The sequence below is a fragment of the Bradyrhizobium sp. HKCCYLRH2047 genome (assembly GCF_051168175.1).
GTDB lineage: Bacteria > Pseudomonadota > Alphaproteobacteria > Rhizobiales > Xanthobacteraceae > Bradyrhizobium.
In genome coordinates, this window is sequence record NZ_JBNPUM010000001.1 from 675,290 (window position 1) to 732,960 (window position 57,671).

At 66.0% G+C, this 57,671-nt stretch carries 43 protein-coding genes, 1 tRNA gene and 1 pseudogene (1 of these 45 cut by a window edge); 24 read left to right on the forward strand and 21 right to left on the reverse strand.

Annotated elements, in window-relative coordinates; genetic code table 11:
• Together ptsP and ACQR1D_RS03065 are read right to left on the reverse strand one after the other, a co-directional pair.
• On the reverse strand, positions 1-1,020 hold the 5' portion of the coding sequence (gene ptsP / locus ACQR1D_RS03060) for a phosphoenolpyruvate--protein phosphotransferase (protein ID WP_315715187.1). The gene continues 1,248 nt to the left of window position 1, outside the view; only the first 1,020 of its 2,268 coding nucleotides appear in the window; the start codon lies at positions 1,018-1,020; the stop codon falls past the left edge of the window.
• A 302-nt stretch (positions 1,021-1,322) separates the two neighbouring features.
• Positions 1,323-2,579, reverse strand: a complete 1,257-nt coding sequence (locus ACQR1D_RS03065) for an aspartate kinase (protein WP_315801736.1) — start codon at positions 2,577-2,579, stop codon at positions 1,323-1,325.
• 160 nt (positions 2,580-2,739) lie between these two features.
• On the opposite strand from ACQR1D_RS03065, the gene ACQR1D_RS03070 reads away from it, so the two are divergent.
• Both ACQR1D_RS03070 and ubiG read left to right on the forward strand, forming a co-directional pair.
• Complete coding sequence (locus tag ACQR1D_RS03070) at positions 2,740-3,207, forward strand: PH domain-containing protein (RefSeq protein WP_315801735.1); 468 nt, start codon at positions 2,740-2,742, stop codon at positions 3,205-3,207.
• 47 nt (positions 3,208-3,254) lie between these two features.
• Positions 3,255-4,019 carry a bifunctional 2-polyprenyl-6-hydroxyphenol methylase/3-demethylubiquinol 3-O-methyltransferase UbiG gene (ubiG, locus tag ACQR1D_RS03075; protein WP_409997904.1) on the forward strand — a complete coding sequence of 255 codons (765 nt, stop codon included), beginning with the start codon at positions 3,255-3,257 and terminating at the stop codon, positions 4,017-4,019.
• Between the two features lie 91 nt (positions 4,020-4,110).
• On the opposite strand, the gene ACQR1D_RS03080 is transcribed toward ubiG, so the two are convergent.
• The 4 genes from ACQR1D_RS03080 to ACQR1D_RS03095 form a co-directional block, all read right to left on the reverse strand.
• Positions 4,111-6,210, reverse strand: a complete 2,100-nt coding sequence (locus ACQR1D_RS03080; RefSeq protein ID WP_434893633.1) for a S9 family peptidase — start codon at positions 6,208-6,210, stop codon at positions 4,111-4,113.
• An 8-nt stretch (positions 6,211-6,218) separates the two neighbouring features.
• The gene (locus tag ACQR1D_RS03085; RefSeq protein ID WP_434847380.1) at positions 6,219-7,406 is read right to left on the reverse strand and encodes a pyridoxal-phosphate-dependent aminotransferase family protein; all 1,188 of its coding nucleotides are present in this window, start codon (positions 7,404-7,406) and stop codon (positions 6,219-6,221) included.
• A 154-nt stretch (positions 7,407-7,560) separates the two neighbouring features.
• Positions 7,561-8,286 (reverse strand): thermonuclease family protein, encoded by a 726-nt coding sequence (locus ACQR1D_RS03090; RefSeq protein ID WP_315801731.1) that lies wholly within the window; start codon positions 8,284-8,286, stop codon positions 7,561-7,563.
• Between the two features lie 211 nt (positions 8,287-8,497).
• Positions 8,498-10,222, reverse strand: a complete 1,725-nt coding sequence (locus ACQR1D_RS03095) for a hypothetical protein (RefSeq protein WP_434893632.1) — start codon at positions 10,220-10,222, stop codon at positions 8,498-8,500.
• A 430-nt stretch (positions 10,223-10,652) separates the two neighbouring features.
• Here ACQR1D_RS03095 and ACQR1D_RS03100 point away from each other — a divergent pair, with 430 nt between their 5' ends.
• Positions 10,653-11,513: a caspase family protein gene (locus ACQR1D_RS03100; protein ID WP_434840473.1), complete on the forward strand. Its 861-nt coding sequence runs from the start codon at positions 10,653-10,655 to the stop codon at positions 11,511-11,513.
• A gap of 375 nt (positions 11,514-11,888) precedes the next feature.
• On the opposite strand, the gene ACQR1D_RS03105 is transcribed toward ACQR1D_RS03100, so the two are convergent.
• On the reverse strand, positions 11,889-12,767 hold the full coding sequence (locus tag ACQR1D_RS03105) for an efflux RND transporter periplasmic adaptor subunit (protein ID WP_434838202.1): 879 nt from the start codon (positions 12,765-12,767) through the stop codon (positions 11,889-11,891).
• 202 nt (positions 12,768-12,969) lie between these two features.
• Here ACQR1D_RS03105 and ACQR1D_RS03110 point away from each other — a divergent pair, with 202 nt between their 5' ends.
• Positions 12,970-13,947 carry a L,D-transpeptidase family protein gene (locus tag ACQR1D_RS03110; protein ID WP_434838218.1) on the forward strand — a complete coding sequence of 326 codons (978 nt, stop codon included), beginning with the start codon at positions 12,970-12,972 and terminating at the stop codon, positions 13,945-13,947.
• Positions 13,948-14,889: 942 nt separating this feature from the next.
• On the opposite strand, the gene ACQR1D_RS03115 is transcribed toward ACQR1D_RS03110, so the two are convergent.
• Positions 14,890-15,696 carry an N-acyl homoserine lactonase family protein gene (locus ACQR1D_RS03115; RefSeq protein WP_315801728.1) on the reverse strand — a complete coding sequence of 269 codons (807 nt, stop codon included), beginning with the start codon at positions 15,694-15,696 and terminating at the stop codon, positions 14,890-14,892.
• A 351-nt stretch (positions 15,697-16,047) separates the two neighbouring features.
• Between ACQR1D_RS03115 and ACQR1D_RS03120 the strand changes: the two genes are divergently transcribed.
• The 4 genes from ACQR1D_RS03120 to ACQR1D_RS03135 all read left to right on the forward strand — a co-directional run bounded on the left by ACQR1D_RS03120 (position 16,048) and on the right by ACQR1D_RS03135 (position 22,649).
• Positions 16,048-17,601: a caspase family protein gene (locus ACQR1D_RS03120; protein WP_434838217.1), complete on the forward strand. Its 1,554-nt coding sequence runs from the start codon at positions 16,048-16,050 to the stop codon at positions 17,599-17,601.
• Positions 17,602-17,732: 131 nt separating this feature from the next.
• Positions 17,733-18,410, forward strand: a complete 678-nt coding sequence (locus tag ACQR1D_RS03125) for an OmpA family protein (RefSeq protein WP_316179238.1) — start codon at positions 17,733-17,735, stop codon at positions 18,408-18,410.
• A gap of 160 nt (positions 18,411-18,570) precedes the next feature.
• A complete protein-coding gene (locus ACQR1D_RS03130; RefSeq protein ID WP_434838201.1) occupies positions 18,571-19,497 on the forward strand; it encodes an efflux RND transporter periplasmic adaptor subunit in 927 nt (308 codons plus the stop codon).
• A complete protein-coding gene (locus tag ACQR1D_RS03135; RefSeq protein WP_434838200.1) occupies positions 19,497-22,649 on the forward strand; it encodes an efflux RND transporter permease subunit in 3,153 nt (1,050 codons plus the stop codon). The genes ACQR1D_RS03130 and ACQR1D_RS03135 overlap by 1 nt, the downstream gene beginning before the upstream one ends.
• A gap of 24 nt (positions 22,650-22,673) precedes the next feature.
• Here the strand turns inward: ACQR1D_RS03135 and ACQR1D_RS03140 are convergent, their stop codons facing one another.
• Both ACQR1D_RS03140 and ACQR1D_RS03145 read right to left on the reverse strand, forming a co-directional pair.
• On the reverse strand, positions 22,674-24,308 hold the full coding sequence (locus tag ACQR1D_RS03140) for a glycosyltransferase family 39 protein (RefSeq protein WP_434838199.1): 1,635 nt from the start codon (positions 24,306-24,308) through the stop codon (positions 22,674-22,676).
• A gap of 276 nt (positions 24,309-24,584) precedes the next feature.
• Positions 24,585-25,259 (reverse strand): Crp/Fnr family transcriptional regulator, encoded by a 675-nt coding sequence (locus ACQR1D_RS03145; RefSeq protein ID WP_434838198.1) that lies wholly within the window; start codon positions 25,257-25,259, stop codon positions 24,585-24,587.
• A 212-nt stretch (positions 25,260-25,471) separates the two neighbouring features.
• Here ACQR1D_RS03145 and ACQR1D_RS03150 point away from each other — a divergent pair, with 212 nt between their 5' ends.
• Complete coding sequence (locus tag ACQR1D_RS03150) at positions 25,472-27,553, forward strand: AsmA family protein (protein ID WP_434838197.1); 2,082 nt, start codon at positions 25,472-25,474, stop codon at positions 27,551-27,553.
• 261 nt (positions 27,554-27,814) lie between these two features.
• Positions 27,815-30,271 carry an adenylate/guanylate cyclase domain-containing protein gene (locus tag ACQR1D_RS03155; RefSeq protein ID WP_315801721.1) on the forward strand — a complete coding sequence of 819 codons (2,457 nt, stop codon included), beginning with the start codon at positions 27,815-27,817 and terminating at the stop codon, positions 30,269-30,271.
• A 135-nt stretch (positions 30,272-30,406) separates the two neighbouring features.
• On the opposite strand, the gene ACQR1D_RS03160 is transcribed toward ACQR1D_RS03155, so the two are convergent.
• Positions 30,407-30,964, reverse strand: coding sequence for a MarR family winged helix-turn-helix transcriptional regulator (locus ACQR1D_RS03160; RefSeq protein WP_434838196.1), 558 nt, complete (start codon positions 30,962-30,964; stop codon positions 30,407-30,409).
• 167 nt (positions 30,965-31,131) lie between these two features.
• On the opposite strand from ACQR1D_RS03160, the gene ACQR1D_RS03165 reads away from it, so the two are divergent.
• From ACQR1D_RS03165 to fahA, 5 genes are all read left to right on the forward strand, one after another.
• Positions 31,132-32,766, forward strand: a complete 1,635-nt coding sequence (locus ACQR1D_RS03165; RefSeq protein ID WP_316238035.1) for an FAD-dependent oxidoreductase — start codon at positions 31,132-31,134, stop codon at positions 32,764-32,766.
• A 13-nt stretch (positions 32,767-32,779) separates the two neighbouring features.
• Entirely contained in the window at positions 32,780-33,007 is a 228-nt protein-coding gene (locus ACQR1D_RS03170) for a DUF2783 domain-containing protein (protein WP_315801718.1), read from the forward strand.
• A gap of 27 nt (positions 33,008-33,034) precedes the next feature.
• Positions 33,035-33,991, forward strand: coding sequence for an MBL fold metallo-hydrolase (locus ACQR1D_RS03175; protein ID WP_315801717.1), 957 nt, complete (start codon positions 33,035-33,037; stop codon positions 33,989-33,991).
• On the forward strand, positions 33,991-35,337 hold the full coding sequence (gene hmgA, locus ACQR1D_RS03180) for a homogentisate 1,2-dioxygenase (protein ID WP_316179256.1): 1,347 nt from the start codon (positions 33,991-33,993) through the stop codon (positions 35,335-35,337). The genes ACQR1D_RS03175 and hmgA overlap by 1 nt, the downstream gene beginning before the upstream one ends.
• Before the next feature lie 157 nt (positions 35,338-35,494).
• Positions 35,495-36,769: a fumarylacetoacetase gene (gene fahA / locus ACQR1D_RS03185; RefSeq protein ID WP_315801715.1), complete on the forward strand. Its 1,275-nt coding sequence runs from the start codon at positions 35,495-35,497 to the stop codon at positions 36,767-36,769.
• A gap of 75 nt (positions 36,770-36,844) precedes the next feature.
• On the opposite strand, the gene ACQR1D_RS03190 is transcribed toward fahA, so the two are convergent.
• Both ACQR1D_RS03190 and ACQR1D_RS03195 read right to left on the reverse strand, forming a co-directional pair.
• Complete coding sequence (locus tag ACQR1D_RS03190; protein WP_315801714.1) at positions 36,845-37,156, reverse strand: DUF1272 domain-containing protein; 312 nt, start codon at positions 37,154-37,156, stop codon at positions 36,845-36,847.
• Positions 37,157-37,247: 91 nt separating this feature from the next.
• Positions 37,248-37,727 (reverse strand): Lrp/AsnC family transcriptional regulator, encoded by a 480-nt coding sequence (locus ACQR1D_RS03195; protein WP_316238039.1) that lies wholly within the window; start codon positions 37,725-37,727, stop codon positions 37,248-37,250.
• 118 nt (positions 37,728-37,845) lie between these two features.
• On the opposite strand from ACQR1D_RS03195, the gene hppD reads away from it, so the two are divergent.
• Positions 37,846-38,964 (forward strand): 4-hydroxyphenylpyruvate dioxygenase, encoded by a 1,119-nt coding sequence (gene hppD, locus ACQR1D_RS03200; protein WP_316215266.1) that lies wholly within the window; start codon positions 37,846-37,848, stop codon positions 38,962-38,964.
• A gap of 357 nt (positions 38,965-39,321) precedes the next feature.
• Here hppD and ACQR1D_RS03205 read toward each other — a convergent pair whose 3' ends face one another.
• The 4 genes from ACQR1D_RS03205 to ACQR1D_RS03220 all read right to left on the reverse strand — a co-directional run bounded on the left by ACQR1D_RS03205 (position 39,322) and on the right by ACQR1D_RS03220 (position 44,357).
• Positions 39,322-40,434 (reverse strand): CaiB/BaiF CoA transferase family protein, encoded by a 1,113-nt coding sequence (locus ACQR1D_RS03205; RefSeq protein ID WP_434838216.1) that lies wholly within the window; start codon positions 40,432-40,434, stop codon positions 39,322-39,324.
• Positions 40,435-40,607: 173 nt separating this feature from the next.
• Entirely contained in the window at positions 40,608-41,408 is an 801-nt protein-coding gene (locus ACQR1D_RS03210) for an FAD binding domain-containing protein (RefSeq protein ID WP_434838195.1), read from the reverse strand.
• Positions 41,409-41,426: 18 nt separating this feature from the next.
• Positions 41,427-43,772: a xanthine dehydrogenase family protein molybdopterin-binding subunit gene (locus ACQR1D_RS03215; protein WP_434838194.1), complete on the reverse strand. Its 2,346-nt coding sequence runs from the start codon at positions 43,770-43,772 to the stop codon at positions 41,427-41,429.
• Positions 43,773-43,871: 99 nt separating this feature from the next.
• Complete coding sequence (locus ACQR1D_RS03220) at positions 43,872-44,357, reverse strand: (2Fe-2S)-binding protein (RefSeq protein ID WP_315717018.1); 486 nt, start codon at positions 44,355-44,357, stop codon at positions 43,872-43,874.
• Between the two features lie 300 nt (positions 44,358-44,657).
• On the opposite strand from ACQR1D_RS03220, the gene ACQR1D_RS03225 reads away from it, so the two are divergent.
• The 4 genes from ACQR1D_RS03225 to ACQR1D_RS03240 all read left to right on the forward strand — a co-directional run bounded on the left by ACQR1D_RS03225 (position 44,658) and on the right by ACQR1D_RS03240 (position 51,131).
• Positions 44,658-46,694, forward strand: coding sequence for a methyl-accepting chemotaxis protein (locus tag ACQR1D_RS03225; protein WP_434838193.1), 2,037 nt, complete (start codon positions 44,658-44,660; stop codon positions 46,692-46,694).
• A gap of 423 nt (positions 46,695-47,117) precedes the next feature.
• Positions 47,118-48,632, forward strand: a complete 1,515-nt coding sequence (locus ACQR1D_RS03230) for an MFS transporter (protein WP_316238042.1) — start codon at positions 47,118-47,120, stop codon at positions 48,630-48,632.
• Between the two features lie 3 nt (positions 48,633-48,635).
• Positions 48,636-49,454: a trehalose-phosphatase gene (gene otsB / locus ACQR1D_RS03235; RefSeq protein ID WP_434838192.1), complete on the forward strand. Its 819-nt coding sequence runs from the start codon at positions 48,636-48,638 to the stop codon at positions 49,452-49,454.
• Between the two features lie 216 nt (positions 49,455-49,670).
• On the forward strand, positions 49,671-51,131 hold the full coding sequence (locus tag ACQR1D_RS03240; protein ID WP_434838191.1) for a trehalose-6-phosphate synthase: 1,461 nt from the start codon (positions 49,671-49,673) through the stop codon (positions 51,129-51,131).
• Between the two features lie 42 nt (positions 51,132-51,173).
• Here ACQR1D_RS03240 and ACQR1D_RS03245 read toward each other — a convergent pair whose 3' ends face one another.
• Positions 51,174-51,518: a hypothetical protein gene (locus tag ACQR1D_RS03245; protein ID WP_434838190.1), complete on the reverse strand. Its 345-nt coding sequence runs from the start codon at positions 51,516-51,518 to the stop codon at positions 51,174-51,176.
• 220 nt (positions 51,519-51,738) lie between these two features.
• On the opposite strand from ACQR1D_RS03245, the gene ACQR1D_RS03250 reads away from it, so the two are divergent.
• The 4 genes from ACQR1D_RS03250 to ACQR1D_RS03265 all read left to right on the forward strand — a co-directional run bounded on the left by ACQR1D_RS03250 (position 51,739) and on the right by ACQR1D_RS03265 (position 55,099).
• A tRNA-Ser gene (locus ACQR1D_RS03250) sits at positions 51,739-51,828 on the forward strand.
• Between the two features lie 164 nt (positions 51,829-51,992).
• Entirely contained in the window at positions 51,993-53,216 is a 1,224-nt protein-coding gene (locus tag ACQR1D_RS03255) for a tyrosine-type recombinase/integrase (RefSeq protein ID WP_434838189.1), read from the forward strand.
• 185 nt (positions 53,217-53,401) lie between these two features.
• Positions 53,402-53,638 (forward strand): helix-turn-helix domain-containing protein, encoded by a 237-nt coding sequence (locus ACQR1D_RS03260; protein WP_316215256.1) that lies wholly within the window; start codon positions 53,402-53,404, stop codon positions 53,636-53,638.
• Positions 53,639-53,701: 63 nt separating this feature from the next.
• Entirely contained in the window at positions 53,702-55,099 is a 1,398-nt protein-coding gene (locus ACQR1D_RS03265; protein WP_316215255.1) for an AAA family ATPase, read from the forward strand.
• A gap of 307 nt (positions 55,100-55,406) precedes the next feature.
• Here ACQR1D_RS03265 and tnpC read toward each other — a convergent pair.
• From tnpC to tnpA, 3 genes and pseudogenes are all read right to left on the reverse strand, one after another.
• Positions 55,407-56,904 (reverse strand): annotated as a pseudogene (tnpC, locus tag ACQR1D_RS03270) (IS66 family transposase).
• A gap of 69 nt (positions 56,905-56,973) precedes the next feature.
• Positions 56,974-57,327, reverse strand: a complete 354-nt coding sequence (tnpB, locus tag ACQR1D_RS03275; protein ID WP_316215254.1) for an IS66 family insertion sequence element accessory protein TnpB — start codon at positions 57,325-57,327, stop codon at positions 56,974-56,976.
• A complete protein-coding gene (gene tnpA / locus ACQR1D_RS03280; protein WP_434838188.1) occupies positions 57,324-57,671 on the reverse strand; it encodes an IS66-like element accessory protein TnpA in 348 nt (115 codons plus the stop codon). The genes tnpB and tnpA overlap by 4 nt, the downstream gene beginning before the upstream one ends.

The window sequence follows — 57,671 nt, forward strand, 5'->3', positions numbered from 1 at the left end:
CGCGCGCGCAATCAGGATGGCATTGTCGGGCAGATGCTCGCGCCGCGGCGCGTGGTCCTGGCCCACCAGCTGGCGCAGCAGCCGGTAGCCGAGATCCTCGAGATCGTGCAGGCGCTCGCGCAGATACGGATCGGTCGAGCGCAGCATGCGGGCGCGGGTGTCGGACTGCACGCGCTCGACGGCGGCTTCGGCCGTGAGGCCGGTCGCCACCGCCTCGTGCAGCTTGTGCGACCAGCCCTGATCGTTGGCGAACATGCGATAGGCTTCGAGCACCTCGCGGTGCTCGCCGCCGTCGGCGACGTCACCGCGCTCCAGCATGCGGTCGAGGTCGGCGCGCAGCTTGAGCAGCGCGGCGTCGAGCCGCTTGATCTCCTTGGGCAGGTCCTCGGCGATGTAGTTGTTGATGACGACGCGCGGCTCGTGCAGCACGACATGGCCGAGCGCGATGCCATCGGACAGCACCGTGCCGGTCTTGTGGATCGAGTGCCGCGCCGCCGGCTCGGCACCGGGCTGGGCGAGCGCTGCGAGCTCGCCGGAGGCGATCATCTCGGCGAGCACCATCGCGGTGGTCTGCAGCGCCTCGACCTCTTCCTCGACATAGGTGCGCTTGGCGCGGTTCTGCACCACCAGCACGCCGAGCGTGTTGCCGGCGCGCAGGATCGGCACGCCGAGGAAGGAGTGGTAGATCTCCTCGCCGGTCTCCGGGCGATACGAGAAGGCGGGGTGGCTCTGCGCGTCGTTCAGGTTGAGCGGCGTGGCCTCGCTGGCGACGAGGCCGACAAGGCCCTCATGCGCGCTCAGCACGGTCATGTGCACGGCGTCGCGGTTCAGACCTTCGGTAGCGTAGAGCTCGAGCGTGTTGTCGACGCGCAGCACATAGACCGAGCAGACCTCAGCGACCATGTTGGCCGCGATCAGCACCACGATCTTGTCGAGCCGCTCCTGTGCCGAGACCTGCTCCGCCATGGTCTCGCGAAGCCGTCTGAGCAGGACGCGGGGGCCTCCCGACGCGCTTCGCATGTGGCACAATCCCCCTTCCTGGGGCCAGCCCGGCACGCGGCCGGATCTGGCGCTAAACTCGCGGCATCGAACAGCTTTCTCGATTCGGCACTATCGCACGCTCAGAGTGCCGGCCCGAACCAGAACAACCATCACTGGAGCACAGTTTGCGGCTGCCATCCTGCGATGGCGTATAGCGAATTAGGGCTTGTTTTGCCAAGCAAAACGCCTGCCACCGCGGGCGGCGTCAACGGCTTTCGAACGATCTCCGGCCCGTCCCGCTGTCACATAACGGGACAGGTGTGGTCGCGGAGGAGGATTTTCTAGGCCTGGTCCAGTCCGTAGAGCGTATGCAGCGTGCGGACGGCGAGCTCGGTGTAGGCGGCGTCGATCAGCACCGAGAACTTGATCTCGGAGGTCGTGATCGCGCGGATGTTGATGTTGCGGGCGGCGAGGGCGGCAAATCCCTTGGCGGCGACGCCGGCATGGCTGCGCATGCCCGAGCCGATCACCGAGACCTTGGCAACGTCGGTCGCGGTATCCAGGCGCTGATAGCCGATCTTGTCCTTGGCCGCCGTGATGGTCTCGCGCGCGCGATTGTAATCGGTGGCCGGCACCGTGAAGGTGAGATCGGTTGTCTTGCCGTCTTCGGAGACGTTCTGGACGATCATGTCGACGTTGATGTTGGCATCCGCCAGTGGTCCGAAGATCGAGGCGGCAACACCCGGCTTGTCCTCGATCTGGCGCACCGAGATCTGGGCCTCGTCCTTGGAGAAGGCGATGCCGGTCACGACGTGATTTTCCATGATTTGTTCCTCGCTGCAGATCAGCGTCCCCGGCGGCTGGTTGGCGTGCGGGTCGATATCCTCGGGCTTGTCGAATGAGGAGCGGACGAAGATCGGCATGTTGTGGACCATGCCCAGTTCCACCGAGCGGACCTGCAGCACCTTGGCGCCCTGGGACGCCAGCTCCAGCATGTCCTCGAAGGCGATCTTGTCGAGCCGCTTGGCCTTCGGCACCACCCGGGGATCGGTGGTATAGACGCCGTCGACGTCGGTATAGATGTCGCAGCGGTCTGCCTTGATGGCGGCCGCGATCGCCACCGCCGAGGTGTCCGAGCCGCCGCGGCCGAGCGTGGTGATTCGCCCGGTTTCGGCGTTGATGCCCTGGAAGCCGGCGATGACCGCGACCTCCTTGCGGTCGCGAAAGCGCTGGATCAGCTCGGAGCCGTCGATATCGACGATTCGCGCCGAGGCATGGGCATCGCTGGTCTTGATCGGGATCTGCCAGCCCTGCCACGAGCGGGCCTGGATGCCCATGCCCTGCAGCACGATCGCCAGCAGGCCGGACGTGACCTGCTCGCCCGAGGCCACGACGGCGTCGTATTCGCGCGCATCGTGCATCGGCGACGCCTCGGTGCACCAGGCGACCAGTTCGTTGGTCTTGCCCGACATCGCCGAGACGACAACGGCGACCTCATGACCGGCATCGACCTCGCGCTTGACGTGGCGCGCGACGTTGCGGATGCGGTCGATGTTGGCGACGGAGGTGCCGCCGAATTTCAGCACGAGGCGACCCATGACGACGCGCTCATTCCCATCAGGAGGATAAGTTGACCGGCTGAGCGCGAAACCGGAGGCGCGCCAGCCGAAACGCGCGTATACATAGCGCCGCGGCTGGGGGCAAGACGGTTCCTTGTGGTGACAGGGTCAGGTTACAGGGTCAGGTTAGAGGCTTGGAATGGCGCGTTACATCGACGAAATCCTGCAACCCGGCGAGAAGGTGCTGTATTCGACCAATGCGCACTGGATGTTCTACCTTCCGGCGATCGGGGCCTGGATCGTCGTGTTCGGATTGCTCGTCCTCACCCGCATGACCGTGAACGACAATCTGGTCATGCTGTGCCTGGCCACCGCCGCCGTCATCGCCATTGTTGCGCTGTATTGGACGGTCCGGGCCTGGTTCCATCGTCTCACCACCGAGACGGACGTCACCAATCGCCGCGTCGTGCACAAAACCGGTTTCATCAAGCGCCGTACCTTCGAGATGGCCCTCGACAAGGTCGAGAGCGTCGACGTCAACCAGACCATCATGGGACGGGTTCTCAATTACGGCGATGTCACCATCTTGGGTGTGGGCGAGGGCAAGGAAACCATTTCGACCATCGCGGAGCCGCTGGCGTTCCGGAACGCCATCACGGCGCGCTAGCCCGGTACGGCGCCGCAGCTTCGATCATTGAGTATTCAGCGATGACAATGCCTCAGGATTCCCGCAGCCCTTCTGTTCCCTCCGGCTCGACCGTCGATCCGGCCGAGATCGCGAAGTTCTCGAAACTGTCCGAGACCTGGTGGGACCCGAAGGGCAAGATGGCGCCCCTGCACAAGATCAACCCGCTGCGCCTGACCTATATCCGCGATGCCGCCTGCCGGAAATTCGAGCGCAACGCCAAGAGCCTCAACTGCCTGTCCGGGCTGCGCATGCTCGACATCGGCTGCGGCGCGGGATTGCTGTGCGAGCCGTTCACACGGCTGGGCGCGCAGGTCGTCGGCGTCGACCCCTCGGCCAGCAACATTGCCGCTGCCAGGCTGCATGCCGAGAAGGGTCATCTGTCGATCGACTACCGCTGCACCACGATCGAGGAGATGGACCCGCGCGAGCGCTTCGACATCGTGCTGGCGATGGAGGTCGTCGAGCACGTCACCGACGTCAGTGCCTTCCTCGGCCGCTGTGCCGCGGTGCTGAAGCCGGGCGGCATGATGGTGGTCTCGACCCTGAACCGCAACTGGAAGAGCTTTGCGCTCGCCATCGTCGGCGCCGAATACGTGCTGCGCTGGCTGCCGCGCGGCACGCACGAGTGGAGCAAGTTCGTCACGCCGGACGAACTGACCAAATACCTGCTCGACAACCGCCTGGTCATCACCGAGCAGAGCGGCGTCGTCTACAGCCCCTTCGCCGACCGCTGGAGCCTGTCGACCGACATGGACGTGAACTACATGGTGGTCGCCGAGCAGATGGTCTAGCCGGCGCGGTGTGCCCGGCTGCCGCTCCACAACCGGTGTCGATGGGGTGCGATCCCGCGCCACATCCGGCAATTGCCGGCGTCGGCCGCGCTCACGCCGTCCGATTCGCCAGCCCCACCGCCCACAGCGCGAACGCATAGACGATCGCGACCTCATCCAGCCGGTTGAAGCGCCCGGAGGCGCCGCCGTGGCCGGCGCCCATGTTGGTGCGCAGGAGGACCGGGCCGCCCCCGGTCATCGTCGCGCGCAGCCGCGCGATCCATTTCGCAGGCTCCCAATAGGTGACGCGCGGATCGGTCAATCCGGCCATCGCCAGGATCGCGGGATACGCCTTGGCCGCGACGTTGTCATACGGCGAGTAGGACAGGATGGTGCGGAAATCCGTCTCGCTCTCGATCGGGTTGCCCCATTCGGGCCATTCCGGCGGCGTCAGCGGCAGGGTGTCGTCGAGCATCGTGTTGAGCACGTCGACGAACGGGACCTCGGCGACGATGCCGGCGAACAGCTCGCCTGCGCGGTTGGCGACCGCGCCCATCAGCATGCCGCCGGCGCTGCCGCCATGGCCGACGATGCGGCCGGCCGCTGTGTAGTTCGCCGTGATCAGCGCCCGCGCGCAGGCTGAGAAATCGTCGAAACTGTTGGTCTTCTTCTCGCGCTTGCCGTCGAGGTACCAGCCCCAGCCCTTGTCGGTGCCGCCGCGGATATGGGCGATGGCGTAGACGAAGCCGCGGTCGACCAGCGACAGCCGGTTGGTGCTGAAAGACGCCGGCATCGCATGCCCATAGGAGCCGTAGCCATAGAGCAGCAGCGGCGCCGAGCCGTCGGCCTTGAAGTCGCGCCGGTGCAGCAGCGACACCGGCACCTCGGCGCCATCATCGGCCTTCGCCATGATGCGCGTGGTGACGTAGTCGGCCGGATTGTGCCCGGACGGAATCTCCTGGCGCTTGCGCAAGGTTTTCGCGCGCGTCACCATGTCGTAGTCCCAGACCTCCGACGGCGTTGTCATCGACGAATAGGCAAAGCGCAGGTTGGTCGTATCGAACTCGTAGGAGCCCATCGCATCGAGCGAATACGCGTCCTCGTCGAAGGCGATCGCGTGCTCCTCGCCGGATGTCAGGTCGCGGATCACGATCGACGGCAGCGCGTTGGCGCGCTCCAGTCGCACCAGATGGCCCGCATAGAGATCGTGGTCGAGCACGTAGATGCCGGCGCGGTGCGGAATGAGGTCGCGCCAGTTGGCGCGCCCGGGCGCAGACAGCGGCGCGGTGACGATCTTGAAGTCGATCGCGCCATCGGCATTGGTCAGGATGAACAGCTCGTCGCCGCGATCGGCGATCGAATATTGCACGCTGTTTTCGCGCGCGGCCACCAGCCGTGGCGGCGCCTCGGGATGATCGAGATCGATCAGCCGCTGCTCGGAGGTCTCATGATCGCCGCCGGCGATGACGCAGAACCGGCCCGAGGTCGACTCGTGCACATGGGTGAACCAGCCGGTGTCCTTCTCCTCGTACACCAGCACGTCATCGGCCTGCCTGGTGCCGAGCTTGTGCCGCCACACCTGCATCGGGCGGTGATTGTCGTCGAGCTTGACGTAGAAGAAGCTCGTGCAGTCGCGCGACCACACCGCGCCGCCGTCGGTCTCCTCGACGACGTCGGCGAGATCATCGCCGCCATCCCAGTCGCGCACGCGGATGGTGAAATATTCCGAGCCCTTGGTGTCGGCGCTCCAGGCGACGCGCTTGTGGTCGTGCGAATGCCGGCTGCCGCCGAACTTGAAATACTCATGCCCGCGCGCCAGCGCGTCGCCGTCGAGCCCGATGGTCTCCGCTCCGCCGTTGCGCGGCGTCCGGCAGAACAATTCGTGCTGGCCGCCCTCGCGGTACTTGCGGAAATAAGCGTAGGGCCCGTCCGGCGACGGCACCGAGGAATCGTCCTCCTTGATGCGGCCGCGCATCTCCGCGACGAGCTTCTTCTGCAGCGGTGAGGTGTGGCCGAGCACGGATTCCGCATAGGCGTTCTCGGCTTCGAGATAGGCGCGGATATCAGCATCCAGCAGCGACGGATCGTGCAGCACCTCCTGCCAGCGCGCGTCTTTCAGCCACGCATAGTCGTCCTGCACGGTGATGCCGTGGCGGGTGAAGCTGTGCTGATGGCGCGGCGCCACCGGCGCTGTTTTGCTGCTGTCTGTCATCTCGTCCTTTACGGGGTCACGCTCTCGCCGAGCCATTGGATCGCGGCGTCGAGGCCGCCGCGGCCGTGCGGGATCTTCAACGCCACCAGCGCCATTTCGATCACGCCGAGCGTGCCCAGCACCATCGGCGCGTTGACATGGCCCATATGGGCGATGCGGAACGCCTGGCCCTGCAGGTCGCCGATCCCGGTGCCGAGCACGACGCCGCACTGCTCCTTGCAGTAGGTCTGCAGCACCGCCGGATCATGGCCGCCGCCGACCAGCACCGTGGTCACGGTGTTGGAGCGCTCGGCGGCGTCTGCGATATTGAAGCCGATCACCTGGCCCTCGCTCCACTTCGCCACCGCGCGTCGCACGGCCTCGGCGAGCAGCTCATGGCGGCGGAAGGCGTGCGGCAGCCCTTCGTCGAACAGCATGTCCATGGCCTGGCGCAGCGCGAACAAGAGATGCACCGGCGCGGTGCCGCCATATTTGCGATAGTGCTCGGTGCCCTCGCGCTCGCTCCAGTCCCAATAGGGCGTGCGCATGTTGGCGCGCTTGTGCGCCTCGAGCGCGCGGGCGTTCGCGGCGACGAAGCCGAGACCGGGCGGCGTCATCAGGCCCTTCTGCGAGCCGGACATCGCGACGTCGATGCCCCATTCATCCATCTCGAACGGCATGCAGCCGAGCGAAGCGACGGTGTCGACCATGTAGAGCGCCGGATGGCCTGCGGCCTTGATGGCGCGGCCGATCGCCTCGACGTCATTGACGACGCCCGACGCCGTATCGATCTGCGCCACCACGATCGCCTTGATGGAGTGCTCCTTGTCGGCGCGCAGCCGCGCCTCGACCTCGGCCGGCCGCACCGCGCGGCGCCAGTCGCCACGGAGCACTTCGACCTCGGCGCCCATCGCGCGTGCCGCATTGCCCCAGCCGATCGCGAAGCGGCCGCTCTCCAGCACCAGCACCTTGTCGCCGCGCGCCAGCACGTTGGAGAGCACGGCCTCCCAGGCGCCGTGACCGTTGGCGATGTAGATGTAGGTCTTGCCCTTGGTCGCGAACAGCCGGCCGAGGTCGGACATGATGCCGTCGGTCAGCTCGACCATCTGCTTGGAGTAGATGTCGAGCGCGGGGCGGTGCATCGCCTGCAGCACCTCGTCGGGCATCGTGGTGGGTCCCGGGATGGCCAGAAACTCCCGGCCCGCGCGAACGGTCATTGTCAGTGTCCTCGGCGATGTGGTTTGGCGGTTGAGGGTGGTGATGGGCTCTCGCACACGGCCGGCCCAGCGCCGTTTTACGTGGCGGCGCCGCATAAGAAAAGCCGGAGAACCCGGGGGGCTGGCATGCCCCGGCGGGCCGGCGCGGCGGGGCTCAGCGCCGGGTCTCGCGGCAGCCGGCGGCCTCCGCCTCCTCGACCGAGCAGAACCAGCGGGTGCCCTTGGCGACGTGCATCTTGATCTGCGCGTACCAGCGGCTCTTCGGCGTGTGATAGATGCACTCGCCGGCGCCGTTGACATTGCCCTTGATGGTGCAGTCCGGCGAGGGCGCGACCGGGCCCGAAGCCGAGGCGAGCAGGATCTTGCGCGCGCCCTCCGGCGGCTTGGTGGCGCCGAGGATCGCAGTCTTCTTGTTGCGCACGCGCCAGTCCCATGGTGCGATGAACGCGCCCTGCCACATGCCGGCCTTGGCGGCCCGCGCCTCTGCCTCATCGGGCTCGTAGTCGCGCGAGAGGGTGCGATAGGCCAGCGCCCAGCCGCTGCGCACCAGCCATTTCTGGATGTCCTCGCCGTCGACGTCGCAGCGCGCCACCTGGCGCCCGCGGCGATCGATCGAACGCGGATGACAGGTCCAGCTCTTGCCGTCCGCGTGCTTGATCAGCTCGTCACGCGCGGCCACGCCGCAGGTCCAGCGCTCGCCGTTCTTGTTGAGGCAGAGCTGATCCACGGAGGGCGCGTCGATGCCGCCGAGCCGGATGCGGGTGGCCCCGATCGTGATCCCGTCGGCCTCACGGATCTTGGGAATCCCGGTGATGTCGGCCGCGGACGCGACGGAGGGCAGCAGCAGGAGGAGCGCGAGCAGGGCTGGTTTCATCGACATCAACGGGCGCGGGTCGTCCTTGGGGATGGGCAATAGCAGCGATAGTGCGGCGGATCGCCCGCCAGTTCCAGCGCCGCGATTGCCTGAGTCGCTCAACTTCGCGCGATGGCGGCCGAAAGTAGGAGCCGAGCTATGGCCAAGGCGTCGCTCTGCTCCCCTCCCCGCAAGGGGGAGGGGAGCGCACCGCCCTTGCCGCCGAGATCGCGCTCGATCAGTTCACCGCCACCCGCCGGGCCAGCGCCAGGCCCATCAGCACAAACGCGGATGTCACCTCGGGGCCGCCGACCAGGATGCGGGTCGGGGTCTTCATCTTGTTCCACTCATAGGCGCGGTACGGATGGCGCCGGCCGCCCTCGCCGAACGACGTCACGATGCAATGCACCGCCGGCGCGAAGCTCGCTGCGGCGCCGCCGAGATGGCCGAGCGCGATCAGCGCGAGCGCCGCGTCGAACGGATTCATCTCGCGGCCGATCAGCTCGTCCTCGACATAGGCGAGCACGCGCAGGCGGATGAGCTCGAGCGCGCCGTCGGGATCGATCGCCTGCCGCGCCGCCGGTGGCAGCGCCATGAAGGCGTGGTAGCAGCGGCCGAAATAGGCGCAGTACAGCTCCGGCAAATAATAGATGTGCGAGCGCGGATCGGCGAAGGCGCCGCTCAGCACCAGCCGCTGCTGGAAGCCGACGATCCGCCTGACGACGTCGAGCCTGCCTTGCGTCTCCAGGACCTGCCAGCGCTTGAGATTGCGGAACGAGACCTCGAGCACGTCGAGATTCAGCGTCGGATCGAGATCATTGCCGTAGGGCCGCTCGCCGGCCAGGCTGTCGATCCAGGTCGCGATACCGCCTTCATAGTCGATGTTGTCGTTGATCGGCACCGTCACGCGCGGCTCGTTGCCGCCGGCGCGCACCTGGTAGCCGGCATAGAAGTCCAGCAGCGGCTGGCTCAGCATCGGATCGTCCGAGCCGGCCTGGGTCGCCGCCGAGAACGAGCACGCCGTGGTGTCGCAATCCGGCACGTAGACGCCGAAGCCGAGGTCCTGCTTGATCTGGGTGAAGAAGCGCGAGAAGCGCGGATGCGGATGCGGCGCCAGCGCGGTCACGACGTCGTAGCTCTTGCCGTCGGCGCCGCGCACCTGCTCGCGGCTGATGGTCAGGCAGAACTCGACCATCGCGGCGATGGCGCCGCGCGCCGCGCTCGTCTGCTCCGATGAGGCGAGGCCGGTCTCCAGATAGCTCAGCAGCGCCTCGGTGAAGAACGCGTCGTAATAGGCCGAACGGTGGCGGATCTGCACCGGCTCCCACATCGGTTCGGCGATGCCGCGCCACGGCGGATTGATCACCGCGGCCGCCGGCGAGCGCGCGATGAAGACGCGGGCGAGGTTGAACAGCAGGGTCGAGTTCTTGTAGCCGCGCGCGTCGAGCCCCTGCAGCGCCATCTGGACCTCGGAGCCCTTCATGTCGGGATCGCCGATCAGGTTGAAGGCGGCATAGGTCGGGATGAAGCCATTGCGGCTGAACGAGCCGAGCAGGTCGGCACCGCAGGCCCGGATCACCCGGTCGACCTCGCCGGCCGGCGGCATGGCCGCCGCCGCAGTCCGGCGCGGCGGGGCAGGGTGGTGCAAGGCGATGCTGTCGACCAGATCGGCGACCGGGCGGCCGACCTGCTCCCAGTCCGGCGTCGGATTGTCGCGGGCGAGAACCAGCGCGTCGCGCAGCGCATTGAGGCGAGCGGGATCGTTCAGCTCGGGCAGGCCGGCACGGCGCAGCAATGCGCGCAGCGCCGGGTTCCCCAGCGCGGTCCGGTAGAATTTCGACAGATGCGGGTCGCCGCTGCCGGGCCGGCGCAGGATGGGGTCGCAGACCTCGTACAGCGAGGGCCCATCCTTCCGGGCCGTCAGTGCGCGACAGGCCGCGCCGGCGAAATACTGGAAACTCAAGCGAGGACTCGCGGGTTGTCGGAGGCGGGACGAACGGCATGCGCTGCTCGAAACGCCCCACAAACGGCGCGCCGTGCGCATGCATGGGGCAAACTGACACGCTCGACCGCCAAAGACAACGTGACGGCGGTCACGGCGCGGGAGGCGGATTTGGCGGCAATGTGGCCTCCCGGCGGTCCGCCCAGGGCCGTTTGGAGATCGCCGCCATGGTTAAATTTGCGTTTCTCTTCAAGTGCTTGAAAAGTCAATGGTGTTCCGATGTTGCCCTGGGTGCTCGTTCGGGTTAATCCTTTCTTCGTTGCGGCGCCGCAATTTGCGCGCATTGGGACGACACATCGTCTCGCAACCCCTCAAACCTCAGAGGCGCCAGCGCGACCAAAGGGTGCACCCCTTTGGCATCGACGGGCAGGCTCGGACCAGGATTGACGTGATGACCGCAAGGCAGCCTTCTCTTTCCCGCCGATCGGCCGTGATCGCCGCCGCGCTTCTCTGCACGGTGTCGCTCGCGATCGGCGCGCATGCTGCCCTCAACAAGCGTTCGCTCGAGGCGCCCAAGGCGGCCGCCTCCGAGCAGAGCAGCGTGGCGACCGGCAACGGCGCGCGCCTCGCGCTCGTCATCGGCAATGGTCACTATCCCGATGCGAATGCGCCGCTCGTCCAGCCGATCAACGATGCCCGCGCGCTGACCGGCGCGCTGCGCCGCGACGGCTTCGATGTCGATGTCGTCGAGGATGCCAATAAGGACGACATGACCCGCGCGGTCGAGCGCCTCAAGGCCAGGATCAAGCCCGACTCGGTCGTGATGCTGTTCTTCGGCGGCTACGCCATCCAGGCGGGACGCGAGAGCTACATGATCCCGGTCGACGCCAAGATCTGGCGGGAATCCGACGTGCGCCGCGAGGGGACCAGCATCGAGCGTCTGCTCGATACGGTCCGCGAGCAGGGCGCGCGCGCCAAGCTGGTGGTGATCGACGCCGCCCGCCGCAATCCCTATGAGCGCCGCTTCCGCGCCTATTCGCACGGCCTCGCGCCGATCAACGCACCGGCCAATGCGCTGATCCTGTCGTCGGCGACGCCGGGCAAGGTGCTGGACGATCCGAAGGGCCAGAACAGCGTGCTGGTCGGCGAATTGCTCAACCAACTCGGCAAGAGCCCGAGCGCCGAGACCGTGTTCAACAAGACCCGCAACGCCATCGCGCGCAGCTCCGACGGCGAGCAGGTGCCGATGGTGTCGTCCTCCCTGGTCGAGGACATCCGCTTCAGCGCCGAGGTCGCCAACGCGGGCAGCTGAGGCCTGGGGTTTCCATCTCTCGTTCAACGCGTCTGACGCTCAGAGCGCCTGAGCGTTTGCCCCCCTCTCACCAAGCTGACGGTCAGCTCCCCTCCCCCTTGCGGGGAGGGGTCGGGGGTGGAGGTCCACGGGCGCTGCGCGTCGTTGGCTTGAGCCTTCGCTGCAAACATCCTGCTTTGGCGGATGCGGGAGCGATCCTCCCGCATGGCGCTGCCTTGGATCGCTGAAAACCTCCCAGGAGCGGGCTCGCAAATCACGTCGAGCGCGACTCGGAGAACCCCCACCCCCGACCCCTCCCCGCAAGGGGGAGGGGAGCCGACCGCCACTGGCGCGACCTGCCCATTTCATCCGTCCCGCAGGACTCGGCCGCCGCCCTCAATTGCTCGCCATCACTGGCCGCACCGGGTCGCCCTCGCGCAGCAGCGCGCCGGCGCGGGTGACGACGACGTCGCCCTCGGCGAGGCCGTCGCGGATCTCGACCTGGCCGCCGGCCATCAGGCCGATTTCGACCCGCTTGGTCTCGATGCGCTGGGCGCGCACCACCTGCACCACGGTGCCGTCCGGATCGTACAGCACGGCGGTCAGCGGCACCGCGACGCCGCAGCTCTGGCCGATCTTGATCACGGCGCGCCCGAACGAATTCACCAGCAGCCGCGCCGTGCCGGTAATGCCGATGAAGGCCTGGCCGAGCTGGCTGTTCGGCTCGACGGTCGGCGCCACCCTTCGGATCTTGCCCTCGACCTCGCCGGCCCCGACGATGCGGATCCGCGCGGTCTGGTTGACCGCGAGCTTGCCGAGCTGCGCTGATGGCACCAGGCCGACGAGATCATATTCGTTGCGGGCGAGAATGGAGAACAGCGCCTCGCCGCGGCCGGAGGCGAAGGCGCCGATGGTGGCGCTCGACGACAGGATTGTGCCCGCGACCGGCGCCTGGATCATGATCGTGCCGCCCTCCGGCGGCGTCAGCCGCGCCAGGTTCTGTCCGGCCGTGACGCTGTCGCCGGCATCGACCAGCACCTCCGCGACCTTCAGTCCGGGACGGTCGGGCCTGACGGCGGTCTCGTTGCGCGCCAGCACCATGCCGGACACCTCGACCGTGTTGTCGAAGCAGGCCTTGGTCGCCTTGAGCACGCTGACCGCGGCGCCCTTCGGTGCGCTGTCGTCGGCTGCCAGCACCGGCTGGATCAGGGCCAGCACGCCGGCCGCGGCCAATAGCGGCATCCGGCGCATCGTGGCAATTGCGGCATGTCGCATGCGAAACCGATCCTCGCGAACTCACGTCAATTGAACGGCTGAAGTCGGGATAGCAGACGTGCAGCCGCCGGGCCAGCCGACCCGCGTCCCTGGTAGTCGCGCCAGCATGCTGCGACGTTCAGCGGAGGACCCCCGAACTTTCTCGGCAGGGTCCACGTTGACGCTGCCGAATGTCGGCCATCTCTATTTGGGACTCACGATCATGCTTCGGCTCTGGATACCACTTCTGCTCTGCGCCGCCCTCGTCACGCCGGCGGTCTCCGCCGAGCTCACCGCCGACGCCGTCAACGGCGCGGAGCTGCGCAAGCGGCCGCCGGCCGAAGAGAAGATGGACCCGGTGGCGATCCGCGCCCAGGTGCTGCTCGATCGCGCGCGTATCTCGCCCGGCGAGATCGACGGCCGCTTCGGCGACAATGCGCGCACGGCGCTCGCCGCGTTCGCGCGGGCCAAGGGGCTTGCCGGTGATGCGAAGCTGACGCCCGAGCTGTGGGACGCGCTGCTGCGCGGCGACCAGGCGCCGGCGATCGTCTCCTACACCATCACCCGCGACGACGTGAAAGGGCCGTTCCTGAAGAAGCTGCCGCAGCACATGGAGGACATGAAGGACCTGCCGGCGCTCGGCTACACCTCGCCGCGCGAGGCGCTGGCCGAGAAATTCCACATGAGCGAACAGCTGCTGTCGGCGCTCAATCCGAAGGCCAGCTTCGACAAGGAGGGCGAGCAGATCGCCGTCGCCAACGTGATCCGGCCGGACGAGAAGGCGCCGGAGATCATGCGGCTCGACATCAGCAAGGACGCCGGCACGGTGCAGGCATTCGACAAGGACGGCAGGCTGGTGGCGGTGTTTCCGGCCACCGTCGGCAGCGAGGAGAAACCGACGCCCGACGGCACCTTCAAGGTCACCTCGCGCGATGCCGATCCCAACTACCGCTACAATCCGGACTACGAGTTCAAGGGCGTCAAGTCGCGCAAGCCGTTCACCATCAAGCCCGGCCCGAACAGTCCGGTCGGCGCCTATTGGATCGGCCTCTCGGTCGGCAACGGCTACGGCATCCACGGCACCGCCGAGCCCTCCAAGGTCGGCAAGTCGGAATCCCACGGCTGCGTCCGCCTGACCAATTGGGACGTGCGCTTCCTCGGCGACCACCTGTCGAAGAAGGCGAAGGTGGAGCTGCATTGAGCGGGCACCGTTGCCTGGCGAAGCTACGCCATCATCCCGGCCGAACGACGTGACCCGGCTCGATCCACACCCACCGCCGTCATCCCGGCGAACGCCGGGACCCATAACCCCAGGGAGCGGTTTGAGGCAGGCCGGTCATTGACAGTTCGCCCATCGCGACCGCCGCCGCGTATGAGTCTCGGGTCGGCATCGCAACCACGCGATCGCGCGTCGCTACTTGCTCGGGACGGCGAGTGGCGGAGTACAGCAGCATCGCTGCAACGACCAATTCACCGCGTATGGTGGGCAAAGCGCGCAGCCATCGTGCGTGTCGCGAGGACGTGCCAGCGCCTTTGCCCACCCTACCGGCCGCATCGTCTTTCCTGCGCGCCGCGGCGAATTTAACGAGCAATGCCAAGCCGATCGGGCCTGTCCAGATATTCCGATAAAAAGAATTCCCTTGCGCCGTCGGGCAAATCAGGTGGAGACTTCCGCCCGTCCCGCCTCATTGAAGAGGGGCGCTCGCGAACGTCACGACGCGTTGGGGTGGGATGCGATGGCCGCGAGATGGCGCAGCGTGCTCGGCACGCGGACGTACGCCATGCCGCGGACGGTGAAGTCGCAGGGTCCTGGCCTCCCGACGCTGAGGTCCGCGCAACGTGCGTGATGCGCGCGTTGTCGCCACGGTGGCAAACAAGCCGGTCACCGGGGAGACTGCGTATAAATCGTAAAGCCATCGCGCAGGGAGGGCCGGGTCGTTCCGGCTGTACCTGTGGTTCTGCCGCCTGCATTTTTTCTCGCAGGCGGGCCGCAGGCCTCAGCCGAGGCCTGGCTCTCCCTGCGCCCTCTCTTGAAGAGGGTGTCTCGATGAGTAAAGCTCGGACGCGAAAAGCGCCGCGAGACCGCGGCCGTGCGGCCGCGTGGGCTGTTTGACAATTACATCAGAAGTACAGGTCTCCGCCGCTACCTCGCAAACGACCGCGACGGTGCGACATGCAGCGCATAGACGTCGAGCTTGTCGCTCACCCGAGGATACAACTCCGTCACCAGCGGATCATGGCCCGGGATGAAGCGGTCGGGATGGCCGGCGAGGCGCTCGATGATCTCCCAGCCCTGCGCCATGTCGCCGATGTTGTAGACGATCGGAAACGGGCTGCGGCGCTGCAGATTGGCGTAGTAGTGCGCGGCGTCGGAGGCGAGCACGACGGGGCCGCGCGCGGTCTCGACGCGCACCACCTGCAGCCCGTCGGAATGGCCGCCGACCCGGTGCACGGTGACGCCGGGCGCGACCTCGCCGTCGCCGGCGTGGAAGGTGACGCGCTCGCCATAGACGTGGCGCACCATGGTGGTGACGTGCTCGACCGTGAACGGGTAGCGCAGCATGCCGTTGCACATGCAGCGGCCGGTGGCATAGGCCATCTCGCGCTCCTGCAGATGAAAGCGCGCGTTCGGGAAGCGGTCGAGATTGCCGGCGTGGTCGTAGTGCAGATGGGTGACGATGATGTCGCGGATGCCGGCGGCGTCGACGCCGAACGAAGCGAGCGCATCGATCGGATCGCGCGTCAGGGTGCGGTGGCGGATCTCGGCCTCCGCGGCGTTGAAGCCGGTGTCGACCAGGATGTCGCGCCCGTCAGTCCGGATCAGCCACACGAAATAGTCGAGGTCCTGCGCCGTGCTGTCGTGCGGATCGGGCTGCAGGAAGTTCATGTGCGGCGTGCGCGGCGACATCGTCGCATAGCGCAGCGCGTAGATCTCGGTGGCGTTCCCCATGATGACCTTCTCGTTGGTTGGGCACGGCAACCATCGAGCCATCGGCAGGCATCGAGGTCAATCGCATCGAGGTCAATCGCGGCGCGCGTCGAACCGGACGGTGCGCTGCCGCGACACAGCGTGAGGCATCTCACATTGCAAGACATTGGGATCGTTGCATGGTCCGCTCGTGTCATCGCCCGCAGCTCGCAACAGGCTCCTGCGGGCGGTCGCCGCCTCAGATGATTCTTCAACCGCTGCAAGCGGTTGACGGACCGTCACGGCGATTTGATAATGCCTGACGCGTGGGATATGGTCGCCGCGGCGCAAGCTGGACGGCGCCTGATTGCTGACCGCTGGACCGCCATCGTGATGACTTTCCGCCTGCTGCTGCCGCTCGGCCTGATGTTCTCCGTCGCGTTCTCGGCCGTGGTCTCCTGGCCCGCGCGCGCGGCCGGCGACCGCTTCGCGCTGGTCATCGGCAATGCGAAATATCCGGATGCCGAGGCGCCGCTCAAGGAACCGGTCAACGATGCCCGCGACCTCACCGACGAGTTGAAGCGCGACGGTTTCAGCGTCGAGACCCTGGAGAACGCCGGCGGCGACGCGATGCGCCGCGGCCTCGACCGGCTTTATGGAAAGATCAAGCCGGGCTCGGTGGCGCTGCTGTTCTTCTCCGGCTACGGCATCCAGTCGAGCCGGCAGAGCTACATGATCCCGGTCGATGCGCAGATCTGGCAGGAGGCCGACGTGCGGCGCGACGGCATCGGCCTCGAGCAGGTGCTGCAGGAGATCAACAGCCGCGGCGCCGGCGTGAAGATCGCGCTGCTCGATGCCTCCCGGCGCAATCCCTATGAGCGCAGGTTCCGCACCGCCTCGGCTGGGCTCGCGCCGGTCATCGCACCGAGCGGTACTTTGGTGATGTACTCGGCCGCGCTGTCCGCCGTCGTGTCGGATAGCGGCCGGGATCACAGCCTGTTCGTGCAGGAGCTGCTGAAGGAGATCCGCGTTCCCGACCTCACCGCCGAGGAGACGCTGAACCGCACCCGCGTCGGCGTAACCCGCGCGTCGCGCAGCGAGCAGGTGCCGTGGATCTCGTCGTCGCTGGCGGAGGACTTCTCCTTCGTGCCCGGTAATGGCGGCGTCAGGCCGCCTGCGCCGGCCGAGAGCAATGCCGGGCCGATTCCGGCACCACCTGTCCCTGCGCCGGCTCCGACGCAGGTCGTGGTGGCGCCGCCGGTGCCGTCGCCGCTGCCGCCGGCTCCGCCCGCGCCGCAGCCGACGCCGGTGCAGAAGGTGGATACTCCGCCGGCACCGCCGGTTGCTCCGGCGCCGCCGGCGCCCGCGCCATCTCCCGTGATCGCGAACGTGGCGCCCGCCGCGCCTGCTGCGCCCGCGGCCCCCGCTGCTCCGGCGGAGGATGCGTTTGCCGACGATCCCACGATCAAGAGCCTGACCGCCAAGATCGCGGCCAATCCGGAGGATGCCGGCGCGCTGTACCGGCGCGGCCAGGTGTATGCGAGCAAGGGCGCCTACGCGCAGGCGATCCGCGATTTCGACGACACCATCCGGATCAATCCGAAGGACGTCGAGGCGCTCAACAACCGCTGCTGGGCGCGCACGGTCGTCGGCGAGCTGCAGCCTGCGCTGCGCGACTGCAACGAGGCGCTGCGGCTGCGGCCGAATTTCGTGGACGCGCTCGACAGCCGCGGGCTGGTCAACCTCAAGAGCGGCGCGGTCAAGAACGCCATTGCCGATTTCGATGCGGCGCTGAAGATCAATCCGCGCCTGACGTCATCATTGTACGGCCGAGGTCTCGCCAAGCAGCGTAACGGCGCCGCGCAGGAGGGCGCGCTCGACATCGCCAACGCCAAGGCGATGGACCCCAACATCGTCCGCGAGTTCGAAGCTTACGGCGTGCGTTGATTTGTTGCGCGCGTCGGCCGGCCGGCTCGAACCATGCGGCGGGCCGGACCGACATAACAGCGAACAGCCGGGTGTCGCGTGTGGGCGCGGCGGAGACCGGGACGATCAGTTCGCGTGAGGAGGGATTGGCAATGACCGCACCGAAAACGAATTCGACCATGACCGCCGGCCTGACGGCTCTCCTGGCCGCGACGGTCCTGAGCGCAGCCGCGTCGCTCGTCGCGATGCCGGCCTTCGCCGCCGATGACGTCAGCGAGGATCAGATCGTCCGCGCCCTGGCCGGGCAGAAGAAGCCGCTGACCCGGGGGCTGTCGATGTCGCCGCCGTCGGAGGCCGCGCCCGCCGTCTCGCCGGAGCAGGACAAGTTCCTGCAGAGCATTCGCGGCCGCTCGACGCGATCGCTGTCCACTGCCGAGCGCGAGGAGATCGCGGCGGTCGCCAAGACCAAGCCGAACATCGACCTCGAGATCACCTTCGACTACAATTCCGCCAACATCAGCCAGAAGTCGCTGCCGTCGGTGCAGGCGCTGGGCCGGGCGCTGACCAATGCCGAGCTGAAAGGGTCGACCTTCGTCGTCGCCGGTCATACCGATGCCGCCGGTGGCGAGGCCTACAATCAGGATCTCTCGGAGCGGCGCGCCGATTCGATCAAGCGCTATCTGGTCGAGAAGTTCGGCATCGCCGGCGCCGACCTGGTGACGGTGGGCTACGGCAAGAGCAAGCTGAAGGATCCGAGCCAGCCGCTGGCCGAGGTGAACCGCCGCGTTCAGGTCGTCAACATGCAGAGCAAGACGGCGGCGGCCAAGTAGCGCCGCGTCCATCAAGCGCCGTCGGAGGTCGCGTGGCCGGAGATCGAGGTGGCCGGATGCGTCCCGCAGGATTGCGGGGCGCATCGCCTTGTCGGAGCGTCCCGCGCGGAATTCGCAGCATCCATAACCCGCATCTCGCGCCGACCGGATCCCCCTGCCGATGAAGCTGCCAAAATCCCTCAGAACCGCGGCCAGCGCGATCGTCTTCGTGGCCCTGGTCGCCGGCTATTACTGGTACGAGCATCGTCCCCATCACACTGCCGAGGAGCCGCCGATGCAGGCCCAGGTGCTTGTGACCAAGGCGGTGAAGGCCTGCTTCTCGGATCTCGTGCGCGTCACCGGCTTCGTCGTGGTCCGCCGCGAGGCGGTGGTCGGCGCCGACCAGGAGGGATCGCGGGTCATCGACGTTCTGGTCAAGGAGGGCGACACCGTTACCGAGAACCAGGAGCTGGCGCGCCTGACGCCGCCGCCGCAGCAGCCGGGAGCGCCGGCAGCGGCCGCGAGCCGGCCGGTGTCGCTGCGTGCGCCGGCCGCAGGACTCGTCACCGAGGTCCGCACGATCGCCGGTGCGCCGGCCTCGCCGCAGGCCGGCCCGATGTTCCGCATCGCCGTCAACAACGAGCTGGAGCTCGACGCCGAGGTTCCGAGCGTTCATCTCCTGAAGCTCGGCACGGGCGCGCCGGTGCGCATCACTCGTGACAACCTTCCCGACATTGTCGGCCGCCTGCGCGTGGTGGCACCGCAGGTCGACCGGACCACCCAGCTGGGCCATGTGCGCATCGCGCTGACCAGCAATCCGTCGCTCAAGCCCGGCATGTTCGCGCGCGCCAATATCGATGCCCGGCGGAGCTGCGGCGTCGCCGTGCCCAATACGGCGATCGATCATCTCACCATCCAGGTCGTGAAGGGCAACACGATCGAGACCCGCCGGGTGCGGGTCGGCCTGGTGTCGGATACGTCGAGCGAGATCCTCGACGGGCTGACAGAGGGAGAAATCGTGGTGGCCGACGCCGGCAGCTCGCTGCACGATGGCGACCAGATCAAGACCATGTTTGCCGAAGACATCGATCGCACGCGGGTACGCTGATGGCACTGAATATTTCGGCATGGTCGATCCGGAACCCGCTGCCGTCGATCCTCTTCTCCATCATCCTGCTGATCCTGGGCTGGATGAGCTTCACCAAGCTCGCGGTGACCCGGCTGCCGAACGCCGACATTCCGGTGATCTCGGTCGCGGTGGCGCAATTCGGCGCGGCGCCGTCGGAGCTTGAATCCCAGGTCACCAAGATCATCGAGGACGGCGTCTCCGGCGTCGAGGGCGCGCGCCACATCCAGTCGCTGATCACCGACGGCCTGTCGGTGACGACGATTACGTTCGCGCTGGAGACCAACACCGATCGCGCCATCAACGACGTCAAGGACGCCGTCACCCGGGTCCGTTCCGACCTGCCGCAGAACGTCACCGAGCCGCTGATCTCGCGCGTCGACAAGATCGGCCTGCCGATCGTCACCTATGCGGCGATCTCGCCGGGCAAGACCCCGGAGCAGCTGTCGTTCTTCGTCGACGACGTGGTCAAGCGCGAGCTGCAGGGCGTGCGCGGCGTCAGCCAGGTCGAGCGCATCGGCGGCGTCGAGCGCGAGATTCTGGTCTCGCTCGATCCCGACCGTCTGCAGGCCATGGGCCTCACCGCCGTCAATGTCAGCCAGAGCCTGCGCGGCACCAATGTCGACGTCGCCGGCGGCCGCGCCGAGATCGGCAAGAACGACCAGGCGATCCGCACGCTTGCGGGCGCCAAGACGCTGAACGAGCTGTCCAACACGATGATTCCCTTGTTCGGCGGCGGCGAGGTCCGGCTCGCCGATCTCGGGACGGTCACCGACACGATCGCCGATCGGCGCACCTTTGCGCGCTTCAACGGCGAGCCGGTGGTCGCGCTCGGCATCAAGCGCGCCAAGGGTGCCAGCGACGTGGTCGTCGCCGCCGCGGTACAGAAGCGCATCGACCAGGTCAGAGCCGCCCATCCCGATGTCGAGCTGAAGCTGATCGATACGTCGGTCGATTTCACCAAGGGCAATTACGAAGCGGCGATCTCGACCCTGTTCGAGGGCGCGATCCTCGCCGTCATCATCGTGCTGCTGTTCCTGCGTGACTTCCGCGCCACGATGATCGCGGCGATCTCGCTGCCGCTGTCGATCTTTCCGGCCTTCTGGGCGATGGATATTCTCGGCTTCTCGCTGAACATGGTGTCGTTCCTGGCGATCACGTTGTCGACCGGAATTCTGGTCGACGACGCCATCGTCGAGATCGAGAACATCGTGCGCCACATGCGGATGGGGAAGTCGCCCTATCGCGCGGCGCTCGATGCCGCGGACGAGATCGGGCTCGCGGTCATCGCGATCAGCCTCACCATCATCGCGATCTTTGCACCGGCCAGTTTCATGTCCGGCATCGCCGGACAGTTCTTCAAGCAGTTCGGCATCACCGTCTCGGTGCAGGTGTTCTTCTCGCTGCTGGCGGCGCGCTTCGTCACGCCGATGCTGGCGGCCTACTTCCTCAAGCACCACGACCATGACGATCCGCCGCCCGGATTCATCCTGCGTGCGTATCAGCGCATCGTCACATGGTCGGTGAAGCACTACTTCATCACGGTTCTCCTGGGCATCGGGATATTCGCGGGCTCGATCTGGAGCACGACCCTGCTGTCGCAAGGGTTCCTGCCTGCCCAGGACGCCGCGCGATCGCTGCTCGCGATCGAGCTGCCGCCCGGCGCGCAGCTCGCCTACACCGAAAAGGTGACGGAGGACATCGTCGCACGCCTGCGCAAGCGGCCCGAGGTCCGCAGCGTGTTCGTCGACGGCGGCCGGCTACAGGGCGCGATGGAGGTTCGTCGCGCCGGGATGATCGTCAACTACACGCCGAAGACCGAGCGCAAGATCACCCAGAAGGAGCTCGAGCTCGAGATCACCAAGGATCTCGAGACTATTCCGGACATCCGCTTCTGGTTCACCGACGAAAATGGTCTGCGCCCGATCAAGCTGGTGCTGACGGGCTCGGATCCCAAGCTGGTCGACAACGTTGCCAGCGAGCTCGCGTCGCAGATGAAGCGGATTCCGATCATCTCCAACGTCGTGTCGGACACCTCGCTCGACCGGCCGGAGTTGCGGGTGCAGCCGCGCGCCGACCTGGCCGCGCGTCTGGGCGTGTCGACAGAAAGCCTGTCGCAGACCATCCGCGTCGCCACGATCGGAGATGTCGGTCCCGCGCTGGCGAAATACGATGCCGGCGGCCGCCTCGTCCCGATCCGGGTGCAGCTCGAGGATGCGGCGCGCAGCGACGTGAAGATCCTCGAACAGTTGCGGGTGCCGCTCGGGCAGTACGGCGAAAAGGGCGGTGTGCCGCTGGCGGTGGTCGCCGATATCAAGCTCGATCAGGGCCCGACCAGCATCAGCCGCTACGATCGCGGGCGGCAGGCCACCGTCGCGGCCGACCTCGTCGGACTTGCGGCGCTCGGCGATGCGACCAGGCAGATCGACGAGCTGCCGGTCAGAAAGAGCATGCCGGCCAGCGTCAAGCTGATCCCTTCGGATGATGCCGAGAGCCTGAACGAGCTGGCGTCCGGCTTCATCACGGCGATCACGGCAGGGCTGATGATCGTCTACGCCGTGCTGGTGCTGCTGTTCGGCACCTTCCTGCAGCCGATCACGATTCTGTTCTCGCTGCCGCTGTCGATCGGCGGGGCGATCGGCGCGCTGATGCTGACGGGCAAGCAGCTCACGATCCCGGTCTATATCGGCATGATGATGCTGATGGGCATCGTGACCAAGAACGCGATCATGCTGGTCGAGTTCGCGGTCGAAGCGATTCATGCCGGTGTCAGGCGCGACGAGGCGATCATCGACGCCGGCATGAAGCGGGCCCGTCCGATCGTGATGACCACGATCGCGATGGTCGCCGGCATGATGCCGAGCGCGCTCGCGGTCGGTGCCGGCGGCGAGTTCCGCTCGCCGATGGCGCTCGCGGTGATCGGCGGCCTGGTGTTCTCGACCGTGCTGTCGCTGTTGTTCGTGCCGGCGATGTTCCTGGTGATGGACGATGTCGGCGCGTTGTTCGCCCGCCTCGGCCGCAAGCTGATCGTCTCCTCCGGCGAGACTGCCGACGAGGCGCAGTCCGGACATGGGCCGGAGGCGGGGCATCAGCCAAAGCCGCCGCCGTCGGCGATGTCGCCGGCCGCGGAATGAGATGACGTGCTGGAACGTGCTGTTTCAGTTCGCGGTCGAGGGCGTACGGCGGCGCGCGCTGAGATCGTGGGCCACGTTCGGCGCGCTGTCGACTGGCGCGGTGGTCTCAGGCGGAACGATCAGTGCAACGAAGCCCTGGCTCGCGCCCTCCAGGCCGAACAGCTTGGTCCGGAGCGTGAAATCGGCCCGTACCGAACGTCGCGCCTGCGCTGCCGCGGCTTGCATGCCGGAGATGCAGGAGATGTCGGTGTCGTAGCACAGCGCCGCCCAGCCCTGCGCAGTCAGCTCTTCTGACGGAGGGTGCAGCTCGTGCGGGTGCACAAGCGCCATTTCATAGTGCGGGTGGTCGGGACTGTAGAACGCGGCGGCAAAGGCGAGGCCGTCATCGCCGCCGACGGCGACAAGGGCTCCGTTCGACGCCGTATGCCACAGGCGGTCGAGCTCGGTCACGGCCGGCTCGTAGAAATCGCGGCCCTCGTTCAACGGAACGTAGTTCCGGTACAAGGCATGGAAGGGCGCTACGACTGTGGCCGCGAATGCCGCGATCGCGATCGTCGCAGCGGCGAGATTGATCGTGACGTCGCGGGGGGCGTGATAGCTCGCGCCACACACGATCACGATGACGAACAGGAAGACGCCCTGCAGGCCCCAGAGCGGCGGCATGTCGGTGCCGAACACGATCGAGACCAGCGCGGGGAACACCACGGTCCCGATGCTGATCATCGCCAGCAGCCGGAGTCCGGGGTCGAGGCTGAGCGCATCGTTCAGCACGCGGGTGGCGCGGGGCCGGGTCATGGCGAGCCATATGAGGCCGGGGATACCGGCGATGCCGGCCATCGCCAACAGGAAGCCGCTGCCCTCGACCAGGGCGGCCGAGGCGGTCTTGCCGACGTGATGCTCGATCGCATGCGAGAACGGCTGGGCGCCGGTCGTGGCGAGCCAATAGATATGGGGGGCGAGCGCGACCAGGCCGGACAGCGCCGCGATCCAAGGCGCGGACGAGATGAAATAGGCCCGACGCTCGCCGTGGCACAACGCCGCGACCGCAAAGCCCGCGATCAGGAAGACCGAGTAGTACTTGCCGAGCATGGCGAGCGCCGCGGTCAGGCCGGCCGCGACGGCCCAGCCGACGTGACGTGTCTCGAACGAGCGCAGGAAACACCAGGTCGCCAGCGGCCAGCTCGACAGCAGCACGGCGTTGGCGTTGAAGCGTTGCGCGTGCAGTTGATAGACCGGCAGCAGCATGAGCAGCAGCAGGACGACCAGGCGCTTGTCACCGCGCGCGAAACGCCGGGTGATGAGGTCGACGGCCCAGAGGCCGACCGCCGCGTTGGTCAGCGCCAGCAGGTTGAACGACCAGTTGGTCAGCGGAAACACGGTGGTCCAGGCCCGCGCGGCCCAGCCCATCAGCGGCGGATGCTTGGTCGAGCCCCAGTCGAAGCTGCGTCCGAGCGACCAGGTCTCGATCACATCCTGATGGAGATCGCCCCCCAGATAGGCGACCGAGAAATACACCATCCAGACCGCGACGAACCCGACGATCAGGGCCGGAACGGCCCAACCGTCCTCCACGGCGTCGATCCAGATCGTGAGAACTCTGCGCCACCGGCCTACCGAACCACTGGCCTCGATCGCGATCGCCGGCAACGCAAGACTCATGACTTCGCTTCCACCACGCTTGTCTGGCGCGCAAAGCCCCACCCCGCGCACCGTCCGTGCGCGAGCCCGTGGAGTTCATCGCTGCCGGATTGAACCCTGTTAGAACTGTTAAAAAGAGTTCATGTCGCAAATTGTGAGGCGTGGTGGCCCAATTGCGATCATCTTTGGCCGATGCTGATACGAAACGATGCACGACGGGCAGTTCCCGCCATGGACTGGACCCGCAATCGACAAATTCGCGGTGAACGACGCTGCGCGCTTGCCGCGCTCGGCCAACTAATCGTTGCGTGCGATCGTGTTCAGCCTGGTCAGGTCATGCAGCAGGATGCGGCCGCGTTGCAGATCCAGGATCTTGTCCTTGCGCCAAGCCTGCAACTGGCGGTTCACGCTTTCGCGCGCCGCGCCGACGAAGACGCCGAGCTGTTCCTGCGAGATGTGAACCTCGGAGCCGAAATCCTCCGCCAGCGCGCACAGCCGGCGTGCCAGCCGCACCGGCAGCGGCTGCAGCACGGATTCCTCCATGCGCTCGCTCTGCCAGCGGATGCGCTGGCACAGCAGCTGAATGATCCTGATCGCCACCTTGGGCTCGCGTTCCAGGAAACTGAGGAAATCCTCGCGGCGGAGCACGAACAGCTCGGTTGCTTCACCGGCGGTGGCGTCCGCCGTGCGCACCTGCCCGTCGAGCACGGCGACCTCGCCGAACAGATCGCCGGGCCCCATGAAGTTGAGCGTCAGCCGGCTGCCGTCAGTGGCACCGGTCTCGATGCGAATCTGGCCGCGCCGCACCCCGAACAGGGCATTGCCGGGGTCGCCCTTCTGGAACAGTACCTCGCCCGACGACAGATGCTGAGTGTGGCAGAGGCTCGAGATTCGCTGCAACTCGTCCGCACCGAGGTCGGCGAACATCGGGTTCATCTTCAGAATGACCGCAAATTCGGCCTGCTTGCTCATCACTATACCTTCGGCAATGGTTCAAAGCCTCAGTTACAGAAACCCCCTGGTCGGAAGTGTGTCATAAGTCACATAATGACGCACGGGCTTCCGACTATTTTGGTCGCGCTGGGAGCGGTCTTCGTTCCGAGAAAATTTCGGATTGAACCGGGTCGGCATTGCCGCACGCTAACCGGTGGAGACCGCTCGCGCCTCGCGCTTGGGACATCGACATGAAGGCATTGAAGATCGCAGGCGGTTTGATTGGCGCCGTCATCGTCGTGCTGGCTCTGGCGCTGGCTTTTGGACTTCCGGCGAGCTTCCTTACGGTGGCCATCCAGGACCGCGTCGAACGTGACACCGGCTATCGCCTGAGCATCGCCGGCTCGGCAAGCGTCAGTCTGTGGCCGTCGCTGCATGCAACCCTGACGGACATCACCGTGCAGGATCCGAAGGAGCGGGACGGCAACAATCGGCTGACGATCGGCAAGCTGCAGGCTGACGTGGCGCTGTCGAGCCTGTGGTCCGGCCGGCCCGACATCGGCGAGATCATCATCGACAAGCCCACACTCTATCTGCCGCTGCTGCGCGAGCGGCTGCGGGAAAATGCGCCGCGCAGCCGTGCCTCGGCGAAGCCAGAAGCGGCGCCTGCGGCCCGGATCGAACGGGTTACCGTCAGGGACGGCGCCGTCATCCTGTCCAACCCGCGCGACCGCGTCGAGAATCGTCTCGAGGGCATCGGCGCGACGGCGTCTCTGTCCGATGGCAAGGTCAAGATCACGGGTACGGCCCGGGCCGGCGACCGCCCGGTCACGTTCGACGTCACAGCGCCGGCGCCGGCGCTGCCGATTGACCGCCAGACCCTGCCGGTCGAGTTCAAGATCGACGTGGCCAATGCATTCCGCGGCGGTCTTGCCGGCCGCGCCGACGTTCGCCTGAATGGCCCGGTGGTGATGATCAACGGTCTCAGCGGAACGCTCGGCGATGGCGATTTCAACGGCTGGGCCTCGGTCGATCTGGCGAGCAAGCCGCTGGTGAAGGTCGATCTCGACGTTCGCCGGCTCGACTTGGGAGCGCCTGCCGCGCAGGGCTCTGCCGGCGCGTCGGGATGGAGCACGGCGGCAATCGATTTGCGCGGTCTCAACTACGTCGATGCCCGTGTGAAGCTGTCGGCGACGGACGTCGTTCTCTCCGGGGCCCGTCTCGGTCCGCTCGATCTCGAAGCCTCGCTGGCCGGCGGCCTGCTGAAGGCGACCATCGCCAATCTCGGCGCCTATGAGGGGCAGGCCAGTGGCGAGGTCGTGATCGACGCCTCCACGGGCAATCCGGCCTATGCGATGCACTGTGATCTCGTCGGCATCCGGGCGCTGCCGCTGCTCTCTAACGTCGCCGGATTCGACAAGCTCGATGCGCGGATGCAAGGCAAGCTCGCCTTGCGCTCCAATGGCGCCAGCCAGCAGGCGATCATGAGCAACCTGAGCGGCTCGGCGTTCCTGTTGTTCCAGGACGGCGCGATCCGCGGCATCAACGTTGCGCAGATGATCCGCTCATTGACATCCAATCCGCTGTCGGGATGGCAGGATTCGAAGGAACTGACGACCGATCTCACGCAGCTCTCGGCCTCGTTTCAGGTCGAGCGCGGGCAGGCCGCCACCAGTGACCTTAATTTGGTCGGACCGCTGGTCAAGGTCGCCGGTACGGGGACGATCGATCTGGGCAATCGGGCGCTGGCGATGCGGGTCGAGCCGAAGCTCGTGATGACGACCGAGGGGCAGGGCCGCACCTCGGAGCCGATCGGCCTTGGGATTCCCGTCGTCATCGACGGCCCCTGGAGTCAGCCGCGCTTCTACCCCGACATGGCCGGCATCCTCGACAATCCGGACGCGGCCTACGCCAGGCTCAAGCAGATGGGCCAGGGCCTGTTCGGCAAGGACGGAGCCGGGCTGAACAATTTGATCAACGGCATCGGCGGCCTGATCGGAAATTCTGCGCCCACCGGTGCTGCTGGTCCGAACGGCGCGCCGTCAGCGGCAGCCCCGAATGGGCAGGCCCCGGCCCCCGGCCAATCCGACCTGCTCGGCGGCGATCTCGGATCGGCGATCGGCAATCTGATTCAGCAAGGACTGCAGGGCGCGTCGCCGCCCGCCAAGAGCCGCGGCCGTACGCTGGTTGCGCCCCAGGACGGCGCTGTTTCGCGGCCTCCGGGCGACGCCGGCCAGGGCGCGGCAGAGGCCGCTCCCGCCGAGCCCTTGCAGGACGGTGCCCAGGACAGCCAGCCGATGAACGACGTTCTGAAGCGCATCTTCAATAGGTAATATATGACCGCGACCGGCCGAGTCCGCGAAGGATGTCCCCCGAGCGGTGGATGCAATTCAGGGCCAGCCGCACGATAACGAGGCGCGCGAGCGCGCGCGGCGTGGGCGCCGCTGTGCATGCCATTCTGTGCTAAACGGATGCCGGCGACGGATCGTCTCGCACCCGAGCGGTCCCGTCTCCGAGGTGTTGCTGCCGCGAGGACGGCAGCGGACGCGCCTGTCCGAGGCTGACCTCGGCGATGATGCGCGTGAGGGGTCCGGATGAGCGAGGTCGAGAACAGAGGCTGGTCGTTGCGGCAGGGCCTGTTCGCCAAATACGTCGTGTCGCTGGTCGGGCTCGTCGTGTTCGTCCTGGCCGTGAACGGCGCGACCGAAACCTGGATCAGCTATCAGTCCACCAAGGCGAGCCTGACCGCCGCCATGGCCGAAAAGGCCGACGCCAGCGCCCGGCGGATCGATCAGGCGCTCTCGGATCTGCAGCGGCAGATCAGCTGGGTGACGCGGGCGAGCGCCAACACGCTGGAGCTGCGCCGCGCCGACTATGTGCAGCTGCTGAGTCAGGCACCGGCCGTGCGGCAGTTGTATCAGCTCGACGGACAGGGCCGCGAGCAGCTCAGGGTATCGCGCACCTCGATCTCGTTCTCCTCGGGCAACGACCTGTCGCGCGATCTGCGCTTCACCGACACCGTCACGCATGGAAGCAGCTTCTCGGCCGTGACCTTCAAGGGCGCGCAGCCGATGATGTCGATCTCGGTCGCGCATTCCGGCTTCAATGCCGGTGTGACCGTGGCTGACATCGATCTCGACTTTCTCGAAGACTTCATGACCGAGGCACAGGTCGGCAAGGTCGGCACCGCCTACGTGGTCGATCCGCGCGGCCAGGTGCTGGCGAGCTCCGCGAAAGGGCCGGCCGTCGGCCAGGACCTCGCCAAGCTGCCGCAGGTCGCGGCGGTGCTCGCGCCGGATGGCCAGCCGCTGGCCTCCGGCACGGACACCGCGGGGCATGCCGTGCTCTCGGCGGTCGCGACGCTCCCCAAGCTCGGCTGGTCCGTGTTCTTCGAGCAGTCCACTGCGCACGCGCTGGCGCCGATCCGGGACCAGCTGTTGCGTGGGGCGCTGTTGATCGCGCTCGGTCTTGCCGTGGCGATCCTCGCGGGCTCGCTGCTGGCGCGCCGCATGCTCGTTCCGATCACCGCATTGCGCGCCGGCGCGCGCAAGCTCGGCGCGGGTGACTTCGCCCAGCGCATCGAGGTGAAGACGCATGACGAGCTGGAGGAGCTCGCCGATCAGTTCAACAGCATGGCCGGCCAGCTCGCGCAGTCCTATGCCGTGCTGGAAGCCAAGGTCGAGGAGCGGACGCGCGATCTGGCTCAGTCGATCAATGAGCTGAAGGTGCTCGAGGAGGTCGGACGCGCGGTGGCCTCCTCGCTCGATCTCAATGCCGTGCTGCCGACGGTGGCGGCGCGCGCGCTGGAGATCACGCATGCCGATGCCGTGCTGATCTATTCCTACGATGCCGCGGAACGCCGCTTCAGGCTGGTGGAGGCCAAGGGCGTCGACCGGGACGGCGCGCACAATGTGCTCGACGAGCGCACGAGCCTGCTCTCCGATTCCGTGCGCAGCGGCGAGCCGATCGCGATCGCCGAGCTTGAAAGCGCACCCGATCACCCGCTGCGCGATGTCGCCGTCGCCGCCGGCTTCCGCGCCGTGCTGTTCACGCCGCTGGTCGATCAGCAGGGCGTGCTCGGCGCGCTGGTGGTGCTTCGGCGGGCGGCCGGCACGTTCCCGCCGAACCTGATCGGACTGATGCGGACATTTGCCAACCAGGCCGTGCTGGCGATGCGCAATGCGCGATTGTTCACCGAGGTCGACCAGAAGGGCCGCGAGCTGGCGCTGACCCACGCCACCGTGCAGCAGCAGGCCGCCAAGCTCACCGAGCAGACCGAGCAGCTGCGCGAGTGGAACAAGTCGCTCGAGGAGCGCGTCGAGAAGCAGCTCGCGGAGATCGAGCGGATCAGACGGCTGGAGCGCTTCCTGGCGCCGCAGGTGGCCCAGATCATCGCGTCGTCGGATGGTCACGATGCGCTGCTGGAAAGCCACCGCCGCGAGGTCACGGTCGTGTTCTGCGATCTGCGCGGCTTCACCGCGTTCACCGAGACCACCGAGCCCGAGGAGGCGATGAACGTGCTGCGCGAATATCACGCCGCGCTCGGCAAGCTCATCTTCAAATATGAGGGCACGCTCGATCGCTATGCCGGCGACGGCGTGATGATCCTGTTCAACGCGCCGATCCCGTTCGAGGACCACACCACGCGCGCGGTGAGGATGGCGCTCGAAATGCGCGAAGAGATCGGACAATTGACCGAGCGCTGGAAAAACCGCGGCCACAGCCTGGGGTTCGGCGTCGGCATTGCGCTGGGATATGCGACGCTCGGCCAGGTCGGCTTCGAGCACCGGCTGGAATATGCCGCGATCGGCAGCGTCACCAATCTCGCCTCGCGGCTGTGCGACGAGGCCAAGGCGGGACAGGTGATCGTGTCGCGTCGTGTCTACGGCGTGGTCGAACAGTCGGTCGACGCCAGGCCGATCGACGACCTGCATCTGAAGGGATTCAACCACCCGGTGCTGGCGATGGAGATTTTGCGCTGGCGGGGAGAGGGTATCGACGTGTTGGACGTCCCAGCGGAGCCGCGGCGTTCGTCGGCGACCAACAAGTAGGGTGGGCAAAGGCGCCTGGGCGGTGCTTGTTGCTTGGCAGCAGTCTCACGCGCCGCGCCCACCGTCTCAATCCGACGAAGAACGGCGGGCACGCGCCGCCTCCGGCGGCGCTTTGCCCACTCTACACCTTGGCAACTAATAGGCCTGCTTCGCGTCGGCCTCCTCGCTGGTCTGGATCAGGTCGAGGCTCGCCTCGATCTTGCCGATCAGGCGGTCGAACGTCCTGCGCTCGTCGCCGGACAGGCATGCCATGATTTCGCGCTCGCGCTGCTGCAAACGCGGGATCAACTCCTCGTACAGCGTCTTGCCCTTCCGTGTGAGGCGCAGGCGGAACTCGCGGCGATCCTCGGTGTTCTCGACCCGCTCGATCAGCCGCCGCTCCAGCAGCGACGTCACGGCCCGGCTGATGGTCGATTTGTGCGTGCGGGTGCACGCTGCGACATATTGCGCGCTGCAGGCCTCGCGGCGGAAGCCGAGCGTCGCCAGCACGCGCCATTCCGGAATGTCGAGCCCATAGCGCTCGCGATACTCGACGGCGAGCGCCGCGCTGACCTCCGCGGCCAGACGGTTGAGCCGGAATGGCGCGAACTTGAACAGGTCGAGCCGCTCGTCGTCCTGCGGCACCGCGGCATTTCGGTCATCCTCGACCGGCTTCGCCTGCTGCCTGGACGCCGCGGGAGATGGCTTCGCCAAGATCGCGCTCCGATTTTTGAGTTGACGCGGCCGAAGCCGTCGGCTTTAGAATAGTTGCAGGTGAGACTATCTGGCAAGACGGCCAGATGGCCTCGCCCGAGGAAATGTCGGTCGCTTCGAAAATCGTCGCGTCGAAAAGTCCAAGAAAACCACAAGGCGAGCAAGCCATGGTGCAGGCCAATCCGGGGCAGGGCGCGGGCCAGGCGAAGGTTCAGTTCGGCTATCATCGGCACGAAGACCAGGATCAGGCCACGCCGGCCGCGCATCCGGTCGTCGTCGTAGGTGCGGGTCCCGTCGGGCTGTCGTTCGCGATCGATCTCGCGCAGCGCGGCCATGCGGTGGTCGTGCTCGATGATGCCGATCGTATCGGCGAGGGCTCGCGTGCGATCTGCTTTTCGAAGCGCTCGCTGGAATATTGGGATCGGCTCGGCGTCGGCGACCGGATGGTCGACAAGGGCGTGGTGTGGAACGTCGGCCGCATCTTCCACGGCCCGTCCGAGCTCTATCAGTTCAACCTGTTGCCGGAGCCCGGGCACAAGCGGCCGGCCTTCATCAACCTGCAGCAGTTCTACGCCGAGGCCTATCTGGTCGATCGCGTCAACGCGCTGCCGGCGATCTCGCTGCGCTGGCGCAACAAGGTCACCGCGCTCGAACAGCGCAATGATCACGTGGTGCTGACGATCGAGACGCCGGACGGCCCGTATCGGCTGTCGGCGCAATATGTGATCGCCTGTGATGGCGCGCGCTCCTCGCTGCGCCAGATGGTCGGCGCGGGCTTCTCCGGCAAGGTGTTCGAGGATCAGTTCCTGATCGCCGACGTCAGGATGACGGCCGAATTCCCCACCGAGCGCTGGTTCTGGTTCGATCCGCCGTTCCACGCCGGACGCTCGGCGCTGTTGCACCGGCAGCCGGACAATGTCTGGCGCATCGACCTGCAGCTCAGCCGCTATGCCGATCCCAACGTCGAGAAGCAGCCGGAGAATGTGCGGCCACGGATCGCGCGCATGCTCGGCCATGACCAGTTCGAATTCGAGTGGATCTCGCTCTATAAATTCCAGTGCCGGCGCATGGAGCGCTTCATTCATGGTCGCGTCGTCTTCGCCGGCGACTCTGCCCATCAGGTTTCGCCGTTCGGCGCACGCGGGGCCAATTCGGGGCTGGAGGATGCCGAGAATCTGGCCTGGAAGCTCGATCGCGTGCTGCGCGGAAGCTCGCCCGCGGCGCTGCTCGACACCTACCATCTGGAGCGAAGCGCGGCGGCCGACGAGAACATTCGCGAGTCGACGCGCGCGACGGATTTCATGGCGCCGAACTCGCACCAGGAGGCGCGGCTTCGCAAAGTGGTGCTCGCGCTCGCCCGGGATACCGAATTCGGCAAGCGCATGGTCAATGGCGGCCGGCTGTCGGTTCCCTCGGTCTACGAGACGCCGCTGTCGACCGAAGATGACGAGGCCTGGGAGACCGGACCGCGCCCGGGGACATCGATGCCGGATGCGCCGCTGAAGGCAGCCGACGGACGGCACCTCCATCTTACCGATGCGTTCAACGCTCAGGGCCGGCGCTTCACGCTGCTGTCGTTTGCCAATGGTGAGGCGATCGACGTGCCCGACGATGTCGGTGTCATCCGCGTCGGCGACCCGAATGGCCTCACCGATGGCGAGGGCTTCGCGGTCAAGCGTTACGGTGCCAAACCCGGCACATCCTATCTGCTGCGTCCGGATGGCTATGTCGCGGCGCGCTTCCGGCACCCGAGCCGCGCCGCGATCGCGGCGGCGGTCGCACGCGCCTGCGGCCTGAACTGAGGAAGCCGCAACGATGACGCTCTCGACCGCCTCCAATTTCCCCAAGCCCGACGATGCCTTCCGCGCCATTGTCGAAGCCCATCGCGGCCTCTCGGACCTCGAAAGCGCCGACCTCGATGCGGCATTGGTCCTGATCCTCGCCAATCACATCGGCGACATCGGCGTCCTGCGCGACGCGATCACGCTGGCGAAACGCAGCATGGCTGATGCCGGTCAACAGCAACAACAACAGCAGCAATAGGCTGCCGCGCACACAAGGAATGAACTGATGGCGAAAGGTTTCGCTTCCACGACGGATCTCACCGAGAAGAAGGTGACCTTCTCCGAGATCGGCCCGGATCTCTATGCCTTCACCGCGGAGGGCGATCCGAACTCGGCGGTGATCGTCGGCGATGACGGCTGCATCGTGTTCGATGCGCAGGCGACGCCGGCGATGGCCAACAAGGTGATCGAGCGCGTCAAGACCGTCACCGACAAGCCGATCAAATATGTCGTGCTGTCGCATTACCACGCGGTGCGCGTGCTTGGCGCTTCGGCCTATCACGCCCAGGGCATCGTCGCCTCGCAGGAGACGCGCCGACTGATCGTCGAGCGCGGCCAGCAGGACTGGGATTCCGAATACGGCCGCTTCCCGCGCCTGTTCCAGGACGCCGAGAGCATCCCCGGCCTGACCTGGCCGACGCTGACTTTCGAAGGCGAGATGACGATCCATCTCGGCAAGCGCGAGGTGCAGCTGATCCAGCTCGGCGCCGGCCACACCTCCGGCGACATCGTCGCCTGGGTGCCGGACGCCGAGGTGATGTTCTCCGGCGACCTCATCGAATATCATTCGGCCTGCTATTGCGGCGACGCCTATCTGCGCGAATGGCCGTCGACCTTGAACGAGATCCGCGACTTCAATCCCAAGGCGATCGCGCCCGGTCGCGGCGATGCGCTGAAAGGCGAGGCCACCGTGCGCGAGGCGATCGCGATGACGCGCGACTTCGTCAGCTCGCTGTACGGCGCGGCCGAGATGTCGGTCGCGAAGGGACGCAGCCTGAAGGAATCCATGGCCGCCACGCGCGACGTGATGGACCCGAAGTTCTCGAGCTTCGCGATCTACGAGCACTGCCTGCCGTTCAACGTGTCGCGCGCCTATGACGAGGCCAGTGGCATCGACGATCCCGTGATCTGGACCGCCGAGCGCGACCGCGAGATGTGGGCCCGCCTGCAAGGAGAAGGATGATGAACGTCAACACATCGCCTGACCAGCTCAACCGCGCCACGGGGCAGGTTACGCCGGGCTACATGTCGGGCTTCGGCAATTCGTTCGAGACCGAAGCGCTGCCTGGTGCGCTGCCAATCGGGCGCAACTCGCCGCAGCGCTGCGCCTATGGTCTCTATGCCGAGCAGCTCTCGGGCTCGCCGTTTACGGCGCCGCGCGGGTCCAACGAGCGCTCATGGCTGTATCGCATCCGTCCGTCGGTGAAGCATTCCGGCCGCTTCACACGCGTCGATGCCGGGCTGTGGCGCACCGCGCCCTGCCACGAGCAGGAGATCACGGTACAGCAGCTGCGCTGGGATCCGACTCCGATGCCGTCGGGCGAGGTGACGTTCCTGCAGGGCGTGCAGACCATGACGACGGCGGGCGATGCGGCGACGCAGGCCGGCATGGCGACGCATGTCTACGTCATCACCAGGTCGATGGTCGATCAGCACTTCTACGACGCCGACGGCGAGCTGATGTTCGTGCTGCAGCAGGGCCGCCTGTTGTTCGTCACGGAGTTCGGCCGCATCGATGCCGAGCCCGGCGAGATCGTCGTGATCCCGCGCGGCGTGAAGTTCCGGGTCGAGATTCCGGCCGGACCTGCGCGCGGCTATCTGTGCGAGAACTACGGCGGCGCCTTCACCCTGCCGGAGCGCGGCCCGATCGGCGCGAATTGCCTTGCCAATGCCCGCGACTTCCTGACGCCGGTGGCGTCGTATGAGGACAAGGACACCCCGACCGAGCTCTATGTGAAGTGGGGTGGCGCGCTGTTCAAGACCGAGCTGAAGCACTCTCCGATCGACGTCGTCGCCTGGCACGGCAACTACGCGCCCTACAAATACGACCTGCGCACCTTCTCGCCGGTCGGCGCGATCGGCTTCGATCATCCCGATCCGTCGATCTTCACCGTGCTGACCTCACCGTCGGAGACGGCGGGCACCGCCAACATCGACTTCGTGATCTTCCCGGAGCGCTGGATGGTCGCTGACAACACCTTCCGCCCGCCGTGGTATCACATGAACATCATGTCGGAGTTCATGGGCCTGATCTACGGCGTCTACGACGCCAAGCCGCAGGGCTTCGTGCCGGGCGGCATGTCCTTGCACAATTGCATGCTGCCGCACGGCCCGGACCGCGAGGCGTTCGATCACGCCAGCAATGGCGAGTTGAAGCCCGTCAAGCTCACCGGCACCATGGCCTTCATGTTCGAGACGCGCTTCCCGCAGCGGATCACCAGGCACGCAGCGGAGTCCGGCACCTTGCAGCCTGACTATGCCGATTGCTGGAACGGACTGGAGAAGCGGTTTGATCCGAACAGGCCTTAGCGCGAACTATGTCAATGCCGTCATGGCCGGGCTTGACCCGGCCATCCACGTCTATCGTCCCGCCGGCTAGATGGATGCCCGGGCCTTCGCGCCGAAGCGGCTTCGGCCGCGCAGGCGGGTCAAGCCCGGGCATGACGACCCGGTTTGGAGAAGCATTTTGACCCACCCCAACGACCCCTCACTCCGCTCCTTCATTCCGGCCGATCCGGCCTCGGACTTTCCGATCCAGAACCTGCCCTATGGCGTGTTCTCCGCCGCCGATTCGCCGAAGCCGCGCGTCGGTGTCGCCATTGGCGATTTCGTGCTCGATCTCGCCGTGCTCGAAGATGAGGGCCTGCTCGACCTGTCGCCGGCCTATGAGGTGTTCGCGCAATCCTCGCTGAATGCCTTCATGGCGCTCGGCCCCGCCGTGTGGTCGAAGACCCGCGCGGCGATCAGCGCACTGCTGCGCCATGACAATCCGCGCCTGCGTGACGACAAGCCGCTGCGCAGCCGCGCGCTGCTGCCGCGCAACGACGTCAACCTGCACTTGCCGTTTCACGTCGCCGGCTACACCGACTTCTATTCGTCGAAGGAGCACGCCACCAATGTCGGCGTCATGTTCCGCGGCAAGGACAACGCGCTGCAGCCGAACTGGCTGCACATGCCGATCGGCTATAACGGCCGCGCGTCGACCGTGGTCGTCTCCGGCACCAAGGTGCGCCGGCCGCGCGGGCAGCTGAAGCCGCCGAGCGCCGACGTGCCGAGCTTCGGCCCGTGCAAGCGGCTCGATTTCGAGCTGGAGATGGGCGTCGTCATCGGCCAATCATCTCCGCTCGGCGAGATGCTGACCGAGGCGCAGGCGGAGGCGATGATCTTCGGCTTCGTGTTGCTCAACGACTGGAGCGCGCGCGACATCCAGCAATGGGAGTACGTCCCGCTCGGGCCGTTCCAGGCCAAGGCGTTCGCGACCTCGATCAGTCCATGGGTGGTGACATCAGAGGCGCTGGAGCCGTTCCGGGTGGCCGGGCCAACGCAGGACCCGGTGCCGCTGCCCTACCTGCAGCAGAAGGCCGCGCAGAACTACGATCTCGCGCTCGACGTCGCCTTGCGTGCGTCGGGCAGCAACGCCGCGCAGACCATCGCGCAGACCAATTTCAAGTACATGTACTGGTCGAGCGTGCAGCAGCTGATGCACCATGCCTCGTCAGGGTGTGTCATGAGCGTCGGCGATCTCCTGGGGAGTGGCACCATCTCCGGCCCGGAGAAGCACCAGCGCGGGAGCCTGCTCGAGATCAGCTGGAACGGCACCGAGCCCATCGAACTCGCCGGCGGCGTGAAGCGCACGTTCCTGGAGGACGGCGATTCGCTGGTGATGCGCGGCTGGTGCCAGGGCAACGGCTATCGCGTCGGCTTCGGCGAGGTCGAAGGCACGATCGTCGCAGCGGAGTAGCCGCCCCATCCACTGCCGTCATTCCGGGGCGGCCCGCAGGGCCGAGCCCGGAATCCATAGTGACGGGAAGAGAGCTCAACGCTCCACTGGCGGCACGTGCTTCACGCCGGCGACGAAGGCGGCAACATCCTCGGCCGCATATTTCAGGTGAACGCGCTTGTCCGACGGCACTTGTTTCACGGTGCAGACCCCCGGCCGCCACTGCCGCGCCGGCCGGATCGGCCGCGGCGCGAAGCCGCCGCCGCAGTTCGGGCAGACGTTGAACAGCCTGGTCTCGACGCAGTCGGCGCAGAAGGTGCATTCATAGGAGCAGATGCGCGCGTCCTGCGCGGCCGGCGGCAGGTCCTTGTCGCAATATTCGCAATTGGGCCGAAGCTGCAGGGCCATGGGCGTCTCGCAGGTCAGGGAGCACGGCAATCGTCGCAAAAGTGATGGGGATGTTGAAGGGCGCAAATCCCTCGATTCGCGCCGTATGAGCTCAGCCGGTCGATAGCGACGCCAGCGGCAGCTTGGCGCTTTCCTTGAGACGGTCGAGCACGATCGAGGAGCGCACGTGCGCCACGCTCTGGTGTGGCATCAGCACGTTGTTGACGATGTCTGACAGGCTCTTGAGGTCGCGCAGCACCACCTTCAGCAGGTAGTCGGAATCGCCCGTCAGCGCGTAGGCCTCCTGGATGTCGTCGATGCGGTTCACCAGCGCGCGAAACTTCTCGGCGTTGTCGGGCGAATGCGTCGCCAGCGTGATCTGGATGAAGGCGATCAGCTCGAAGCCGAGCGCTTGGCTGGCGAGCTGGGCGCGGTAGCCGGCGATGACGCCGTCCTCCTCCAGCCGCATCCGCCGCCGCGAGCATTGCGAGGCCGAGAGCCCGGCGATCTCGGCCAGCTCCTGGTTGGTCAGGCGACCGTCATCCTGGAGCGCGGCCAAGATGCGGAGATCGAAGCTATCGACGAAGTTCATGCGCTATCTCCCCTAATCATGCACGGATCGTGCATATCTCGGCGAAAATGACAATGGTTTGCATGCTCCATGCATCGAATTGGGGAGATCATGAACCCAATCAGCCTAGGAGCTTGCCATGGGTCCGTTTCCGCACGATGCGCCGCCTGCCACCATCTCCGCCGACAACCCGATGGGCACGGATGGCTTCGAGTTCGTCGAATATGCGCATCCCGACGCCGGCGAGCTGCATGCCCTGTTCAAGCTGATGGGCTTCGTGGCGGTCGCGCGCCACAAGACCAAGGCGATCACGCTGTATCGCCAGGGCGACATCAACTATCTCGTCAACGAGGAGCCCGGCAGCCACGGTCACGACTTCGTCGCCGCGCACGGCCCCTGCGCGCCGTCTATGGCGTTCCGCGTGGTCGATGCCAACAAGGCTTACGCGCGCGCGATCGCGCTCGGCGCCGAGCCGGCCGACCTGCCCGCATCGCAGAAGACGCTGGACGTTCCTGTGATCAAGGGCATCGGCGGCAGCCTGCTGTATCTGGTCGATCGCTATGGCGCCAAGGGCTCGGCCTATGATCTCGAATTCGACTGGACCGGCGCGCGCGACCCGCGGCCCGCGGGCTCGGGCCTCTACTATATCGATCACCTGACCCACAATGTGCATCGCGGCCGCATGAACGTGTGGGCCGGCTTCTACGAAAAGCTGTTCAACTTCCGCCAGATCCGCTTCTTCGACATCGAGGGCCGCGCCTCGGGCCTGTTCTCGCGCGCGCTGACCAGCCCCGACGGCAAGATCCGGATTCCGATCAACGAGGACGCCGGCGATTCCGGGCAGATCGAGGAGTATCTGAAGATCTATCGCGGCGAAGGCATCCAGCACATCGCCTGCGGCGCCCGCGATATCTACTCGACCGTCGAGGGCCTGCGCGCCGCCGGCCTGCCGTTCATGCCGTCGCCGCCCGACACCTATTTCGAGCGCATCGACGCGCGTTTGCCCAAGCATGGCGAGGACCTCGCCCGGCTGCAGAGAAACGGCATCCTGATCGACGGCGAGGGCGTCGTTGCCGGCGGTCACACCAAGGTGCTGCTGCAGATCTTCTCGGCCAATGCCATCGGTCCGATCTTCTTCGAGTTCATCCAGCGCAAGGGCGACGACGGTTTTGGCGAAGGCAACTTCAAGGCGCTGTTCGAGTCGATCGAGGAGGACCAGATCCGCCGCGGCGTGCTCAAGGTCGAGGCGGCGGAGTAGGGCCGTTCATCGGTGTGTGTTGTTCTCGCTGATGCAGCCCAGACTTCCGCTGTAGCCCTGGATTGCTTCCGCCTTCTCTTCGAGCTTCGGCGGACAAGTCGTTGCGCACGCAATGACGGTGTGTGTGGGACGCACGCCTTCGCTCCACAGACAGTGTCGTCCCGGCGAACGCCGGGACCCATACCGCGTGATGTATCGGTCGGGCACAGTCATCGATAATTTTCGCCACACGACGGCCGGTGGCTATGGGTCCCGGCGTTCGCCGGGACGACACCGCGTTTGAGGCAGGGGCGTGGCCAACTCACTCAGATCGGAATAGTCGCGTAGCGCACCGTCGGCGCGACCGCAGCCGTCCGCTTAACGCCCAGCCTTCCAAGCATTCACCAGCGTCCCGATCTCCGTCACCTCCGGCTCACGGATGGTCGACGGCGTCCGTGAGAACCTTGGCGCTGGCGCGGGCTGCGTCACGCCGTGCCGCTGGACGAACACGCCGCGCGCGGCCATGTGGGCGTGCTTGGGCGCCTCCGACATCGTCAGCACCGGCGCGAAGCAGATGTCGGTGCCTTCCATGATCGCGCACCATTCCTCCCGCGTCTTGCTCTTGAACACGCTGACCAGCTTCTCCTTCAGCGCCGGCCATGCGCGCGGATCCATCTGTGCATCGAAGGCGGGATCGGAGAGATCGGCGTGCTGCCGCAGCAGCGCGTAGAACTGCGGCTCGATCGAGCCGATCGAGATGAAGTTGCCGCAGGCGCATTCGTAGACGCCGTAGAAGTGCGCGCCGCCATCGAGGAAGTTGCGCTCGCGCCCCTCGGTCCAGCGGCCCATCGCGGTGAGGTCGAAGAACATCGCGAGCAGCGAGGCCGCGCCGTCGCACATCGCGGTGTCCACCACTTGTCCCTTGCCGGACTTTGACGCTTCCAGCAGCGCGGCAAGCACACCGACGACGAGGTAGAGCGCGCCGCCGCCGAAGTCGCCGACCAAGTTGAGCGGCGGCACCGGGCGCTCCCGGGGTCCGATCGCGGCCAGCGCGCCGGTGATCGAGATATAGTTGATGTCGTGACCGGCCGCATGCGCCAGCGGTCCCTCCTGGCCCCAGCCGGTCATGCGGCCGTAGACCAGCTTCGGATTGCGCGCGAGCACCACGTCGGGGCCGAGGCCGAGCCGCTCCATCACGCCGGGCCGGAAGCCTTCGATCAGCGCGTCGGCACCGGCGAGCAGATCGAGCACCTCGGCGATGACCGACTTGTCCTTGAGATCGAGCTCGATCACCTTGCGACCGCGGCCGGCGACCGACTTCATCGTCTTGCGCGCGCCGACACGATCCAGCGTCACCACCTCCGCGCCCATGTCCGCCAGCAGCATGCAGGCGAACGGACCCGGTCCGATGCCGGCGAACTCGACGATGCGGAAGCCTGCGAGCGGTCCGGTGGCGCGGGTCTGGTTGTGAGGAGCGGTCTTGTCGAGCACGTCGTTGTGTCCTTGATTCACGCGTCTTTTCGGATCGCGTTCTGATCCGCAATTGTCCCGCGTGCATCAGGCCAACGCAAGCGCGCCGTATGCCGCAAAGCAAAACGGCGCGCATTGCTGCGCGCCGCATGGAATTTGTCGTGCCGTTGCGCGGAATGATCCGCGTTGCGAGGTCAGCCCGCGGCCTGAACCGCGCGCTTCGCCATCACCTTCACCAGATTGGCGCGATAGTCCGCCGAGCCGTGGATGTCGCTGAGCAGGCCGCTCGCCGGGATGCTGACCCCGTCGATCGCCGACGCCGACCAGTTCGACTTCAAAGCCGCCTCGATCGCGGGCACGCGCATCACGCCGCTCTGCGAGGCGCCGGTGGCCGCGACGCGGACGTCGCCGCCCTTGGTCTTGGTGACGAACACACCCGTGAGCGCAAAGCGCGACGCGGGGTGGCGCATCTTGGCGTAGCCGGCCTTCTCCGGCACCGGGAACGACACCTCGGTGATGATCTCGCCGTCCTCGAGCGCCGTCGTGAACAGGCCCTTGAAGAAATCATCGGCCAAGATCGACCGCTTGTTGGTCTTCACCGTGGCACCGAGCGAAACCAACGCCGCAGGGAAGTCGGCAGCCGGATCGTTGTTGGCGATCGAGCCGCCGATCGTGCCGCGGGAGCGCACCGCGGGATCGCCGAGCACCGAGGTGAGATGGGCGATGGCAGGGATCGCCTTCTTCACATCGGCATTGGTCATGATGTCGTAATAGGTGGTCGCGGCCTTGATGGTGAGCGTGTCGCCGGCCAACTGGATGCCGATCAGGTCCTTGATCTTGCCGATGTCGATGACATCGGACGGAGCAGCAAGGCGCTGCTTCATCACCGGGATCAAGGTGTGACCGCCGGCAAGGAACTTGGCTTCGCTGCCCTTGCTGAACAGCGCCGCCGCCTCGTCGACCGAGGAGGCACGGTGATAAGTCGTCTGATACATGGTTGCTCCTCCGTTCGATCAGGCGTTGCCGTGGATCGCGTGCCAGACGCGGTCCGGCGTCGCCGGCATTTCCAGCTTGTTGTTGCCAATCGCATCCGTGATCGCGTTGATCACGGCGGCGGATGCGCCGATCGCGCCGGCCTCGCCGCAGCCCTTCACGCCGAGCGGATTGCCCGGGCACAGGGTCGTGGTGTGGCTGAGCTTGAAGGACGGCACGTCGTCGGCGCGCGGCATCGCGTAGTCCATGAAGGACGCCGTCACCGGCTGGCCGTTGCTGTCGTAGATCGCGTGCTCGAGCAGCGCCTGGCCGATGCCCTGGACGAGACCGCCGTGGACCTGGCCCTCGACGATCATCGGGTTGATCAGCCGGCCGAAATCGTCCGCCGCCACGAAGTTGACGAACGACGTCTTGCCGGTGGCCTCGTCGACCTCGAGCTCGCAGATATAGGTGCCGGCCGGGAAGGTGAAGTTGGTCGGATCGTAGAAGGCACTCTCCTTCAATCCGGGCTCCATGCCGTCCGGCAGGTTGTGCGCGGTGTAGGCGGCGAGGGCGACCATCGGCAGCGCGATCGACTTGTCGGTGCCGGTCACCTTGAACTCGCCGTTCTCGATGACGATGTCGCCTTCCGAAGCCTCCAGCGCATGCGCTGCGATCTTCTTGGCCTTGGCCTCGACCTTCTCCATCGCCTTGAGGATCGCGGTGAGGCCGACTGCGGCCGAGCGCGAGCCGTAGGTGCCCATGCCGAACTGCACCTTGTCGGTGTCGCCATGAACGATCGAGACCTGGCTGATCGGCACGCCCAGGCGCTCGGCAATGAGCTGGCAGAAGGTGGTCTCGTGGCCCTGGCCGTGGCTGTGCGAGCCGGTGAGCACCTCGATGGTGCCGACCGGATTGACGCGGATCTCAGCCGATTCCCACAGACCGACGCCGGCGCCCAGGCTGCCGACTGCCTTCGACGGCGCGATACCGCAGGCCTCGATGTAGCAGGAGAAGCCGATGCCGCGCAGCTTGCCCTGCGCCTTGGCGGCTGCCTTGCGGGCCGGGAAGCCGGCATAGTCGATGGCCTTCAGCGCCGCGTCGAGCGAGGCGTTGAAGTCGCCGGTGTCGTAGGCCATGATCACCGGGGTCTGGTGCGGGAACTGGGTGATGAAGTTCTTGCGCCGCAGCTCGGCCGGATCGACCTTGAGCTGGCGCGCCGCGGTCTCCATCAGCCGCTCCAGCAGATAGCTCGCCTCAGGGCGTCCGGCGCCGCGATAGGCGTCGACCGGCGTGGTGTTGGTGTAGACGCCCATCACCTCGGCATAGATCGCCGGGATGTTGTACTGGCCCGACAGCAGGGTCGCGTACAGATAGGTCGGCACCGAGGACGAGAACAGCGACATGTAGGCGCCGAAATTGGCGTGGGTCTTGACGCGCAGCCCCAGGATCTTGTTGTCGGCATCGAGCGCCATCTCCGCCTTGGAGATGTGGTCGCGGCCGTGCGCGTCGGTCAGGAACGCCTCGGTGCGGTCGCCGGTCCACTTCACCGGGCGGCCGACCTTCTTGGAGGCCCACAGCGCCACCATCTCCTCGGGATAGATGAAGATCTTGGAGCCGAAGCCGCCGCCGACGTCGGGCGCGATGACGCGCAGCTTGTGCTCCGGCGCGATGTTGTAGAACGCCGACAGCACCAGGCGGGCGACGTGCGGGTTCTGCGACGTCGTGTAGAGCGTGAAGTGCTCCTCGGCGGCGTCGTAGTCGGCGATCGCCGCGCGCGGCTCCATCGCGTTGGGTGCGAGCCGGTTGTTGGTCAATTCCAGCGTGACGACGTTGGCGGCCTTGGCGAAGGCGGCGTTGACCGCTCCCTCGTCGCCAATATGCCAGTCATAGACGACGTTGCCGGGGGCCTCCGGGTGAAGCTGCGGCGCGCCGGGCTTCAGCGCGGAGGGCATGTCGGCGACCGCCGGCAGCTCTTCATATTCCACCACGACGGCTTCGGCCGCGTCACGGGCGAGGTTCTTGCTCTCGGCGATCACCACAGCGACGGCCTGGCCGACGAACCGCACGGTCTCCGGCGCCATCGCCGGCCATGCTCCCATCTTCATCGGCGAGCCGTCTTTCGAGGTGATGGCCCAGCCGCAGATCAGGTTGCCGACCTTGTCGTCGACGATCTGCCTGCCGGTCAGCACCGCGACCACGCCCGGCATCGCCTCGGCGGCCGAGGAGTCGATGCTCTTGACCTTGGCATGCGCGTGCGGGCTGCGGATGAAATGGGCAAAGGTCATGCCCACCAGTTTGACGTCGTCGACGTAACGGCCCTTGCCGGTGATGAAACGCTTGTCCTCCTTGCGGACGACGCTGGCGCCAATGCCTTCCATACCCATGCGAATCTCTCCCCTACCGGAGTTCTATTGTCCCGCCGCGGCCATCGCGCGCAGCGGTCGTGGTCTCGGTATTGCGGTAAACGGCGGCTCTCGCCCGCCTCATTCGGCAGCTTGCGCGACCTTCATCCGTCCGGCAGCGTCGAGCACGGCCTTGACGATGTTGTGATAGCCGGTGCAGCGGCAGATGTTGCCTTCCAGCTCCTCACGCACCGTGCTCTCGTCGAGCTCGCCTCCGTGGCGGTGCACAATATCGATCGCCGACATGATCATGCCCGGCGTGCAATAGCCGCATTGCAGGCCGTGATTGTCGCGGAAGGCGGCCTGCATCGGGTGCAGCTCGTCGCCCTTGGCGATGCCTTCGATGGTGGTGACGTTGGCGCCGGCAGCCTGGCCGGCGAGCACGGTGCAGGATTTCACGGCGCGGCCGTCGATATGGACGACGCAGGCGCCGCATTGGCTGGTGTCACAGCCGACATGGGTGCCGGTGAGATTGAGATGATCCCGCAGGAGGTGAACGAGCAGGGTGCGATCCTCGGCCTCGACCGAGACCGCCTTGCCGTTCACCGTCAGTTTGACTGTCGACACGAGTAACCTCCCGATGAATTTTTCTTATTCTGATTAGAAACAGCGCCCTCAGGACTTTGCAACTCGAATTTTCGTCTCTGATGTCATTGCGACGTCTTGCGCGCGGCCTCGGCGATTCGGTCGCATGTGGCCCGCCATGCGAGGCGGCACCGGCGCAGGTGAGAGCGCAGGCCGTAGGCCGATGCTGCCCATTTACCGCCCCTTAGCCATTGTGACGTAGTTTTGATCACGCTCTGGTGCGTTGCCGCCGGGCGGGTTGGTTTGTGGCCAATATTAAAGAATGGCGTGTCGGGGGTGGGAATGTCTGCGCAGCTTGCGCCGCAGTCGCGGCGTGCCAATTTTCTGACCCTGCGATTTCGCGGCAAGATCGTCCTCGGCTTTGCCGTGGTGCTGGCCATCTCCGCCGTCAGCATCGGCTTCTCCTATCTGGGGTTCGAGCGGGTCGCCGCGGCGGTGGCGGCCTATCGCGGCAGCGTTGCGGAAGCCGACACTGCCCGCACCGTCGATCGCGAGCTGGTCTCGTACCAGGCGCTCGCCCGTTATTATGCCCTGACCGGCAAAGCCGAGGACGAGGCGGCGGCCACCGCTGCCCAGCAGGCGCTCCAGGCCGCGATCGACAAATCGATGGCCGCGACCGGCGCCGAGCGGCGTGCGCAGGTCGGCAAGCTGCAGGCGCAGTTTCAGGCCTTCGCCAAGACGTTCTCGAGCATCGTTGCCCTGACCCGCGAGAACGCCAAGCTGGCGACCGACCAGATCGGCATCATCGGCAACAAGATCCGCTTCAAGTTCGATGATCTGGCGGACACTGCCGCGCTCGCCGGCCTGCCGTCGGTGCAGACGACGGCCAAGGACCTCACCGGCCAGTACCTGACCGTGTCCGCGCTGGTCGGGACCTATATCGCCAAGCCGGATGCCAAGACCGCCGACGGCGCCATCGCGCGGACGCGCTTCCTGGAAACCTCGCTGGTGACGATCTATGCCAATGACGAGAAGATCACCCAGCGTGTCGCCGAGCTCGGCGACCTGATCAAGCAGTATCGCGCCGCCTTCATCAAGCTATCGGAGAACATGAAGGCGCTCGGCAAGCTTGAACAGGAAATGGGCCTCGTCGGGACCGAGATCATCGCGCTGTCGAACGGGCTGAAATCCGAGGTCGCCTCCGACCAGCAGCGCATCGAGGCCGCCGCCAACACCACCATCGCGGACATCGAGCGGCTGATCGCGATGCTGGCGATCGGCGGGCTGACGCTCGGCGCCGTGCTGGCGCTGATGCTCGGCAACGGCATTTCCAAGCCGATGATCACGGTGTGCAAGGCGATGCGCGAGCTCGCCTCGGGCAATTTCGACGTCCGGCTGCCCGGCCTCGGGCGCAGCGACGAGATCGGCGAGATGGCGGCGGCGGTCGAGGAGTTCAAAGTGCAGGCGGTGGCCAAGGCCGAGCGCGACGCCGCGACGCAGGACGCCCAGAACAAGGCGGCGGGCGCCGCGCGGCGGGCCGAGCTCATCCGCTTCGCCGACGAGTTCGAGACCGCCGTCGGCTCGATCGTGTCCAACGTCTCGACCTCGGCCGAGCACCTCGAGCAGGCGGCCTCGACGCTGACGCGCACCGCCGAGACCACGCAGTCGCTGGCGAGCCGCGTCAGCGGCACCTCCGACCAGGCCACCGGCCGCATCCACTCGGTGGCGAGCGCGACCGACGAGCTGTCGGCCTCGGTCGACGAGATCGGCCGCCAGGTCCGCGAGTCCAGCCGCATCGCGGAATCCGCCGTGGCCCAGGCCGAGGAGACCGACGGGCGCATCGGCAAGCTGTCGCGCGCGGCGCAGGAGATCGGCGACGTCGTCAAGCTGATCACCGCGATCGCCGAGCAGACCAACCTGCTGGCGCTGAACGCGACCATCGAGGCCGCCCGCGCCGGCGATGCCGGCCGCGGCTTTGCGGTGGTGGCTTCCGAGGTCAAGTCGCTGGCGGAGCAGACCGCCAAGGCGACCGACGACATCTCCAACCACATCTCAGGCATGCAGGCGGCGACCCAGGAGTCGGTGACCGCGATCAAGCAGATCGGCGGCACCATCCGCCAGATCTCGACCATCGCCTCGTCGATCGCGACGGCGGTCGAGCAGCAGGGCGGCGCGACCCAGGAGATCGCGAGGAACGTGCAGAGCGTCGCCGCGGGCACGCAGGCCGCCGCCACCGACATCACCCAGGTCAATCGCGGCGCGACCCAGACCGGCGAAGCCTCGGAGGAGGTGCTGCGCTCGGCCCAGTCGCTGTCCTCGGAGAGCGCCCGCCTGCGCGCGGAGCTCAACCGCTTCATGACCAACATCCGCGCGGCGTAAATCGTCAGGACTTTTGCCGGTCGCACTCGATCGGCCGATGGTATGCCGAGGCCGCCGCCGCACATTCCGCTGTCGTCCCCGCGAACGCGGGGACCCATACGCCGCAGCAGTCGTGGGACGGGCGGTATTGATCGCGTACCTCAAATTGGCATCACGCGGTATGGATCCCGGGTCTGCGTCCGCCGACGCTTTGCGTCAGCGGACTTGCCCGGGACGACAGCCAAGTGTGAGGCGGCATTTGGGGCCCGCCACGCGACCGTCTGACCCGGCCTGATTGGTGCCGAGAGTAGGTTCCCCACCCCGCTTGGGGGAACCCAGCGCTGGCCGAGACGTTGGGTCGCAGCGGCAGGGTTTCGCTGCCGCATTTGCTTCATCCTCTCGGTCGAGCATGCGGTGCGACCCGCGCCGTCGCATTGGGATTCCATGGCACCCCGACAGGCATCCTTTCCGCACCTCCGCGTCATCACGTCAGCGCCGCCATCCAGCGCGCCGCCGGACGACACGGCAGGCCAGGATCGCGTCATCGAAACCAACATCCCCGCCCGGCTCGACGACCTCCGCTGGAGCGCCTTCCACACCCGCGTCGTGCTCGCGCTCGGCATCACCTGGGTGCTCGACGGGCTCGAGGTGACGCTCGCCGGCGCCTTGTCGGGCGCGCTGAAGCAGAGCCCGGCGCTGCACTTCTCCAATCTCGACATCGGGCTTGCCAACAGCGCCTATCTCGCCGGCGCCGTGCTCGGCGCACTCGGCTTCGGTTGGCTGACCGACCGCATCGGCCGCCGCAAGCTGTTCTTCATCACGCTCGCGCTCTATCTGTCCGCGACCGCCGCCACCGCCTTGTCGTGGAATGTCGCGACCTACGCGCTGTTTCGCTTCCTGACCGGCGCCGGCATCGGCGGCGAGTACACCGCGATCAACTCGACGATCCAGGAGCTGGTGCCGGCGCGCTATCGCGGCTGGACCGATCTCATGATCAACGGCAGCTTCTGGCTGGGCGCCGCGCTCGGCGCCGTCGGCGCCATCGTGCTGCTCGATCCTGATGTCACCGGCCCGGATGTCGGCTGGCGGCTGGCCTACGGCATCGGCGCCTGTCTCGGCCTGGTCGTGCTGATCATGCGCATGTGGATTCCGGAAAGTCCGCGCTGGCTGATGATCCATGGCCATCCGGACCAGGCGCACGACATCGTCGCCGCCATCGAGCGCGACGTCACCGGCCATGACCGCGAGGAGCGTGCGAAGACCCTGCCGAAGATCCGGCTGCGCATGCGCGATCACACGCCGCTCGCCGAGGTCGCGCGCACGCTGTTCTCGGTCTATCGCCAGCGCTCGCTGGTCGGCTTGACGCTGATGATCGCGCAGGCGTTCTTCTACAACGCGATCTTCTTCACCTTCGCGCTGGTGCTGACCGATTTCTACGGCATCAAGTCCGATCACGTCGGCTGGTACATCCTGCCCTTCGCGGCCGGCAACGTGCTCGGGCCGCTGCTGCTCGGCCGCCTGTTCGACACGCTCGGCCGCCGCGCCATGATCACCTTCACCTACGGCGTCTCCGGCGTGCTGCTCGCGCTCACCGGCTATCTGTTCTCGATCGGCGTGCTGAGCGCCGCGACCCAGACCGCGGCCTGGATGGTGATCTTCTTCTTCGCGTCACCGGCGGCGAGCGCCGCCTATCTCACCGTGTCGGAGAATTTTCCGCTGGAGGTGCGCGCGCTCGCGATCGCGCTGTTCTACGCCATCGGCACCGGGATCGGCGGCGTCGCGGGACCCGCGCTGTTCGGCGTGCTGCTCGACAGCGGGGCGCGCGGCGCGGTGTTCGGCGGCTATCTGTTCGGTGCCGCGCTGATGCTGGTGGCGGCGCTCGTCGCTTGGCGCTATGCCATCGCGGCCGAGCGCAAATCGCTCGAGCAGGTGGCGCGACCGCTCGCTGTCATGGAGTAGATGATGAAGTCCGAAAACTCCGATCTGACTGCTTCGCCTGCGTCGGAGCCCGCCGAGATCGTTCCGACGCCGGTGAGTCTCGTGCCGCACCTTCGCGAGGTGGCGATCCTGCTCGATATCGACGGCACCCTGCTCGATCTTGCGCCGACGCCGCGCGAGGTGTGGGTACCGCCGGGCCTTGCCGAGGCACTAAACGCGTTGCTGCAACGAACCTCCGGCGCGCTGGCGCTGGTCTCGGGCCGCTCACTCAACGACATCGATCTCATCTTCGCGCCGGAGGTCTACCCCGCCGTCGGGGGGCATGGCGCGGAGATGCGGCTCGGCGGCGGCGGCGAGGCGGATGCGATCAAGGCGCCGCCGCTGGACAAGGAGCTGAAGCGCAGGCTCGCCGCGATCGCCAAGCTCAGCCCCGGCATTCTGCTCGAGGACAAGGGGTACTCGCTGGCGCTGCATTATCGCCTCGCGCCGCAGGCGGAGAAGGCGATCTACGAAGAGGTGTCGCGTATCCGTGCCGACCTGCCGGGAGCGCCGATCGAGGTGCTGCCCGGCAAGTGTGTGTGCGAGATCAAGCATGCCGGCTTCACCAAGGCGAGCGGCGTGCGCGAGCTGATGCGGCACGCGCCGTTCAAGGGACGCAAGCCGTTCTTCATCGGCGACGACGTCACCGACGAGACGGTGTTCGCGATCATGCCGGATTTCGCCGGCCTGTCGTTCTCGGTCGGCCGCCGCGCGCTCGGTGTCGACGGACATTTCGACGCACCGGACGACGTGCGCGCGTTCCTGGCGCGCCTCGCCGACGGCGGAACTAATTCGTCGACCTAGCGGTCCGCGCAGGGGTTCCGCATCGCCGCGTTATTAGTTCCATTCGCCATGCATTCGCATGTTGCATGCGTCGCTCTTGATTAGAAACGTTCTGACTTGATTGACGCTGTGATTACACCGCGCGAATGCCCGAATTTGGTTTCATTTGGTTGAAAGGGTGGCCTGGAACCATATTGATGAACAGCTGTTAACCGACATGACCAACAGGAGGGAGCTGTGAACCTCGTCGTGGTTTCGAATCGGGTGGCGCGTGGCAAAGCCAACGAGCCAATGACCGGCGGACTTGCGGCAGCATTGCTGCCCGTTGTGGAGAAATCGGGGGCAGTATGGGTGGGGTCTTCGGGACGTGTGCGTGACGGCGCGCAGACGGAGCCGATCGCGGAGATCGAGCAGATCGGTGAAGGCGCGCTGGCGCTGCTCGATCTGCCAGCCGCGCATTATGCCGGCTACTACGAAGGCTTCGCCAATTCGGCACTGTGGCCGGCGCTGCATTCGCGCAGCGATCTGATCAGCGTCTCGCATGATGATTATCGGTCCTATCGCGAGGTCAACGCCTTCGTGGCGCGCGCGCTGCTCCGATTCCAGAAGCCGGACACCTTGTTCTGGATCCAGGACTATCACTTCCTGTCGCTCGGCGCGGAGTTGCGCACGCTCGGTGTGAAGAGCCCGATCGGTTTCTTCCTGCACACGCCGTGGCCCGCGCGCAGCGTCATCGACAGCGTGCCGAATCACCGCGATCTCGTCACCGCGATGCTTGCCTATGATCTGATCGGCTTCCAGACCGAGGATGATCGCGAGAATTTCACCGCCTGCATCCGCACCGATCTCGGCCTGCAGGTGCGTGACGGCGTGGTCAGGTCGCTGCACGGCCGCACCCGCCTGGCCGTGTTCCCGATCGGCATCGACGCCGACAAGTTCGCGCAGCAGGCGGCGAAGGCGGTGGCGCATCCGGATGTGTCGCGACTGCGCCGCAGCCTGAACGGCGAAAAGCTCGCCATCGGCGTCGACCGGCTCGACTACTCCAAGGGCCTGGTCAATCGCATCAATGCCTTCGATCGCATGTGGACGATGCACCCGAGCCTGCTGCGCGCCGCGTCGCTGCTGCAGATCGCGACGCCCTCGCGCGAATCGATCGAGGCCTATGGCAATCTGCAGAGCGAGGTCGCGCGCCTGGTCAGCGAGGTCAATGGCCGCCACGGCGAGGTGGACTGGACCCCGATCCGCTACCTCAACAAGGGCTACGGGCAGGGCGTGCTGGCAGGACTCTATCGCAGCGCCCAGGTCGGCGTCGTCACGCCGCTGCACGACGGCATGAACCTGGTGGCGAAGGAGTATGTCGCCGCGCAGAGCCCGGTCGATCCCGGCGTGCTGGTGCTGTCGAAATTCGCCGGCGCCGCCAACGAGCTCGACGCGGCGCTCCTGGTCAATCCGCATGACATCGACGGCATGGCCCGGACGATCGCGACGGCGTTGTCGATGCCGCTTAACGAGCGGCGCATGCGCTACGAGATCATGATGACGAAGCTGCGCCGCCATTCGATCCAGCAGTGGTTTGCCGACTTCGTCGAGACGCTGCAGGACGGTGACGCCGCCGAGGTCGAGATCGAACCCCTGCCTGCGGCGCCCGCGGGCTTCCTGGCCGGCCGCATGCTCTCGCCCGGTGCGCGCTATCACTGAATGGCTCGCGCCTCGCCGCCGGTGGCGGCGAGGCTCACAGGCTCAATGGCAGTAGGACACGCCGTCGAGCACGGCGCAGCGCAGCTTGTTCGGCGAGCTCGGATTGTCCATCGGCACCATGCCCTTGCCCTGTCCGACGAACACGCCCGGCCCGACGACCACCGAGGCCTTGTTGCCGATGATGACGGACGGGTGTGGATTCAGGCTGGACCTGGTCCCGTCCGGCCACAGGATCGCGTCGCCCTGCCAGATCCCCTTGCGGCCGTCGTCGCAGGTCACGTCGACCCCCTGTTTGGTGCATTGATCAGCGCACGCCGCCCCGGTGGCGGCGAGGCTGAACGCCGCGGCCAGCAGGATGGCGAGACAGGCAGGGGAGGATGGCGGCATGGCGAGGTCCCTCATGGGCAGCCGGATCGAGGCCGCAAATCAGTGGTCGTGCCGTCCGCCCGGCCGGTTCACGGTGGGGCCGGCCGGGCGGGGGCGATGCCAGATCGAGCCCGCAACCAGGGCGGATTGATGATTTTTATCAGCGATTTGGGGGAAATTTGCCGCCGAGGCCCCCGCCCGGCTTGCAAAACGCCGCCGACCCCGCCAAGAGAGGGCCGCCGGAGAGATGGCCGAGTGGCTTAAGGCGCACGCTTGGAAAGCGTGTGTGCGGGAAACCGTACCGTGGGTTCGAATCCCACTCTCTCCGCCAGTAGATTGTTCTCCTCTATATCCGATTGTACGAATCGACAGCAAAAACAACGCTTTGCGTGATGAGGGCTGTGGCGGTCAGTGCCGCGATGTTACCCCTTGTCACCATGCAAACCGTAGCTTTGGCCGTAGGTTCGGAGGACGGATTTTCGCGAGGGAGAACGCATGGTCGGCAAGCTCAAGCCTCTCGACATCGAACGCGAAACTCGGCCTGGCAAGTACACTGACGGCGGCGGTCTCTACCTGATCGTCGGGAGCCCCACGTCGAAGAGCTGGAGCTACCGGTACTGGAAGGACGGCAAGCAGCGCTGGCTCGGCCTGGGCTCGCTCAAAGATGTCCCGCTCAAAGAGGCCCGGCTCGCTCGTGATGCGGCGCGCCTTCGCGTAAGGGGCGATCGCAGCATGCCGGGTGTCGACATCGTTCAGGAGAAGCGAGCGGCCCGCGAGGAAGCGAAATCCGTAGACGTCAAGGTCACCCGTCCCATCTTCCAGGAGTGTGCCGAAGCCTACATTCGCGAGAATTGGTCGGCCTGGAGCAAAAAGCACCGCAATCAATGGCCGTCGTCGCTCGAACGCTACGCTTATCCAACCATCGGAAAACTCACGATCCCGGAGATCAAGCCGAGCCACGTCTACGAATTGCTGCGGCCGATCTGGGTTGAGAAGCGAGAAACCGCCAATCGCGTCCGCGGGCGGATCGAAACCATCATCGCAAGAAACGTCGACGTTGACGACACGGATTTCCGGAATCCTGCAGGGCTCACCAAACAACTGCGCGAGAAACTACCGCGGCGGCCGAAGCGCGTTGTCCGTCATCACCCTGCATTGCCTTACGCCGAAGCTTCGCAGTTCGTGGCAGACTTGTCCGCGGCAGCCGGTATCGCGGCTTCAATGCTGAGCTTTCTGATATTCACCGCGTGCCGTACTAATGAGGTGGTAGACGCACGTTGGTGCGAGGTCGATGGGCCGTCATCGACCTGGAGAATCCCGGGCCAACGTATGAAGATGAACCAGGACCATGTCGTGCCGCTCTCGAAGCCAGCGCTCGCGATTCTCGATCGCATGCGTGATGGGGGCCGCAGTGAACTGATCTTTCCAAATCCGGGCGGCGGATCGTTTTCGGAGAACGCAATGCTCGCCGTACTCGATCGCCTCGGCTACAGTCACGTCACGGTACACGGCTTCCGCTCGACTTTCGCGACCTGGGCCGAAGAATGCACGGACTATCCAGACGGCGTGCGCGAGGCAGCACTTGCGCACAAGTACAAGTCCGAGACCGCGGCAGCCTACCAGCGCGGACAGAAGCTAGAGAAGCGTCGTGCCCTCATGAAAGATTGGGCGCAGTTTTTGACGCCGGCGAGCGTAATCGGCTTTCGTGAAGCTGGCTGATCGTTGAGTTACTTTTGAAGCCTGCGCAAAGCTTGCGTTTGGGACATTGAACCAGCGGGCCTACGCATTGGCGTCTGATTGTTCGCTGTAGCCGCCGAAAATGCACGCCATAGCTCGAACACTTTGCGGAAACTCCTTTCTTCGGCATGCTCAGGAATGTCCGGAAACGACAGGATGTTTCGCTCATGTCTACTGACTCGGTAGCGTTGGAAGGGCCGCTTGTTGCATCGCCAAACCAGACGATGAGAGCCATCCAGGTCTCGCGCAAGAAGCTGTATGAGCTCATCAACAACGGTGAGCTTGAGAGCTACACGGAAGGCAAGTCTCGCCGGATCACGATCAGATCAATCAACGAATATATTGACCGCCGGCTGGCCGCGGAAGCAGTTCGTCGCGGCCGCGCCGCCCCCAATAGCATCTAAGCATTTAGGTCTCTGAGTGCGGTGGGCGGCCATCTCTTGGCCGACTTGCTCCGGACTTTTCGGATGAAGCAAGATGCACGCATCGCAACGCCGGTCAGAGACGCGCAAAAGGCCCTCTCGCTCGCCGCTCGCATCGTTGCGAATGCGCCAGCCTCACCGTCTGCGCGACTTCAGGCGCTACAGGACATGGCCGATCATCTGCGTGAGTATGTGCAGAACGGCTGCCTCAGCCCCGCTACTGTTGTCGACAAGATCTTCGAAGTTGCGGAGTCAAATGGTCTTACTGGCGAAGCTGGCGGCGACAAGGAAGCCGCTGTCATGCAAATCGCGATGTCGGCGAATATGCCGCTCGAATTGCAACCGGAAGTGCGATCCGACCGCCGCTCCAGCGCTCAGCCTTCGCAGATCCCTCCGTTTCTTGAAACCAAGACCCCGGTCGACTGGAAGGATACGGAGCCGCTTGAGCAGCGCTGGCTGGCGGCCGCTCGGATCCCGCTCGGCGACCTCACGCTCTATTCGGGCAATGGTGGCGCTGGCAAGACCGAAACCGCGGTGCAGCTGCTGGTTTCGGTCGCCGCAGGACTCGGCGACTGGCTGGGTTGCGTGGTCGAGACTGGACCGGCACTGTTCCTCAGCTGTGAAGAGCCTGAGACCAATGTTCGCGACCGGATCGAGCGCATCTGCGACCACCGTCATATCGATCCGCATGCAATCGAGCATCTGCACCTGCATTTTCCTGACCTCGATGCGACCTGGCTTGCGACCACGGACCGGCTCGGCAAGGTCACGAAAACTGCACTTCTTTTGCAGATCGAAAGCTGGCTTTCTGGGCATCGGCCAATGCTCGTCGTCATCGATTCGATCGCCGCAGTGTTCGACGGCGAAGCCATCGCCCGACGACAAGTCCGCAGTTTTCTTGCGATACTTCGGAAGATCGCTCGCGACAATGCGACGGCGATTGTGCTACTCGACCACCCCTCGGTACGCGGTATGGCCGACGGTTCAGGAACGGCAAATTCTGTCGATTGGCGCAACTCGGTCCGCTCCATGTTGCACCTTTCGGACGCCGACAAAAACGATCCGGATATCCGAGAACTCGAGGTTAAGAAATCGAATTACGGCCGCGCTGGAGAGAAAGTCAGATTGCGATGGAACGGCCTGACTTTCGTTCCGGCGACGTCGGCCGAGAGTTCACCCTATCGCGCTGCTGCCGAACGCGAGGTCGATGAACTGTTCCTCAAATTGCTCGACAAGCGCATCGCCCAGGGCCGGCCCGTCCGGCCAAGCAGCGGCCGCGGCAGCGCGCCGTTCGAGCTGGCGGGCGATCCCGAGGCGAACGGAATATCGGCCGGCGCCCTTCGCGCTGCGATGGAGCGTTTGTTCACGTCGGGCAGGATCGTGAGCGTGGAAACGGGTCCGGCATCGAAGCGCCGCAAGCACATTGAAAGAGCGCCCCGATGACCTTCCATCGCCCCTTCGATCGGTCTTCCATTGCTTCCAACGCTCATCCGAACGCCCCTGCCAACGGTTATTCCATCGCCTGCCATCGGCCCTTCCATCACAGGTGTTCTATCCCCCCACACCCCTGCAGCGATGGAACGCGTTGCTCTGGTCAGGCTGCGCTCGCGTACACAGAGCTTCGATGCGAGTTGGAAATGAGCGACGAGATTCGCGGGCTCGTAGGCGAGGGGGCGAGAGTGACGGCGACGCCCGATGTAAGCGTCCGGCCGCTGCACATGCATCAGGTCTTGACATGAATAGCCAGCTGCTAGCTCCACGGCAGCAATTCGTCCAGGCGGTTGACGGGGTGTCCGTCGATTATCCGCTGCAGAATGTCTCGCAGATAGGCGTAGGGCTCGACGTCGTTCAGCTTGCATGTCGTGATGAGCGAGCTCACGACCGCCCAGCGATGTCCGCCACCATCGCCGCCGGCGAACAGGTGGTTCTTGCGGCCGAGCGTGACGGGACGGATGGCGCGCTCGACCGGATTGGTGTCGAGCTCGACGCGGCCGTCGTTCAGGAAGCGCGTCAGGCCATGCCAGCGCGAGAGCGCATAGCGGATCGCCTCGGCAAGCGTGCTGCGGCCGGAGACCAGGCGGAGCTGGGTATCGAGCCAGACGTTCAGAGCATCGACGATTGACTTGGCGAACGTCCTGCGTTCGGCCAGGCGATAAGCAGGCGATTGGCCGCGGATACGCGCCTCGATCGCATAGAGTTCGCCGATCCGGCGCAGGGCTTCTGTGGCCACGGGAGACGCCGTGGCTTCGGCCACATCGTAGAACTTGCATCGCGAATGGCTCCAACACGCTGCGAGCGTGGTGCCCTCCTTGTCGGCCAATTGCTCGAAGCCGGCATATCCGTCGACATGCAGGATGCCCTTGAAGGCGGCAAGATGTGCGACTGGTCGCTCGGCCTTGCGGTCGGGTGCGAACAGGTAGATGGCGGCAGGAGGTTCGGGTCCGCCCCACGGCCGTTGCTCGCGGGCGTACACCCAAAGCCGTCCCGTCTTGGTTCGTCCGCGGCCAGGATCAAGCACCGGGATCGGCGTGTCATCGGCAAAGAGATGGTTGGAGGCGAACACGTTCTTGCACAGCCGTTCGTGCAAGGCCTCGAGCCATCAGCATGCGCCGCCAACCCAGCCGGCGAGCGTCGAGCGGCAGAGATCGGCGCCATGACGGTCGAAGATCTGCGATTGCCGATAGAGCGGAAGATGATCGCAGTGTTTGCTGATCAACACGTGCGCGAGCAGCGTCGGCGTCGCCAGACCGCCAGCGATCACCGCCCGGGCGCACCGGCTTGCACGACCTTGTTGCAGGCTCGGCAGGCGTATTTGGGTCTGGTTGTGCGCACGACGAGAAGCTGAGCTGGTACCCAATCCAGCATCTCGCTGACGCTCTCGCCGATCAGATGGAGAGCGCCGGCACAGCAGCCACAGATCCGGTCTTGCAAGTCGAGCAGAACGTCCTCGCGTGGCAGATGATCGGGCAGCGGACGGCGTCGCGGCGGAGACTTGGCTTCCGGTGTACCTTCGGTTGCGCTTCCTCAACGCGGCCGATGTCGCTGTCGAGATCCTCCAGACCGAGCGCAAGCTGATCGGGATCGATGCGCTCGGAGCTGCGGCCCAACTGCATCCGCTGCAGCTGTCTGATGATGGACTTGAGACGCTCGATCTCGGTGTCGCGATGGTCGATTGCAGCAGCAATGTCGCGTACAAGGCGCTGCAGAAGCGCAGGATCGGGAGGGAGATTGGTGAGATCGAGCTGCATGTCCGATGGTACTCGAACCGGCTTCCTCGTAGAAGAATCGCAACTCAGTTCAGCACCGGTTTCTGCAGATCATCCTGCAATCGCCGGCTTCCATACGGGTTCCGGCGCGCGCCAGTCGATGCCTTCAATCAGCATCGCGAGCTGCGCCGGTGTCAGTGTGATCGATCCATCATAGCCCGCCGTCACTGGCCACACGAAGCAGCCCTGGTCGACGCGTTTCGTGAACAGACAAAGCCCGTTTCCGTCCCAGAACAGGACCTTCAGGATCGATGCCTTCTTGCCGCGGAAGGCAAACAGGTGACCGGAGAACGGATCCCTCTTCAGCGTGTCTTGCACCAGCATTGCAAGGCCGTCCATGCCCTTGCGCATGTCGTTGTAGCCAAGCGCCAGGTGCACCTTCACGCCTGCAGGGACGAACATCATCGCGCTTCATCTCCGCTTTCGATCTGCGGCCGCACCGCATCCGGATCGCTACCGGCGGGAGCGAAGACACGCCGTCCGTCAGCGAGGTCGACAGCCATCATGCCCTCTGGTGGACGCACGAGATCGCGCAAGGCGCGCGCGGCGGGCATGTCGTCGGGCAGCACAACACGGGCGAGCTTGGAGCGCTTCTTTTGCGCGATGCCGAACTGCGCGCGCCAGCGGAACAGCAACCCGGTGACGATCCCATGCTTGCGGGCGACAGCAGAGACTTTGGCGCCTGGTAGCTTGGTTTCCCTGGCGATCGCGAGCTTCTCCTCGTCGCTGAAGAAGCGGCGGGCCGGCAT

Coding starts and splice junctions, on each gene's coding strand:
- hppD (WP_316215266.1), top strand. CDS start 37,846: ATGGGTCCGTTTCCGCACGATGCGCCGCCTGCCACCATCTCCGCCGAC.
- ACQR1D_RS03110 (WP_434838218.1), top strand. CDS start 12,970: ATGCTTCGGCTCTGGATACCACTTCTGCTCTGCGCCGCCCTCGTCACG.
- ACQR1D_RS03070 (WP_315801735.1), top strand. CDS start 2,740: ATGGCGCGTTACATCGACGAAATCCTGCAACCCGGCGAGAAGGTGCTG.
- ACQR1D_RS03135 (WP_434838200.1), top strand. CDS start 19,497: ATGGCACTGAATATTTCGGCATGGTCGATCCGGAACCCGCTGCCGTCG.
- ACQR1D_RS03080 (WP_434893633.1), bottom strand. CDS start 6,210: ATGACAGACAGCAGCAAAACAGCGCCGGTGGCGCCGCGCCATCAGCAC.
- ACQR1D_RS03120 (WP_434838217.1), top strand. CDS start 16,048: ATGACTTTCCGCCTGCTGCTGCCGCTCGGCCTGATGTTCTCCGTCGCG.
- ACQR1D_RS03195 (WP_316238039.1), bottom strand. CDS start 37,727: ATGAACTTCGTCGATAGCTTCGATCTCCGCATCTTGGCCGCGCTCCAG.
- ACQR1D_RS03175 (WP_315801717.1), top strand. CDS start 33,035: ATGGCGAAAGGTTTCGCTTCCACGACGGATCTCACCGAGAAGAAGGTG.
- ACQR1D_RS03170 (WP_315801718.1), top strand. CDS start 32,780: ATGACGCTCTCGACCGCCTCCAATTTCCCCAAGCCCGACGATGCCTTC.
- ACQR1D_RS03140 (WP_434838199.1), bottom strand. CDS start 24,308: ATGAGTCTTGCGTTGCCGGCGATCGCGATCGAGGCCAGTGGTTCGGTA.
- ACQR1D_RS03230 (WP_316238042.1), top strand. CDS start 47,118: ATGGCACCCCGACAGGCATCCTTTCCGCACCTCCGCGTCATCACGTCA.
- ACQR1D_RS03085 (WP_434847380.1), bottom strand. CDS start 7,406: ATGACCGTTCGCGCGGGCCGGGAGTTTCTGGCCATCCCGGGACCCACC.
- ACQR1D_RS03190 (WP_315801714.1), bottom strand. CDS start 37,156: ATGGCCCTGCAGCTTCGGCCCAATTGCGAATATTGCGACAAGGACCTG.
- ACQR1D_RS03130 (WP_434838201.1), top strand. CDS start 18,571: ATGAAGCTGCCAAAATCCCTCAGAACCGCGGCCAGCGCGATCGTCTTC.
- ACQR1D_RS03090 (WP_315801731.1), bottom strand. CDS start 8,286: ATGTCGATGAAACCAGCCCTGCTCGCGCTCCTCCTGCTGCTGCCCTCC.
- hmgA (WP_316179256.1), top strand. CDS start 33,991: ATGAACGTCAACACATCGCCTGACCAGCTCAACCGCGCCACGGGGCAG.
- ACQR1D_RS03260 (WP_316215256.1), top strand. CDS start 53,402: ATGTCTACTGACTCGGTAGCGTTGGAAGGGCCGCTTGTTGCATCGCCA.
- ubiG (WP_409997904.1), top strand. CDS start 3,255: ATGCCTCAGGATTCCCGCAGCCCTTCTGTTCCCTCCGGCTCGACCGTC.
- ACQR1D_RS03125 (WP_316179238.1), top strand. CDS start 17,733: ATGACCGCACCGAAAACGAATTCGACCATGACCGCCGGCCTGACGGCT.
- ACQR1D_RS03105 (WP_434838202.1), bottom strand. CDS start 12,767: ATGCGACATGCCGCAATTGCCACGATGCGCCGGATGCCGCTATTGGCC.
- ACQR1D_RS03255 (WP_434838189.1), top strand. CDS start 51,993: ATGGTCGGCAAGCTCAAGCCTCTCGACATCGAACGCGAAACTCGGCCT.
- tnpA (WP_434838188.1), bottom strand. CDS start 57,671: ATGCCGGCCCGCCGCTTCTTCAGCGACGAGGAGAAGCTCGCGATCGCC.
- ACQR1D_RS03215 (WP_434838194.1), bottom strand. CDS start 43,772: ATGGGTATGGAAGGCATTGGCGCCAGCGTCGTCCGCAAGGAGGACAAG.
- ACQR1D_RS03115 (WP_315801728.1), bottom strand. CDS start 15,696: ATGGGGAACGCCACCGAGATCTACGCGCTGCGCTATGCGACGATGTCG.
- tnpB (WP_316215254.1), bottom strand. CDS start 57,327: ATGATGTTCGTCCCTGCAGGCGTGAAGGTGCACCTGGCGCTTGGCTAC.
- ACQR1D_RS03210 (WP_434838195.1), bottom strand. CDS start 41,408: ATGTATCAGACGACTTATCACCGTGCCTCCTCGGTCGACGAGGCGGCG.
- ACQR1D_RS03225 (WP_434838193.1), top strand. CDS start 44,658: ATGTCTGCGCAGCTTGCGCCGCAGTCGCGGCGTGCCAATTTTCTGACC.
- ACQR1D_RS03155 (WP_315801721.1), top strand. CDS start 27,815: ATGAGCGAGGTCGAGAACAGAGGCTGGTCGTTGCGGCAGGGCCTGTTC.
- ACQR1D_RS03245 (WP_434838190.1), bottom strand. CDS start 51,518: ATGCCGCCATCCTCCCCTGCCTGTCTCGCCATCCTGCTGGCCGCGGCG.
- ACQR1D_RS03165 (WP_316238035.1), top strand. CDS start 31,132: ATGGTGCAGGCCAATCCGGGGCAGGGCGCGGGCCAGGCGAAGGTTCAG.
- ACQR1D_RS03145 (WP_434838198.1), bottom strand. CDS start 25,259: ATGAGCAAGCAGGCCGAATTTGCGGTCATTCTGAAGATGAACCCGATG.
- ACQR1D_RS03265 (WP_316215255.1), top strand. CDS start 53,702: ATGAAGCAAGATGCACGCATCGCAACGCCGGTCAGAGACGCGCAAAAG.
- otsB (WP_434838192.1), top strand. CDS start 48,636: ATGAAGTCCGAAAACTCCGATCTGACTGCTTCGCCTGCGTCGGAGCCC.
- ACQR1D_RS03065 (WP_315801736.1), bottom strand. CDS start 2,579: ATGGGTCGCCTCGTGCTGAAATTCGGCGGCACCTCCGTCGCCAACATC.
- ACQR1D_RS03150 (WP_434838197.1), top strand. CDS start 25,472: ATGAAGGCATTGAAGATCGCAGGCGGTTTGATTGGCGCCGTCATCGTC.
- ACQR1D_RS03100 (WP_434840473.1), top strand. CDS start 10,653: ATGACCGCAAGGCAGCCTTCTCTTTCCCGCCGATCGGCCGTGATCGCC.